The following is a 53,462-nucleotide window of genomic DNA, read 5'->3' as shown; positions in this document are numbered from 1 at the left end:
CCGGTACCAGCAAGCCACCGGCGACGCCACCTCCCGCGACGCCCGGTACCAGCAAGCCGCCGGCGGTTCCCCCTCCTCCCACGCCCGGCAGCAGCGGCAAGCCGCCGGCCGTGCCACCGCCGCCGACGCCCACGGCGGCAGGAAGCACACCGGCCGCGCCCGCCGCGAAGCCTCCTGCCTCCCCCTACGAGCAGCAGAAGGGCGGCGGCATGGCGAACGTCTACGTGGACAAGCAGAAGAACACCACCGTGCAGAACACCACGATCAGCGGCGGCGCGGGCGGCATCGTGATCAACCAGGGCAAGTCCACACCCAGCGCGCAGAAGATCAGCGCCAGCGTGCCGCTGCCCGCTGCGATGCCGCCGGGCAAGACGGCCCAGGCCCTGACCAGCGACGGCAAGCCGCTGCCGAGCTGGCTGAAGTTCGACCCGAAGACCGGCGCCTTCCAGGGCAAGCCGCCGGCCGATTTCAAGGGCGAGCTCAAGGTCAATGTCAGCGTGCCGCAGGCCGACGGCACGACCAAGACGGTGCCGATGCGCTTCTCCGGCCAGTGACATGGCTATTGTTGAGAGAATCGATACCCGCCCTGCCGCCGGCACGGCCCGATGAGGGAAAAACGCTTGTTGAACGTCCTGATCGTCGATGACGACGAACCCGTGCGCTGGCGCCTGCAGCGCATCGTCTCGCAAGTGCACGCGCAGGCGCTGTGCACGCAGGCCGACTCGCTGGCGCAGGCGCGGGCGCAGTCGGCGCTGCAGCGCTTCGATCTCGCGCTGGTCGACGTCGGCCTGCCCGACGGCAGCGGCATCGAGTTCGTGGAGTGGATGCAGACGCATGCGCCGAAGACCGAGACGGTGATCGTCTCCAGCCTCGGCGACGACGCGACGGTGCTGCGCGCCATTCGCGGCGGCGCGACCGGCTACCTGCTGAAGAACGGCGAGGACGTGGAGCTGGAGCTCTCGCTGCGCAGCATGCAGCGCGGCGGCGCGCCGATCGACCCGGTGATCGCGCGTCGCATCCTGCACCTGGTGGCCGCACCGCCGGCCGCGCAGGTGGTTAGGATTGCGGCCGCCCCGCCAGCGGACACAGGCCTGCTCAGCGAACGCGAGATCGAGGTGCTCGAACTGGTGGCCCAGGGACAAAGCAACCGCGAGATCGCGCAAAGCCTGCACATCTCGGTCAACACCGTCGAATGCCACGCCAAGAACATCTATCGCAAGCTCGTCGTGCGCTCGCGTGCTGCGGCCGTCCACAGCGCCCGCGGGCGCGGCCTGCTGCCCTGATCCTGCTCGGCCGCATGCAGCAGCTGCTGCTGGGCCTGCTGCTTTTCTTCCTGTTCGCCGGCCTGCCGCCAGCCGCGGCCGGCGGGCTGCCCGGCTTCGAGCGCATCGAGGCCGTACGCGCGGACCCGACGGCTCCCGACACGCCGCCCGCCGAGGGCTGGGCCACGGTGACGCTGCCCGACGCCTGGGCCGAGCGCTGGCCGGCGCACGATGGCATGGTGTGGTATCGCCTGCGGTGGAACGAGCCCGCCGCAGCCGGCGAGCCTTCACCCCGGGGCCTCGCGATGGACTATCTCTCGATGGCCGGCGCGATCTACGTCAACGGCACCCTGCTGGCGCAGGACACGCAGCTCGAGGAGCCGCTGTCACGCAGCTGGAACTATCCGCGCCACTGGCTGCTGAGCGCGCCCCTGCTGCGCTCCGGGCCCAACGAGCTGCTGGTGCGCGTCTCGGGCCTCGCGGCCTATGCCCCCGGCCTCGGCCAGGTGACGGTGGACCAGCCGGCCGCGGCCGAGGCGCACTACCGGCACGAGCAGCTGATCCGGCAGTCGCTGCACATGCTGAGCTTGGGCATCACGCTCGCGATGGGCGTGCTCTACGGCCTGTTCTGGCTGCTGCGGCGCAACGAGACCTTCTACGGCTGGTTCAGCCTGTTCTCGCTGCTGTGGGTGCCGGTGGGCTACAACTACGTCGCGCGCGACACCTGGCCCTTCGGCAGCACCCACGCCTACCAGGCCGTCAACATGTCCGCCCTGGTGCTGAGCATCGCTGCCTTCCTCATGTTCGCCCTGCGCTTCTGCGATCTGCAACGGCGCCGCGCCGTGCGGCTCATCGGGGGCGCCATCGGCCTGACCACGACCGCCCTGTGGCTTGCGCCGCACGCGCTGCTGTCGCCGGTTCGCGACGCCGCGGTCGTGATGGCGCTGGCGACCTACGCGCTGAGTGTCTGGATCATCTGCCGGCACGCGCTGGCCTCGGGCAAGCGCGAGGTGCAGGCGTTGGCGCTGTGCACCCTGCTGCCGCTGGCCGCCGGCACGCACGACGTGCTCGTGTTCCACAACGTGCTGGCCACCAATCTCTACTACACGCCCTGGTCCTCCAGCGCGATGCTGGTGGGCATCTCCTTCGTGCTGACCTGGCGCTTCGTGGTCGGCATGCGCCTGGTCGAGCATTTCAACGCCGAGCTGCGGCACCACGTGGAGGACGCCACCCGGCGCCTGTCCTCGGTGCTGCACCGCGAGCACGCGACGGAACTGGAGAACACGCGCCTGGCCGAGCGCATGAACCTGGTGCGCGACCTGCACGACGGCCTGGGCATGACGCTCAGCGGCCACATCGCCTCGCTCGAGAACCGCAGCGCGGCCGGGCATGACACCGCGCTGTGGGCGCTCAAGGAAGTGCGCGACGACCTGCGCCTGATCATCGAAAGCTCGTCGCTGGGCGATGCGGACCGCTTGTCGGAACGCCTGGCGCCGCTGCGCCACCGCAGCACGCGCGTGCTGGAGGCCGCAGGCATCGAATGCACCTGGGCGCTGCGCGGGCTGGACCAGTGCCGCCTTGACGACCGCCGCGGGCTCGACTTCCTGCGCCTGCTGCAGGAGGCGCTGGCCAACGTGCTCAAGCACAGCCGCGCCTCGAAGGTGCGCGTCGGCATCGACGCGGCCGACGGGCAGCTCTCGCTCTCGGTGGCGGACGACGGCAGTGGCTTCGCCGGCGGCGGGGACGCGCACGGCGGCATGGGCCTTCGCAACATGGAGGCGCGCGCGCGCCGGCTGAACGGCACGCTGGACATCCGCTCGACACCCGATGGCACCACGGTCGCGCTGCGCTTTCCAATCCAACTGCCGGCTGGCGTGGCGATCGCGGGATGATGCAGCCATGCGCGCCCGATCCAAGCCCACAAGAGCCCGGCCGGCCCGACCGCGTGCGAACTTGAGGCCATGTCGGAGGGCGGCCTACCCACGAACACGCCGGCGGTCGGCTGAGGCATCGACTGCAACGCTTGCGCAAGCCCAAAGTTCCGACGCGCTGCGCAGCTCCGGGCGCCGGTCGTCGGTGGCCATGCGCTGACTGCCTCAGAGACCGAGCAGGGTGCGGCCTTCGTCGGCCAGCAGGTCGTGCGTCTCCGGGTGCGCGCGCATGTAGGCCGCGAACACAGGGCACTGCGGAATGACGCGCAGGCCACGCTCGCGCGCGGAGGTCAAGCCCGCGAGCACCAGTTGCCTGGCGAGGCCCTGGCCTTGGAGTGCCTCGGGAACCAGGGTGTGGACGAAAGTGATGACGTCGCCCGCCAGGGCGTAGATCGCGACCGCGCGTTCGCCTTGCGATGCGAACTCGAAACGGTGCTTCGACGGGTTGTCTTGAACGGAAGGAGAAGGAGGCGTGGTCATGAAGATGGTCCCGAGTGGGGAGAGGAGGCGTCAGTGCATGCGCCGCGGACGCCGCGCAGTCTGGGACGTAGTGGCACCGGCCTTGGCATGGTTCCCGAAGCGATGGACCAGGTGGGCACAGATCGCGATCGCCAGATGCTCGCTCACCGCCGAGCCTGCACGCTGCGGCCCATCGAGCAGGGCCAGCACCGCCGCGCCCAGGCTTCCCATGACCGGATCGACCAACCCCGGGGGCAGGCAATGCCGATCACACGCGCCAGGCCCGCCGCATCGGTCATGGCAGGTGATGCGCGTAGCAACGAACGGCGCCTTCAGTGCCGGCAGCATGACGAGAGCGGGCACGGAAGGCAACTCGAAGTACCGTCCCAGGAGGTCGCCGTAAGCGCCTTGCATGCCCGCGTCCAGCGAACGATCAGGCTTGAATGAACGCGAGCAGGTCAGCGTTCACCTGGTCCTTGTGGGTGGTGCAGGTGGCGTGCGGCGCGCCTGCGTAGACCTTGAGCTGGCTGCCCTTGATCATTTCGGCCGCAAGCCGGGCGGTGGCCTCGATAGGCACGACCTGGTCGTCGTCGCCGTGGATCACGAGCGTGGGCACGTCGATCCTGGCCATGTCGGGGCGGAAGTCGGTTTCCGAGAACGCGGTCACGCAGTCGAGGGTGGCCTTGATCGAGGCCTGCAGCGCGATCTGCAGCGTCTGCTTGAAGATGCCCTGCGACACCTTGGCGCCGGCGCGGTTGGTGCCGTAGAAGAGCGTACTGAAGTCGTCGAGGAACTGCGGACGATCGGCAGCCAGCCCGGCGCGGATGCCTGCGAACACCGACGCGTCGGGGCCCACGGGGTGGTCGGCCGTCTTCATGAACAGCGGCGTCACGGCACTGATGAGTGCGAGCTTGGCCACTCGGGCGCTGCCCTTGCGCGCGATGTAGCGCGTCACGTCGCCGCCGCCCATCGAGAAGCCCACGAGGATCACGTCCTTCAGGTCGAGCTTCTCGATCAGCTCGGCGATGTCGTCGGCGAAAGTGTCGTAGTCATAGCCTGTCCACGGCTGGCTCGACCGGCCGAAACCGCGGCGGTCGAATGCGATCACGCGGTAGCCGCGCTCTGCGAAGAACAGCATCTGGGCGTCCCACATGTCCGCGCTGAGCGGCCAGCCGTGGCTGAAGAGAATGGGCTGGCCCGAGCCCCAGTCCTTGTAGTAGAGCTCGGTGCCGTCGCGCAATGTGAGTGTGGTCATGGTTTTCCTGGGGAGTGAAAGGGAAGGTCCTTGGTTGTCAGAGAGAAAGAAAGTGATGCACCTCGGGCTTGCCCGGGCCGATGTGGAAACGTATAGCCTCGCCTTGCAGGTCGGCGTCGGCATGCGACACGCGGTGGTGCTGGCGCAGGTGCTCGGCCCACGACTCGACGAGGAACCACTCCACGATGCGCTTGGCATCGCCCGTGTGCTCGGTGATGCCCCAGGCGTAGGCGCCGTCGCGGCGGCGCTCAAGCGAGAGCCGCTTCATCACGGCCAGGAACGCCGGGCGGTCGTCCTTGCGGATGCGGTATTCGACCTGAATCATCACGGGCCCGCGGTCGTGCGCAACAGGCTCGGCAACAAGCGGTTCGGGCCAGTGGTTGGAGGGCTGCAGATCGGCCTCGCCTGCCGGCAGCCGCACGCGATGGAACAGCACCGCCGCCACCAGAAGCCCCACCGCGCCCACCAGCAGCGTGGCCGGCACGCCGACCTGCTGCGCGACCAGGCCCCAGCCCAGGCTGCCTGCGGCCATGGCGCCGTTGAACACGGTCAGGTACACCGCCAACCCGCGCCCGCGCACCCAGTTCGGCAGGATGGACTGCGCCACGCCGTTGAGCGTGGTCAGCGCGATGATCCAGCCCAGCCCCAGCACCAACAGTAGCAGCACAGCGAGCCATTGCGGCGGCGCGAACGCGAGGCTGCCCATGACGGCCGCGGTGAGCACGGACGCCAGCAGGATGAGCCCGTCCGCATCGAGCCGCGCGCGCAGCCGCGGCATGACCAGCGCACCGGCGATCGCGCCGGCTCCTACCGCGCCCAGCAGGATGCCGTAGAAGCCGGCCGTGCCGCCGAGCATCTGGCGCGCCACCAGCGGCAGCAGGGCCCAGACCGAGCTGGCGAACAGGAAGAACACGGCGGCGCGCAGCAGCACCACGTGTAGCTCCTTGCTGGCGCGCGTGTAGCGCAGGCCGGCGCGGAAGGCGCCGAGAAAATTCTCGGACAGGCCGCTGTCGATCACCGCCGGGCGCTTCCACCACAGCAGCGCCGCGATCACGAACGCATAGCTCAGCACATCGACCCCGTAGGTGACCGCCGCACCGAAGCTCGCGAGGATCAGGCCGCCCGCGGCCGGGCCGATGGAGCGGGCGATGTTGATGCCGAGCGAGTTCAGCGCCACCGCACTCTTCAGCTCGGCGCGCGGCACGAGCTCGGGCACGATCGACTGCCAGGTCGGCCCCATCAGCGCGGCGCCGATGCCGCCCACGAAGGTCAGCGCGATGAGGTACTCGACCGTGAGCGCGCCGGTGTGCGAGAGCACCAGCAACGTGCCGCTCACGGCCGCGAGCACCAGCTGCACGAAGATCAGGAAACGGCGCCGATCGAGAATGTCGGAGAGCACGCCGGCCGGTATCGCCAACAGGAAGATCGGCAGCGTGGCCGCGGTCTGGACCAGCGCCACCGCGGTCGGGTTCGCCGAGAGGTCGGTCACCAGCCACGAGCTCGCCACGTCGCGCATGAAGCTGCCGATGTTGCCGAGCACGGTGGCGGCCCACAACACCGCGAACACCGGCTGGCGCAGCGGCGCGAAGGCCCCGGGCTGGGTTGGCGACGCAACCGCGCTGGGCTGAGGTTCAGACATGGGCACGCTCCCGCAGGTCGTGCCAGGCCACCAGCAGGAAGCCCCCGACCAGGCCCAGGTGCTCGAAGAAGGAATTGGCGGCCATGAAGCGCTCCGGCTGCGGCATCTCCCAGAACCGCAACGCGACGAAGGTCGCGAACAGCGTGAAGCCGCCCAGCGCCAGCGCACCGAGCCAGCGGAAGAAGCCAGTGAGGATGAGCGCCGAGGCGCCCAGTTCCAGCACGATGACCGCCACGGCCAGCGGTGCCGCGGGCGCCAGGCCGAAGTGGTTCATCTCCGCGATGGCGGCGTCGAAATCCACGGCCTTGTTGAAGCCGCCCTGCAGGTAGGCGGCGCATAACAGCAGCAATGCAATCCAGCGCAGCACGGGGCCGGTTGTCCAGCGCATCGTCATCAGACCGCCCAGCAGGCGCAGCCGAGCGCGCCCCAGAAGCTCTTGAGATCGGCAATCGGCAGCTTGCTGCTCCACGCCGTCGCATGCTGGTGGCCGTGCACGTTGCAGTTGTTGGCGCAGGCACAGGACATGGCCGCGTGGCGCATCGCCTTTTGCAGCGGTGCGCCCTCGGCGTCGCCCCAGCCGCCATAGCCGCCGAAGCTGCGCACCGGCGACCAGTCGGGCATCGCGGGCGATGGAGTGCCCTCGTCGTGCGCCTGGAGCGGCCCCGCAGCGTACACCACCTTGCCGCCGACCATGGTCAGCAGCGCCGTGGTGTCGGCGATCTCCGATTCCGGGCAGGCGAAGAAGTCGCGGTCGGGCACCACCAGGTCGGCCAGCATGCCGGGCTCGATGCGGCCCTTCTTGCCGACCTCGTTGGAAAACCAGGTCACGTTCTCCGTCCACATGCGCAGCGCGGCCTCGCGGTCGAGGCAGTTGCGCTGCGGATAGAGCTGCATGCCGCCGACGGTCTTGCCCGTGACCAGCCACGACAGCGACACCCACGGGTTGTACGAGGCGACGCGCGTGGCGTCGGTGCCGGCCGACACCTTCACGCCCTTCTCGAGCATGCGCTTGACCGGCGGTGTGGCCTCGGCCGCGCCGGGGCCGTAGCGCTCGACGAAGTACTCGCCCTGGTAGGCCATGCGATGCTGCACCGCGATGCCGCCACCCAGCGCGGCGATTCGATCGATCGACTTCTCGGAGATCGTTTCGCAATGGTCGAAGAACCAGTTCAGGCCGGCGAGCGGCGTGTCGCGGTTGACCTTCTCGAAGACGTCGAGTGCGCGGTCAATGGTCTCGTCGTAGGTCGCATGCAAGCGCCACGGCCATTTGTTCTGTACCAGCACGCGCACCACCTCCTCAAGCTCGCCTTCCATCTCGGGCGCCATGTCAGGCCGCGGCTGGCGGAAGTCCTCGAAGTCGGCGGCCGAGAACGCCAGCATCTCGCCGGCGCCGTTGTGGCGGAAGTAGTCGTCGCCCTGCTTGTACTTCGACGTGGCGGTCCAGTTGAGGAAATCCTGCTTCTCCTGCTTCGGCTTCTGGGTGAAGAGGTTGTAGGCGAGGCGGATGGTGAGCTGGCCGGCGTCGGCCAGCTGCTGGATCACTTGGTAGTCCTCGGGAAAATTCTGGAAACCGCCGCCCGCGTCGATCGCACCGGTCACGCCAAGGCGGTTGAGCTCGCGCATGAAGTGGCGCGTCGAGTTAAGTTGGTATTCGAAAGGCAGCTTCGGTCCCTTGGCCAACGTGGCATAGAGAATCGACGCGTTGGGCTTCGCCAGCAGCAGGCCGGTGGGATTGCCGGCGCTGTCGCGCACGATCTCGCCGCCGGGTGGTGCCGGCGTGTCCTTCGTGTAGCCAACGGCCCGCAGCGCAGCGCCGTTGAGCAGCGCACGGTCGTACAGGTGCAGCAGGAACACCGGCGTGTCGGGCGCCACCGCGTTGAGCTCTTCGATGGTCGGCAGGCGCTTCTCCACGAACTGGTGCTCGGTGAAGCCGCCCACCACGCGCACCCATTGCGGCGCGGGCGTGATGGCGACTTGGCGCTTGAGCATCGCCATGGCATCGGCCAGGCTGCGCACGCCGTCCCAGCGCAGCTCGAGGTTGAAGTTGAGGCCGCCGCGAATGATGTGCAGGTGGTTATCGATCAGGCCCGGCAGCACGCGCCTGCCCTGCAGGTCGATCACGCGGGAATTGCTGCCCGCCAGCGGCAGGATGTCGTGCGCGCGGCCGACACGGGTGAAGCGGCCGTCCTTGATGGCTACCGCATCGGCCGTGGGGTTGGCGCGGGCTAGCGTAGTGAAGCGGCCGTTGTGCAGGATCAGGTCGGGGGCGGTGGTGCCTGCCATGTCGGGTGTCCTTGGAGGGTTGGGTTGGGCCATTGCCGTACCAGCTAGCGCGGCGCCAAGCGTGCCGAGGCACAGCCGGCGGCGCTGTTCGTCGAATGAATCGCTCATGTGTCTTTGCGGGGTGTGGCGGCCGGGCCCACATTGGCGCATTGTGGCAACTCGCCGAACACATGCGGCTTGACCTGGTGCTGCAGCCAGGAGGTGGCCACAGCATCGGGCTTGATCACGCTCTTGATGAGCGGCGGGATCTGCTCGCCGAGCAGGATCCCGAGAAGCCCCACGAGGGCGATGACCGGCGGGGCCGGCGAGCGCACCTGGAACAGTGCGTAGATCACACCGACCAGCAGGCCGAGCGCGAGCGACAGGACGTAGGGCTTCATCTTGTTCACCGCGGCGTTCAGCCTTCGTGCGCGCCGAACATCGTCTTGGCGTAGGTCACGCCCAGGCCGTAGGCGCCGCCGACCTTCTTCGCGATGCCGGTGGTCAGCTCGTAGGTGTCGCCACGGGCCCAGTCGCGCTGCAACTCGAGCAGGTACTGCAGCGAGGTCATCGGCTGCGCGCCGGCCTGCACCATGCGTTCCATCGCGCGGTTGTGCGCCTCGGCCGACACGTCGCCGCAGGCGTCGGCGATCACGTACACCTCGAAGCCCTGGTCGAGCGCCGACAGCGCCGGCCCGACGATGCACACGCTAGTCCACAGGCCCGCCAGCACGATGCGCGGCTTGCCGATCTGATTCACGCGGTCGATCACGGCGGCGTCTTCCCAGGTGTTCATCGAGGTGCGGTCGAGCATCTTCTGGCCCGGGAAGGCGTCGGCGATCTCGCTGAACATCGGGCCCGAGAAGCTCTTCTCGGCCACCGTCGTCAGGATGGTCGAGACCTTGAAGCCGGCCGCGGCCTGCGCCACCAGCGCAGCGTTGTTGCGCAGGTTCACCGCGTCGATCGAGTGCGTGGCAAAGGCCATCTGCGACTGGAAGTCGATCATCACCAGCGTGTGGTCGGTGGGGGTGAGCAGCTTGGCGCCGGCGGTGGGGGTGGCTTTGAGGGACATGAGGTACTCCGTTTCAACGATTGGATAAAAATGAAAAAAAGAACAGGGGATCGGTGGTGACATGCATCCTCGTTTCGGCAAGCCTGCGTGTCTTGTCAATTAGTGAGACCGTTTGGACATTTGCCGTCCGCGACGGCCGAAGGTGCATGCGTTGTCAGAAGGAAGGCAGCTCGTTCGGGCGCAGGTGGAACACCAGCACCTCGGCGCCCTCGCCGCGCGCCAAGTCGAGCCGGTCTTCGTGGCGCACACGCGCACCGTCGCCCTCGGCCAGCTGCTGTCCGTTGGCTTCGACGCTGCCGCGCGCCACATGCACATAGGCATGGCGGTCGGGGCCGAGCGTGAGCGACGCGGATTCTTCGCCGTCGAACAGGCCGGCATAGACGCGGGCGTCCTGGTGCACCGCGAGCGAGCCGTCGGCGCCTTCGGGCGAGACGATCAGCCGCAGGCGACCACGCTTTTCTTCGGGGGCGAAGTGCACCTGCTGGTAGCGGGGCGCCACGCCCTTGGCGTTCGGCACGATCCAGATCTGCAGGAAGTGCAGCGGGTCGGTGGCCGACGAATTGAACTCGCTATGCCGCACGCCAGTGCCCGCGCTCATCATCTGCACGTCGCCGGGGCGGATCACGGAGCCCGTGCCCATCGAGTCCTTGTGCTCGAGCGCGCCATCGAGCACGTACGAGAAGATTTCCATGTCGCGGTGCGGATGGGTGCCGAAGCCGCCGCCGGGATTCACGCGGTCGTCGTTGATCACCAGCAGGTCCGAAAAGCCCTGTTGTGCGGGATCGTGGTAGTGGCCGAAGGAAAAGGTGTGGCGAGACTTCAGCCAGCCGAAATCAGCGATTCCGCGGTCGTTGGCGCTGCGAACTTCCAACATGATTCATTCCTTTCTGGTTCTGTGAATTCGATCGAATTCACGATGGCCTCGAAGCGAACTGCGAGCCATGTCGAAATCTTCTTTCTTTCCACGGCACCAGTTGGCGAATCTTTTCGACGTCTATGATCGAAGTTTTCGATCATTGATTCTGCAAGGTATCGCGTGCTCAAACTCAGCCTGGAAGCCATCGAGGTCGTCGATGCCATCGCGCGCCACGGCTCTTTCGCCGCGGCCGCCGCCCGCCTGAACAAGGTGCCCTCCACGATCTCGTACGCCGTGGGCAAGCTCGAACAGCAGCTGGGCATGCTGCTGTTCGAGCGCAACGGGCCGCGCGTGAGCCTCACCGCGGCTGGCGAGGAAATGCTCAAGGAGGGGCGCTGGCTGCTTGGCGCCGCCAGCGATCTGGAATCTCGCATGCGGCAGATCGCCACCGGCTTCGAATCGGAGCTGCGGCTGGTGCATGACTCGCTGATCCCGACGCAGGCGCTCATCGACGACGTGCGGGCCTTCGAGAACCTACGCTGCGGTACGCGGCTGCGCATCGGCTGCGAGGCGCTCACCGGGAGCTGGGAGGCGTTGCGCGAGGAGCGCGCAGACGTGGTCATCGCCGCAGGCGAAGGGCCGGCCGGCGGGGGCTACCAGTGCGTCATGGTGGGCAGCCTCGAGTTCGCGTTCTGCGTCGCACCGACGCATCCGCTGACCCGGCTTGACCGCCCGCTGCATCGCGGCGACTTGCTGGAGCACAACGCCATTGTGGTGAGCGACAGCGCGCGCACCCTGTCCGACCGCACGGTGGGACTGCTCTCCGGCCAGCAGCGCATCGCGGTCCCGTCGATGGCCGCGAAGATCGCCTGCCAGATGGCTGGCCTGGGACACGGCTTTCTGCCTCGCGCCTGCATCCAGAGCGAACTGGCGCGCGGCACCCTGGTGGAACTCGCCACCGAAGAGCCCCGCGCGCCCGAGGCATTCTGGCTTGCCTGGAAGACAGGCGCCAACGGCCAGGCGCTGCAATGGTGGGTGAAGCAGTTGAACCGGCCGCTGGTGCCCGCGCTGCTTCCGCGATCCGGCTGGATCTCCTGACGCCGCGGCGCGACGGGCGGATCGATCGGCTCGGCTGCGGCGCCAGTGTGCCGGCGATGTGCCGGTGCGCGCCGAGAACACCCGCGTCAGGTGGCTCTGGTCGGCAATGCCGCAGGCCGAGGCCACCTGCGCGATGGACAGACCGGGGTTGCGCAGCAGGCGCTGCGCCGCCTCGACGCGCTGGCGCACCAGCCACGCGTGCGGTGTCTGCCCGGTGGTCTGCTTGAATGCCTTACCGAAGTGGCTGCGCGACAGCGTGCATTCGCGCGAACTCCTCGTCAGTGACGGCGAAGATGTCGTACACGCAGTTCGCTGCGCCATCGATGACTTGAATGTTCTTCATGGAAAGCTCGTGGTCGAGGTCGACCTCGAAGGTCTGCTTGGCCGGGAGCGCGATGCCGCAGTCGCTCCAGGGAGCTGCCATCGGCTTGTGCGTCAAACGGTCACGCGCTGGCAAGACGGGCACACCGGCCGATCGCTTCGCCTTGGGTTCGGCAATCGAATGGCATGCCCAATAGACGCCTCGATCAGAGATCTCAGTTTGCTCGGAGATCTCCAACGCGTCGTCCACCTCGATACCGAGGTACCTCACGGGAGATAGTCGAGCTTGGAATGACCAAGCAGCAACTGCACAGCACGCAGGTTCTAGCGCGCCGGTAGGTCAACGTCGCCTTGGTTCGCCGCATCGAATGCGTGCCGTAGTCTGCGGGATCAAGTCCAAGATCCTCGACCCAGCCCTCGAGGATTCGAGCGAACTGCCGTGTCCCCAGATGTGGTGAGGCGTGGAAGCGGCTTGGGAAAACGAAATCCTCAGATTTCAGCCCTGCTTGCTTGATCCACTTCTGCACAGCTTCCCGTGTCGCTTGCGTGATCTCGAACTGGACAGGGCGCTGGGTCTTGTGTTGCATCACCACGGCGCGCGTTGCCACCTGGTCGCCGTGGCAGATGTCCCGGACCTTGAGACTGACGAGGTCACAGCCACGCAACTTGCTGTCGATGCCCAGATTGAAGAGAGCAAGCTCGCGCACCCGGTTTTCCATCTGGAGGCGCGCTCGAAGTGCCCAGATGTCCTTGACCTTGAACGGGGCCTTCTGGCCGACGATCTTGCCCTTGTTCCATGGCTCGCGGCAAGCAGCGTTGACATTGGTTCCCATGATGGACTCCTATCAAGTTGAGGACCATCAAAGATGCACCTCTGAGAGAATCAAAACGCTTGGACTGGAGCAAGGCGGCAGACGAATCAAGGACGAGCGACTGCCGTGCGGTGGGGGCGTGGTCGGCCCAGCTCTCACGTCGAAAGTCAGCTTCCCGGCTCAGCTACGAACTCACCGTCTCGGCCAGGAGCGGACATCGGCGGTGCGTGCGCAATCCGCCGAATTCGGAGCCGCCGGCGGCACCGCGCACGCTTAGAGCTACGAGTGGGAGCCCAAATCAGCCAGAAAATCCCGAGCGCGCTCTGACGAGTTGGAGACAAGATTCATGGCCTGGGTAGCGGCCAAAGCAACCCGAGGACGAGCGCTTTTATCCAGGTCGCCGACAGCTGTTGTGAGCCAGTCTGGAAACTTCTCCATCAACGCGTCAATCAGCACCATGGCCTGTCGGCGGTCCTTGTCTGCCTTGAGCGCGCGCGACGGGTCGCGAAGCGTGCTGACGATGAGCTTGTGAACGGCAAACCTTGCGGGGTCCGGCATCATCACCGGGACCACATGTTCTTTGCCTAGGACGAAACCACGCGTCGCGTTTGAAACCAGATAGCCGAAGTATGGCAGGCCCGTCGCGTGTGCTCGTATCTCAGGCAAGGGCTTCGTTTCGTACGCCTCGGAACCCGGCACGAGCAGGTCAACCTTGAGTGGCCGACCGCGGGCCTTGAAGGCGGTTGGAGGCTTCCGCGGGTCCAACTCCGGAACCTCGAAGAAGGGAACGCCACTGTCACGCAGGATGTCGAGAAAGCTGCGGTCCTGGGGAATGGCCACCGAGATTGCCCCGGCGCTTCCAATGTCGATGTCCTCTGTCGCATAGTTCGCAGCTAGCCGAACGCCTAGGCTGTTCAGGAGCGCGCCGAACGCATGAGAGCCGACGAGAAGCCCGCCGTGGCTGAAGATTCCGGCATTGAAGAGCGTAGCGAGGGTTAGCGCCGAAGAGTTGTCCGCGGCAGCAAAGCCCGCCTTGCGCAGAAGCTGGACGTCGGCGGCGAGCTCGCGCATCTCAGCGCTCTCGAGGCGCTTCTCCTCGAGCGCAGCATCGGTACGAGGGTCTCCCGCACGCCCCAGCGAGGATTCCTTGTGTTTTCCTGACGCTAGGTACACCCGCCAGTAGAGGTATGTCTTGCCGGCAACAGTCTTCTGGGCTGCGGACCCGGGAGAGTGCAGCGGGATGTGGGACTGCGCGCTGGCGCGCTCGCTGACAGAGGAATACAGCGTCTGTAGTGCGTCATTGTGGAAGCTGGCCATGGCTGATAATTATACCTTATCTTCACATTGAAAGGTATAACTCAAGACGGACGGTTCTTATACCTTAAGATTGATTTGCGAGGGATAATTTGCCATTGTGAACTCCCGTGCTGCACGTCAGTGTCGACCTGCTTCCTGACGAGCCTTCGACCCTGGCAGTACGGCCGAGGACCGGGCCTTGGTCTGGTTGCGGCTTTCGTTGGAGGCAGCGTGCGGTAGCCAGCGGCTACAGTCGGCCAAGAGCCGACGGTCGTCGACGACGACCGCTTTCCGGCATTCCAGCACGCATCGGCGGGTCGAAGCCGCGTGCAACCATCGGCGCAAGGGCATCGTCGGCCAATTTCCGCGTGTTGAACGATCGCCGGCCTTCTCTTGAGCCGATGGCTCGGCCGCAACCCCTCAAGCAGTGCCGTCCGATGCTGCGAACTTGCCGGCCGGGCCAGAGAACCCCTTTGCCAGTTGCTCTCGCAGCGCTTCGACCGATCGCGCCGGCAGCTCACAGCTTCCATTCCGACACAGGTAGGCCTCGCCCGCAATCCGTCCTTCGAGCAGCGGCACCGACCCCGGAAAGCCACGGAAGAGCGTGACCAGTGGCGCAAACGCCTGCTGCGCCGCCGCCCACAGGCGTTCGCTGCCCGGTCCCGCCGGGATCGCAAGATCAGCCCCCCGCTCAGCCAGCAGCTGTGCGTGCAGCAACGCTGGCGCGGCCATCGGCGCTTCCTCCATCAACGCGCCGCGGCCCTCGAGCGTCGCGCTTGCGATGTCGGTCCAGTCGCTGCGTTCATAGGGGCCCGCCAGTCGCAGCAACAGCTCGCACGCCGCCGCAGTACCCGAGGGCACTGCGCCGTCGTAGAGGCTGTGCGCCCGCATCGGCAGCTGCGTCGACGTGCTATCGAAGAAGCCTTCGACCGCATCGTGGAAGCGCTCGACCATTCCGCCGCACAGGTCGAGCGCGGCGTTTAGCCACTCCAGCTCGCCGGTGGCTGCATGCAGTTCCACGAGGCCGAGCCCGAGTTGCGCATGGTCGGCTAGGTACCCCTCATCGCGCAGCGTGCCGTCGCGCCAGGCGTGGTGGACCCGCCCATCCCGGACCATGGCGGCCAGCAGGAAGCGCGCGAGCTCTCGCGCAGCCTGCACGAAGTCGTCTCGCCCGAGCAGTCGCCCTCCTTCAGCAAATGCGCGCAGCGCCATGCCGTTCCAGTCGGCCAGCACCTTGTCGTCGGTAATCGGCCAGGCGCGCTGGGCACGCGCGGCGTAGAGGCGCTCGCGCACCGAGCGTTCCCAGGACGCGAAGGCCTCGGGTTCCTGGTCGAGTTCGGCGCGTACGCCTTCCGGATCGCGGCGCTCGAGCACGTTCGTGCCGTGCTCCCAGTTGCCCTGCACCGTCACGCCATGCAGACGCGCCGCGGCCTGTGCATCGGCGCCGAGCACGGCGCGGAACTCGGCCAGCGTCCAGACGTGGAATTTGCCCTCGACGCCCTCGGCGTCGGCGTCCTGCGCGCAAGCGTAGGCTGCCGGCGCAGCCGCGGGGTGCATCTCGCGCAGCAGGTACGTCAATGTGCCCTCGGCGACAAGGCGCAGCCTCTCTTCGCCGGTCAGCCTGAAGGCGCCGGCATACACGCGCGCGAGCTGGGCGTTGTCGTACAGCATCTTTTCGAAGTGCGGCACATGCCAGCGCTCGTCGGTCGAGTAGCGAGCGAAGCCACCACTGACGTGGTCATACATTCCGCCTGCGGCCATGTGGTGCAGCGTCGCAACGAGCATCGTGCGCGCGCTCCCGTCGCCGCTGGCGGCCAGCGCCAGCAGATACTGCAGCAGCGGAGTCTGCGGGAACTTGGGCGCGCTGCCGAAGCCCCCGCGCGTTTCGTCGAAGCGCAGGGCGATCTGGGCCACGGCTCGCCGGTGCATCTCATCGGCCGATGTACGGGCCGAGAGGGTCGTGCCGCGGCGCACGAGATCGAGCAGCGTTTGGGCCTCCCGCTCGATGTCACCCCGCCGGTGGACCCAGGCCTCGCGCACGGCGGCGAGCACCTCGGAAAAGCTGGGGATTCCTTGGCGCGATCGCGGCGGGAAGTACGTGCCGCCGAAGAAAGCGCGAAGTTGCGGCGTGAGGAACACGTTCATCGGCCAGCCGCCGCGGCCCGTGAGCGCCTGCAGCGCGCTCATGTAGACGTGGTCGACGTCGGGCAGTTCCTCGCGATCGACCTTGATCGCAACGAAGGCATCGGCCAACTGGCGCGCCAGCCCCACGTCCTCGAAGCTCTCGCGCTCCATCACATGGCACCAGTGGCAGGTGGCGTAGCCCACTGATAGCAAGATGGGCTTGTCCTCGGCGCGCGCCTTGGCGAACGCCTCCTCGCCCCATGGAAACCAGTCCACCGGGTTGTGCGCGTGCTGCAGCAGGTAGGGACTCGTCTCGCGAGCAAGGCGGTTGGTGGGGCGGTCCGCGGGTTGCGAACTGCGAGGCGTCATGGACAGCGGCCCCGGCCTCGGAGTTTGTCTGGGAACGTTCGCCATTGTTTTAGCCTATGCCTTTGTCGAAGGCGTGGTCATGATCAAGGAAAGAAAGTACGCTACACCTCCACGGGAATGTGGCGGCGCTGACATCCACGACGCCGACAAGGTCGAAGCGGTGCTGCGCTATCACGAGCGTACCAACGCGGCCGGTACAGCCAGCGAAGTCGGCCGACGACCGACTCAGCCGATGTCCGGGTCGGTGCCTCTTGAGAGTCTCGGCCACGCATGCGCGTTGATGGTCCTGTGCGAAGGCGCTGCCATGGAACCCAGCATTGCATAGATTGTCTAAGAGTCAGCGCCGCAGTCGATGATGTCCATCTTGGCAAAGTCGCCGGCCCGCAAGAGGTATCAGTCTTCCCGATACGCTGTCAGAAACGACTGCGACGAACCACCGCCATCAGAAGGAAATGGATCGTGCATGAGCTGACCTTCCACACTCTCCTGTACCGCTACTTCTTTTTCGAGTGGCTCTTCCGGGACGCCACACAAGGCAGCCTCATCGAGCGCTCAGCGGCCTGGCGGCACAACCAATCTCAAGCTCACTGGCTTCCCACTTACATGCGACGCTGGCTGTGGTGCGCCGTGCTGTTGTACGGGTTGGGGGGGATTGTCGAAATCCTGATTGGCGCGCCGGCGGTATCGGCGCTGTTCTATGTGCCGAGCGCCTTGAGCGTGTCGGTGAATGCGGTGATCGCGGCGATTTGGCTGGGGCTCAAGACCTTGTAGGAAGGCTTTGAGTAGCCAGAGCCAGGATGTGAGGGGCCAGGTGGGAATTGCTCCTCCGCAGGGATGACCTTCGCCAGACCATCCTGCGGAATGTGGCTACCGGCATACCGGCCCCTGGCGGAAGCCGGCTTCGGGAAGATATCGAGCAAGTGAATGGCAAACGAGTAGCGAACGACGGGATCGAGGGCTGACACGGCTCATGCGTGCAGCTCGACGATATCGCCATCCGCGACGCAGTGGTCGTGCCCGACCTGCTGCCCTTCGAACCCTGACCTGCCCCAGACGCGCGCGTAGCGCAACGAGCGCGCCAGATCCTGATGCACCAGCCGCGCGACGTCGCCTACAGTCTGGCCGCGGCGAAGCGTAAATGGCCGGTGCTTGTCGGCGGGATGCCCCGGAGTCTTGGTGTAGACGCGCACGATGCCGAGGTTCTGGAATAGCCACGGGCCGATGTCCCCCAGGCCGTGACCCGTGGCCGCGGAAACGGCGAACACCGGCAGGCGCGAGCCCGACAGCTCGCGCAGTGCGAGGAGTTCCGCATCGAGGTCGGCCATGCCATCCGCCTTGTTCGCGAGCATTAGGGTTGGCAGCCGCAGCGCGAAGGGGTCCTCGTCTGCGGTCGCCTCCAGACGCTCTGTAAGCGTCACGCGCTGCTGCCCCAGCATTGACCGCACGGCCTGCAGCTGCTCTATGCACGAGGGCTCGCCCAGATCCACGACCAGCAGCGCCGCGTCGGCCGTCTGCAAGGTGTTGACCAGCCATGGCACAGGATGCTCCGGGGCGATCGGCGGCAGGTCGATCAGTTGGAAGCGCACGTCCTCGTGCGGCATCATCCCGGCTTCCGGGTACTGCGTCGTGAACGGATACAGACCGACGTGCGCCGCGGAACCCGTCAGCCGCGCGTGCAGCGAGGACTTTCCTGCGTTCGGTGGCCCTATCAGCGCGATCTGCGCCGCGCCTTCGGGGCGGATCACCAGCGCCGGGCCGCCGTGCCCTGCGCCCTTCGTAGCACCTTCCAGCTGTTCGCTGAGTCCCTTGATGCGGGCCTTGATATCTGCCTGCAGGTGCTCGGTGCCCTTGTGCTTGGGAATCGTGCGCAGCATCTCGCGCAACCACTCCATACGGTCGCACGGGTCGCGGCTCTTGCGGAAGGCGGCTTCGGCCGCCTTGTAGTCGGGCGAAAGATTCGCGGGCACGATATCAGCGTCCTCGCCTCTATTGTGTTCCTCGTGCAGCTCCAGGCCCCCGACCCGGCGTACGCAGGCTCCGAGCAGGCCCGAGCCCACTTCCGCCTTGCCCTCAAGATCGCCTTCGGTTTCGTCACGCTGATCTGGCTCATCGACGCGATGCAATGGGCACTGGGCCTGGAGCCGGACCCGTACGGCGTCCGCCCGCTTTCGGTGCTGGGCCGGGGTTCGGTCCACTTCGGTGTCAGCGGTTTGGTCCTGCTCAGGTTGAGGCGCCGCAGTGCCCCGGCATGCCGGCGGGGTTCACTCACTCCGAGAGCGCGCTCCTTCAAGTTCTATGAAGAGGCCGCTGAGAAGACAAGGGGACACCAGCAGTTTCTGACCTATCAAGGCGCGCTTTCCGAGAGCGAGAAGGTCTTGCGCAGCTGGTACGACATGCCGCAACACCAACAAGGCCCGTCTCCATCGGGTTTCGAGCTCGAGGTGGAGGTGCGCTTTCGGACGTGCGCCTACGGATTCGCGGAGGGACGGTCGGCCCAAGCTTCCATGCGGCTAAGATTGGACTCCACCACATGGAGACATTGCATGACGCTCGATGAGTACACGGAAGCAGCGAAGAAAATCTATGCGGAGCAGCAGAGCCTCGCGCAGTCGATGTCGCAGTTGGCGCTCGCGGCCAGAGCTGTACCGGCCAACCCTGAATTCGTGGCTCTCATGACGAAGCAGTGGGGGCTGGTGCAGCAATTGGCCTCGCTCAATACGGAGCTGATGCTCGGCATCATGGTCCCCAAGAAATAGGGGCGGGCGACTACTGGCTGCGGCAACGCGAGCCTGTCCGTAATTTTTTGTGCGAGGCATGGCATGACGACCAGGAGCATGTATGCCAAGCAGGAAGACGACGAAGGCGGCAGCGGCCGCCGCGGCGGCGTTGCCGTCGATCCCCAAAGGAGCTGATTGACCAGTTCGTGAAGGGGCCCATGAGTGCCGAGGCGGTGCAAGCCGCGGGGTGCGAGTCTGTTGCCGGACATCCAGGTTAGTGAGCCACTCGAGTTCGGGGGAGGATGCTATGCGTATTGCTCGCTGGTCCATCATTGGCGTACTTGCTTCGCTTTTGGGTGGCTGTGCAAGTACGCAAACACCCACCCCTGAAGCGCAACATGCGCTGGCGCCGACCGGTAAGCTTCGGGTGGCAATTCTCTCGGCGCCGCTCTACGCGATCAAGGACCCTGCGACAGGCGAGTTCAAAGGCCAGGCTGTCGATCTCGGGAAGGAACTGGCACACCGCGTTGGCGTGCCGTTCGAGCCGGTCCCTATGCAAACGCCGCAGCAATACTCAGCGCAGCGGAGTCCGCAGAATGGGATGTCGCGCTGATGGGCATCAATGCGGAGCGCGCGGCTGCAATCGAATTTTCCGCGCCCTACCTTGAAGTCGAGCAGGGGTTCTCGTCCGCACCGGCGTACCTATTTCCACGATGGCGGACGTGGACAAGCCCGGAGTCCGAATTGCGGTGTTCGAAAAGTCCGGCGCCGATCTGTACCATTCGAACACCCTGAAGAATGCCGACGCTTGTCCGCGCAAAGAGTATCGATGAGTTGTTCGATGCTGTGTTCGTATCGACGCAGGCGGACGTCATCGCCGCGACCAAGTCAGCCCTCTTCGAGCGGTCCGGCAGTCACCCGGGCTCGCGAGTGCTCGACGGCCGGTTCCTCGTCGAACCAGTCGGCATGGGCGTGCCCAAGGGGCGCAAGCCCATCGCTGCTTCGTACGTCGGCAAGTTCGTCGAGGATGCAAAAGCAGTCCACCTGGTCAAGACCGCAATCGATAGAGCCAGCCTGCATGGCGTAGCCGTCGCGCCATTGAAATGACATTCTCCAACGTTGTGTAGCAGCGGACAGCAGGCAGCCGACACCATCGAGCCCCCCGTTGGACGACCGTTTTGCGGCGCCAAGTGCGACTCGCCGAAGGACGGCTCCGGGACCATCTCGACCATACGGCGGCTGAGATTGCTCGCCCGACAGCGGCCATTCGCAGCATCACAGCGACAGCGCTGCCACGCAAGCATTCGTTCGACGCCAGTCAGCAGCCATTCGCCCTGAATCCCTGGGCTGAACGCGCCTGAGGCGCCTTACTCGGGCGGGAATGTCCGGCAAAAGTAGCCGGCAAGCATGATGGAGAAGACCGCAGGACGACGTTGACGAGGGTGGCATGCGCGGCCACCATAGCGCATCGTCACCAATGCCCAACTAGGCAGCGGGCTCGTTGGAGAGGCCTGACTCGCTCTGAAATGGGGGGCAAGGCGCCGTGCAGAGCTTTCAAGGAGATCCCATGGCTGAGAGCGACAAGGTGTTCGCGGGCTCGATCCCGAAGTTCTACGACACGCTGATGGTTCCCCTGATCTTCGAGGCCTATGCCGCCGACCTGGCGGAGCTTGTCGCTGCCTCCTCGCCCGGTTCGGTGCTTGAAACTGCGGCCGGCAGTGGCGTGGTCACGCGGGCGCTTGCGCCAAAGATCAGCGCTGACGCGCGCTACGTGGTGACCGACCTCAACCAACCCATGCTCGACTATGCCGCCACCCGGCAGGGGTCCGATAGCCGTATCGAATGGCGACAGGCGGACGCGCTCGACCTGCCGTTCGAAGATGCCTCGTTCGACGTCGTTTGCTGTCAGTTCGGCGCAATGTTTTTCCCCGACCGGGTCGCCGGCTACGCCGAGGCGCGTCGCGTGCTGAGGCCAGGCGGGCGATTTGTCTTCAATGTCTGGGACCGCATCGAAGAGAACGCCTTTGCCGACGACGTCACCAACGCCGTCGCCGCGGTGTTTCCGCACGACCCTCCGCGATTCCTCGCCCGCACGCCGCACGGCTATCACGATGTCGCACTGATCCGCGAGGAATTGAGCCGCGCAGGGTTCACCGACATCGAGATCGAGACGCACGAGAAGGTGAGTCGCGCGTCCTCGGCACGCGACGTTGCCACCGCCTATTGCCAGGGAACGCCGCTGCGCAACGAAATCGAGGCGCGCGACGCCAGCTTGCTTCAACTCGCTACGGACCGCGCGACGGAGGCGATCGCCAGCCGCCGTGGCGAAGGCCCGGTGGCCGGCAAGATTCAGGCGCATGTGATCGTGGCAGCGGGATAGCGGAGTCCCGGCGCAAGGCTGTTGCAGGCCCGACCGGCATTTGCGGTAAGTGCGGGCATCCGAGGCGCTGTGTGCCTTTGCCCGTGCGCACCAGAAAGCAGCCCGCCAAGACGAAATTCCCCGAGCTTGTGTTCTCGGGGCATGCAGTCGACGCAGGTGCTTCATCGCGGCAACTATGGCCTAGTGAAATGCCAGGAAGCCGCCTGTGGCCAGCGACTGGAACTGGCCGATGCCGTGTGGAAACGGACTCAGCTTGGAAGTATGCCGAACGCGCGGCCGTGAGGTCGTCATCGGCGCCACGGTGTCATCCAGTAGTCTCCTCGCACAAACGCGCGGCTTGGTTGGCTCCCGAGCCGCTGTGCGAGCTGCAACAGCCATTGAAGAGGCTCACGCCTCTGTCGGCCTCATCGCCTTCATCGTTCTGGCAATGCCAAGGATGGCGATCACTCGCTTGAGGTTATATGCCAGCACGTGCAGGCTCATCTCGGTGCTGACGTGCGTCAGCGTCTTGGTCAGGAAGTGGGTTGATCCCATCCAGTGCTTGAGCGTGCCGAACACGTGCTCCACGGTGCTTCTTCGCAGCGTCATTGCGTCAGGGTTGCGATCCAGCCTGGAGGGCTTTCCGGGGGGAGACGTCACTCTGCTACGTACTCCAGTGAGAACAGTGGCACCTCGGCTTGCCGGCTCAGCCACACGCCGCCGCCCACCTCCTGAAAATGCCGCGACAGCCCGTGCCGGTACACCTCGGCGCGGTGGCGAAAGATGTGCGGGTCGGTCACGTCCTCATCTACGATGTCGCGCGCGTAGTCCTCGCGCGTCACGGCCTCCACATACAGGGCGCCCTGACTCAGTAGGCTCAGGTTGCGCAGAGCGCGCTTCACATCTGGCGGGCTGAGATAAGGCAGCACGCCCTGGCAGATGACGAAGTCAAAGGGCTTCCTGACTTGGTAATCCACCACCGAGCCGCGCTCCCACCCGTAGCGCCCGCACAGGTATTCGCTGAACTCCACTCCGTGGTAACTGGCCAAGGGGAATTGCCGCGCCACGATGTCACGCCAGAGCCCGATGCCGCAACCCACGTCCAGCACTCGCCTTATGGGCACGCGCAGGTATCGCAGGTAGGCGCAGACAAACGCGCCCAACCGCTCGACGTGCTGGGGGTCCACCACTTTGGTCTTCTTGTCGAAGTAGTAGCGCTGGTAATAGGCTTCGTCGAAGGTGGCGGCACCGGCTGATTGCATATTCACACTACTCGTCAGGCGCTGCAATGTTACTAGGCAGACAAAGGCCGGACCTTCCGGCTGTGGCGGCCCCGAACGGCAGCTTGTGGCCCGGATTCTGACTTACTTTCCGGGCTCTGGCGCGTTGTGCGGGTCTTGCCACTGCTTGACGCCCCATGATTCGGCCAAGGAATCACGACATGCGCGCGCGAGTCGCAGCGACAATTGTTCGAGCTCTGGTCCCTTCTTGCCTGCGTTGAGCGCGTCCCTGAACTCCACCATCGCCGATTCGACGTGGCGGTCTTCCACCATCACAAGCTCTCCCCAAAACAGCAGGAGGAATCTGCTCCTCGCTGCGGCTACCTCCTCCGGTGATTTTGATGTTGCCATCGTCGAAGCAGCCTGAGTGGCATCAGTGTAAAGCTTCAGTTGTCTGTCAAGAAACGGCCTTGTGGCCTCGACTCTTCGCGTTTCAGCTTGGCCGCGTTGTGTAAGGAGGAACTGGTATGCGCCCCAGCAGAAGGCAACCACTGCGCCCATCGCAGTGAGTATTTTTAGCGTCGATTCGAGGGACATCTTGAAGGTCTCCTATTGGCCGGTCACGGCTGTTCGCCGCCCCAAGCTATGTTGTCGGGCTGGTCGGTCGCAGGGCAGTAGTTCGCGCCGCAGGATCCGCCTTTGCACTTGCATAGCCCGCGTGCCATGCGCAGGATCAGAACGTTACCTTGACCGAGGGCGCGCTACGCCGGGCCTCGCCGTGGAACACGGCCTCGATGTTGTTGCCGTCGGGGTCGAGCACGAAGCAGGCGTAGTAGCCGGGGTGATACTGCCGCTCGCCGGGTGCTCCGTTGTCCGTGCCGCCATGCGCGAGCGCGGCCTTGTAGAACGCATCGACCATCGCTTTGTCCTGGGACTGGAAAGCCAGGTGGTGGCGCCCGGTCAACTGGCCCTGAGCGGCTTTGCTGTCGGTGGTCGACACGAAAAGCTCATCGGCCCAGAAATAGTCCTCGCCAGCACCACCCATCGGAATCTTCAGCACCTCGAAGACAGCCTTGTAGAAAGCTTGACTCGCGGCAAGATCGCTCACCACGAGCTGGATGTGATCGATCAGGCGCCCGCGGTGCAACTCCTGTGTTTCCATGCATACGCTCCTTTGACTTTGCGCCAGTTTGCACGCGGCGTGTCCGGCGGGCGTGAGAACGTCGAGACGTTTCACGTAGGACCCATGGTGAATGTCGGCCCCTGGCCGACTGTAGCCGCTCTCGGTCACCCTTCGATGTTGGGTACGAAGTAGGTGACGACACGAATTTGCCCGTCGTCCGAGTAGGAAACGTGGAGCTTTCGCCCGTCCAACTGCCATCGGTCTGCCAAGACTGACCCGTCGAGCCATCGCGACCATTCGGGCTCGCCCAGCCGACGTCTCAATGATGAGGGGCGGTCAGAAAAGTCTAGGCCGCCAGGTAGCTCATGGCCGTACTGTGAATAGCCGTCCACTCCTTCCGCATAGAAGAAGATGCCGGTAAAGAAGAGAGGCCCGGTTCCGATGGCCTGCTCGCCCTTGCCCAAGAACATGGCTTCGTCGGTAAACACAAATGAGACACCGACGGCAGGGCGCTCCACGTAGGCAATGTAGTCACCGTCTGGCAATGACACCTCTTCGGATGGCTCGATGCTCAGTTCCCGCAACGCTTCCAGCAAAGGGACGGAATTCAAGGTGCTTCCGAAGTGCGGCATCAAGCTAGCGACATTCATTTGGGGTGGGCGCCGGTGGTCATTGGGGGCGTGTCGGATGGGGTGAATTGGAAGGCGACCTCAGAGGTGCGGCTTTGGCCGACAGCTCCAGTTCGGGGTCCGGGTTCGAAGGTCCGCTCCTGCTGCAGCCGGATCTGACAGTGTCGAAGGAAGCTTTGGCGAGTTAGTCAGGCTGAGGCGCCCGGCGCGGCCTGCCCCAACTTTATCTGGCAGCGACGAACTTTCAGATGCTGACAGCCATCGCCCGGGGTTGCACGCTGTTCCCCTTTCGTGGAATGGCGCCCAGTACTAAAAGCTGACATCGTGACGATACCAACTGCAGCAAGGACGCCGTCGTGGTGCTTAGACAACGTGGAGCGCGCCTAGCGCTTGCAGGTATTTGCCTGGCAGCCCTGTCGGCAACCGCGGGTGCACCGCCGTCCGCAGCCGAAGCTCAAAAGCCGTCCTCCGTCGACGTCGTCCCGATCGAACAATCAGTCGGCGTCGATCTCCAGGCCGACGAGTCTGGCTTGGTAAGCCATGGCGGCGCGCTCTACAGCCCGTTCAGCACCGCTTTTGACACGGCCGCGTCAACACCTCACGCCTACGCCACGTCGACAAGACAGAACGCGGACGACGGATCGCCCGACCTCGTGACGACGGCGGTCACCGCCCTCGTTGCTGTTGGGTTCCTCGTCGTTCTTGTTCGCGTCCTCATTGCGAGTTAGGGGCGCCTACGTCTTGACTCAAAGGCAAACGTCTGCAGATGAGCGGTTGCACGCTACGGTGGCGCGGCGAATCGTGATGGGCAGTACCGTGCTCGACCACGAGCGAAGGAAGCTGACCCACGCAAGGAAGGGCCGGCACGGATGAAGCCATCGCGATTGACGAGGTGTCCGGGCGAGACGAGGCCCCGACCTTCAAACACCCAGGGTATCGCGGACCTGTTGCGGGCGCCATCAACTTGTACGACACAACAGTAAGAGCGTTCGTGGACATGAACAACAGCAACAGCAGTTTGAGTGGGGAGCAGACCAAGAGTTGCCGCGTGTGGACGGACGACTCCGATCGCTTTTCTGTGAACAAGATCGCGGCGTTGCGTCACAATTTTCACGAACACCCGCTCTTTCAAGTGGCTGAACTCGCACAGCTGGCAAAGGAGCTCGTCCCCTTCAAAAAGTGCCGGTTTATCCGGCCAGGCATCTCGCAGGCTTCCAGTTTCACGCACGACAGCGAGCATCCTGACGGCCGTGGCGTCGACGAAATGTTTCGACACATCGAGGAGCCCGGCTCTTGGGTCGCCCTCTACAGTTCTGGCAACCCGGCTTCAGGCTGGGAGAAGGGCCAGGTCGCGCCAGAGCCACACCACCTTCTCCGATCCCCCCGCTACCTTCGCAGTTCGCTGCAGAGCGGGCAAGGTGTGACAATGGCTCTGAACCCGCTCGGTCGAGCGAGCAGCTCGCGTCAAGCCGTGTGCTCACATTCATGTTGAATGCGGTTCACACCGAACCGGAGAAGATCATGTCAACCATCGGATCTGTGTTGTGGTCGAAGGCACTTGCTTTGGCCATAGTTGTTCCGCTGGCACTCGTGCTGCTGCCGGCGCGGGCGCAGGAAAAGATCATTCTTGATGGTTCGACTGGAATGCTCCCGCTCGCGAGGGCCCTTGCGAGCGCTTACCGCCAGCAGGTCCCAGACGCGCAGATCGAAGTCGGGGTAGGGCTCGGCACAGGCGCACGCCTCAAAGCGCTGGCAGAAGGGAAGATTCAGATTGCCCTCGCTAGCCACGGCATCAAGCCCGAGGATGTGCGCGCGGGCGATCTGAGAGTCTTTGAGGCCGCAAAGGGCGCGGTTGTCTTCGCAGTCAACGAGACTGTCCCGATCGCCAACGTCAGCGAGATCCAAGCCTGCGAAGTCTATGGCGGCAAGATCGACAATTGGCGTCCTTTGGGTGGCAGCGATAGTCTCGTCGCAGTGCTGACGCGCCCCCCAGCAGAAGTGGACCCTGAAGTGATTCGAACAAAGATCGATTGCTTCAAGGACCTGAAGGAGGTTGCGACAGCAAAGGTGATGCCTCGCGGAGGCGACATGGCGAAGGCACTTGCGGAGACTCCACACGCGCTGGGCATGACCAGCATGACCGTAGTGGAACAAAGCGGGGGCAAGGTCAAAGCCCTTTCACTCAATGGCGTGGCACCGACGATCGCAAACGTGAAGAGCGGCCGCTATTTTCTGACCCGCGATTTTCTGTTTGTCGTCAAGGGCGAGCCAGTTGGCTCGACGAGGAAGTTCCTCGACTTCTTGCTCAGCCCGGACGGAGATCGCGTCATCCTCGCCAACGGTGCCGTCCCTTTGCGTTAAAGGCAAGCAAGCGCTGACAACTGGGCCAGCTTCAAACACTGAACAGGAGGACGCTTGACGGGCTGACGGCATTGCCGACGTAGCGAAATGTCGGCTTGTGGCCGAGGCTGTGTGAAAACTCCGTTGAGTCATGTTTTCAGGGGTCCTTGACCCCTTGGCACATCAGAAAAAAACGCAACCTGAGTCCATCTGAGAGGTCGACTTTCGGAGCGATGTCGACCGCATTGAGTTTTCACACAGCCTCGGCCGGCGACGGACATCAGCCATCGTTTATCGACAAGACTCAAACGGATGCGAGCCGATCCACCGTATCAGGGAAGCGCTGGACAAGACGATCAAAAGTGCAGCCTGCGCATTCGGCCTGGCGCGGCCCTGTTCCCAGTTCTCCAGCGTCCTCGGATTGGTTCGCAAGTAGCGGGCGAATACAGGACGGGACAAATGGAGGCTTTCGCGCAGGGCGATCAACTCGCTCGCCGGGATCGCTGGCCGCCGGTATGTCCTGAACTTCATGCGTGCGCAGCGTGCGCTTGCCGCCGCGATGCTCTGCGAGGGCCTCGAAGCCCTCAGAAATCTCGGCAAAGAGGTTTCGCTTCGTCATTTTCTGGACTCCAGTTCGCGTTTCAGCATGCTCTTGAGCGCCTTCTTTTCGTCGGGCCTCAAGTCGGTCGCCTCATCCTTGTCATAGAGAGTGAACAGCCAGAATTGCGAGCCGCCATCCCACCAGTAGTAGATGACCCGCAGGCCGCCGCTCTTTCCCTTGCCCCGCCGGGCATCGCCGTGTCGCAGCTTGCGCAGACCACCAGTGCCTTCGATAACGTCCCCCGCTTCCGGGTTCTGAAGACGTTCCGTCTGGACGCATCAGCGCCGGGAGATCGTTGGACCACACCGGTGAGTCGCGTGCCGCTCTGTGAGCGGGGCATGCCCGGTCGCAGAACAAGTCGAGCTCGGCCGTCGGCCAGGCCCTCGTCGCGACGTCGTCGCCTTCTTCGAGAGGTCTAACGTGAGGGCAAAGCTTAGGGCGGACTCGGTTTGGCACTGGAGGAAGCCACAACCTTGACCTTACCGACCATGCCGGCTTCATAGTGGTCCGCCACGAGGCAGGCGAAGTCGAAATCGCCGGCCCGGTTGAAGGTCCAGACGATCTCGCCCGTCTTGCCGGGAGCAACGTGTGCCATATAAGGCTCGTCGTGCGCCATGCTGGGAAACTTCACCATGAGCGCTGCGTGCTCGTCGAGTTCCTTTTTTGTACCCAAGACGAACTCGTGCATCAACTTCCCATCGTTCTTGATGGAAATCCTGACCGTCTCGCCCTGCTTCACCTGGATGCGGTCAGGGGTGAAATGCATGTCGTCCGTCATCTTGAATATCAGAGTTCGCTTCGCCGCTCGAGCGTCTCCCGCGATTCCCCAATCCTTCTGCTCCTTTCTGATCGGACCGGACGGCTCGCTGTGGTCTTCATCACCATGCGCAAATGCAACGCCAGAGAGCGCCAGCGTGCTGGCCAGCATCAATGCCTTGATCGATTTCATGTGGTTCCTTGGGTTGAAACAGTGCAGCGAACTTAGGCCATCAATTCAATGCTGCGAGATTTTGGAGAGGAAGTCCTGCAGCACCGGAAACTAGCCGTACCACTTCGAGACGTCGTTGATTTCGATCATGAAGTTCATTCAAAGCGCCGGCGCGGCCTTGCGCCGTTGCAGCCAGGTAACCCACCAGGCACCTGCAGTGCACAGTGCCAAGTAGACGACGGCAACGAGGATGTAGACCTCGACAACGCGCCCGTCGCGCTGTCCCACCTTGGTCGCCGCCCCGAGAAAGTCGTTCAGGCTGATCACGTAGACGAGCGAGGTGTCCTTGAGCAGGGCAATGGTCTGATTGATCAGCGAGGGCGTCATGTTGCGAAACGCCTGGGGCAGGATGACGTGGCGCAAGGTCTGCCAGGGCGTCATGCCCAGCGACTGGCCCGCCTGCATCTGCCCCGCGCGGACGCTGCCGATGCCGGCGCGGATGATCTCGCAGTAGTAAGCGGACTCCGCGAGTACGAACGCCACCAGCGCCGCATAGATCGGTCCAACAGTAAGGTTTGGATCGCCTGTGGCGATTCTGAGCACCACGGGCATCAGGAAGTAGATCCACAGGATCGTGAGAATGAGCGGAATCGAGCGGAACAGGTTCACATAGCCGGCAACGGCGGTCGCGATCGGACGCGGCGCGAAGATGCGGGTGATTGCCAGCAGGGTTCCGAGGCCGATGCCCGCTGCCATGGCGACCACCACGAGGAAGGCGGTCATCTGCAGGCCCTGCATCAGGTACGGCCAGGCGCGTTGCAAGGACGCCCAGTCGAAGTCGTAACCCATCAGGCGCCTCCCAGTAGGCCCGGCACGCGCACCCGAATCTCGATACGGCGCATCAGCACGATCACGCCGTAGGTGATCGCCATGTAGATGACCGTCGCGGCGATGAAGGCCTCGAAAGGATGGGCGCTGAACTCACTGAGCTGGCGCGTCTGCCCGGTCAACTCCATAAGCCCGACGGTGAGCGCCACGGCCGAGTTCTTGAACACGTTCAGAAAGTCCGAGGTCAGCGGCGGGATGACGATGCGCAGTGCCTGCGGCAGGATTACATGCCGGTAGGCTGCTGTGGTCCCCAGCCCGAGCGCCATGGCCGCTTGCTTCTGGCTGGGTGGCACCGATTCGATGCCTGCGCGCACCTGCTCGGCCGCCTTCGCGGCCGTGTAGAGCGTCAGTCCGACCAGTACCGTGAGGAACTGGTTGGTCGTCGGATTCATCTGCTTGACCGCATTGCCCCATTCGATGGGCAACAGTTCCGGCACGACGAAGTACCAGAGAAACAGCTGGACCAGCAGTGGCGTGTTGCGGAAGCAGTGGATGTACACCGTGGACAGGTAGCGCGCGGGACGATTGGGCAGCGTCCTCGCCACGCCGGCGGCCAGGCCGAGACCTAGCGCAAGCGTCCAGGCCATCAACGACAGGAGCACCGTCCACAACAATCCACGCACAAGCATCAGGCCGTACAGGCCCTCCCCGGTGACCGAGGGCTTGAAGAAGATCAGCCAATCCCAGGCGTAGTGCATCGTGTGAGGCAGTTCATGAGATTTCGTCGCCGGGCGATCACAACGGCTGGTCGTTCGGGTTGCGAATGAGTTGCTGCATCTCCGGCGACATCGGGAAGTTGACGGTGACGCTTCCCTTGACGGCGATCGGCTTGAGGAAGTATTTGTCGTACAGCGACGCGAACTCTCCCGAGCGCATCATCCCCACGATCACGTTGTCGACGAGCTTCTTGAAGGCGACATCGCCCTTTCGCAGCATGCAGCCATAGGCCTCCTTCTGCTGGGGCACGCCCACCACTTCCCAGTCCGCCGGATTCCTGGCGCGAGCGATGTTGCTGAAGAGAATGATGTCGTCCTGCGTGGCCGCCACCGCCCGTCCGGTTTCAACCGTCAGGAAGTTCTCGTTGATGTCCTTGGCCAGGATGATGTTGATGCCCCACTTGTTCTGCTCGTTGAGGCGGCGCAGCATGCGCTCGGCGGTTGTTCCTGCGCTCACGACGACATTCTTGCCGACGAGATCGGACCAGTGTTTGATGCCGGAGTTCTTGCGCACGAGCAGGCGCGCTCCGACGACGAAGAAGGTGGTCGAGAACGAAACCTGGTTCTGTCGCTCGACGTTGTTGGTGGTGGAACTACACTCCAGGTCGACAGTCTGGTTGGCCACCAGAGGAATGCGCGTCTGCGGAGTGACCTCCAGGGTCTTGACCTCCAGCCTCGCGAGTTTCAGATCTTTCTTCACCTGCTCGACCACGCGCTGCGAGATGTCCCAGGCGAAGCCCGTCTGCTTGTTGTTGTCGTCCAGGTAATTGAACGGAATGGATGCACCGCGAGTCGCCACAGTGATGGTTCCGGTGTCCTTGATTTTCTTGAGCGTGCCATCCAGCGACTGCGCGGCCACGCCAGCGCACAGCGCGAGGCCGGCCGCGGCAATAAGGGTTTTGATCATCGGCTTGAAAGTCATCGCGGGCTCCAAATGTCTTGGACTAAAGTTTGAAACTGGTTTCGAAGGCGTTCAGGGCGCCCAGCAGCTCGTCGAGCAGCTCGTGCGGATCCTGCAAGCCGACGGACAGGCGAATCACCGGGCCGCGCACGTCACTGAAATTGCGTTTGGCCAGCTCTTCCGCCGGGTAGAAGGCCGCGATGCTGCGCACGCCACCCCAGCTCGCGCCGATGGAGAATAGTTTCAGCTCCCGGAATAGCGTGCGGTAGGCCTCATAAGGCGAGTCCACAAGCTGCAGCGACATCAGGCATCCCGACAACTTGAAATCACGGGCCCACGTGGCATGGTCCGGTGCGCCGGGCAAAGCAGGAAAGAGCATCTGGCGGACCAATGGGTGCGCCGAGAGCCGGGCGGCGATCATTTGCGCGCTGGCTGCCTGGCGCTCCATCCGCACCTGCATCGTGTCCAATCCGCGCGACACGAGGAAACAGTCCTCCGCGCTGACGGCCAGTCCCATCAGCGATTGAAGACCTCGCAGGGATCGGTACAGGCGCTCGTCGTTGGTGGCGACGCTACCCATCAGCACGTCCGAATGGCCACCCATGTATTTGGTGCAAGCGTGGATGCACAGGTCCACATCGTGCGCCAGTGCAGAGAAGCCCAGCGGACTCGCCCAGGTGTTGTCGATGGCCGTCACCACACCGTGGGCACGGGCGATGGCGGTGATGGCCGGGACGTCTTCCAGCTCCATCGTCACCGTCCCTGGCGACTCCAGCCAGATGAGCCGCGTTGTCGGTCGGATCAGCCGTTCGATGTCCGCGCCGATGCGCGGCCTGTAGAACTCGACCTCGACGCCGAGCGCTTGCAGCCGCTCAACGGCGAACGATTTGGCGAGGCCGTAAGCGGCGTCGGTCATCAGAAGGTGATCGCCCTTTTTGAGCAGAGCCAGAAGCGTGCTGCAGATGGCCGCCTGCCCTGAAGGGAAGACGACGCAATGCGCGGCGCCGTCCAGCTCGGCGATGCGCACCTCGAGTGCGCGCTGCGTTGGCGTACCGGTGGTCCCGTAGCTGAAGCCGTCCGGCATGCGGCTGCGCCGGTGCACGAAATCGTCGAGCGAATCGAAGACGACCGTCGAGGCGCGCCACACCGGCGGGACCAGACTGGCAAACGCGTCGTTGGTTGGAGTTTGTGAGTTCACGATGGAAGGTTGGTCAGTTCCACAGATGCAGGATTTGCGCCCTGCTCCGAAGTTGGCTTGCACGCGATGACGTCGTTCTTGCCACGGCGGGCAGTGCTGCCGAGCTCATTTGCCAGGCGCGGATTCGATGAGCTGCAAGGCTTGCTTCATCTGCTCGACGGCCATGTTTTCCAGATCGGTGTACACCCGCATCTCGATCGCCAACCGGGCGAAGATCTCCTTCGCTGCGGCGACCTTGGTGGCGTCATTCGTCTTGGGATTGGCCAGCGCGGCTTCCAGGCGTTTGAACTCGCTGGTCAGAAAGGCGGGTTGTTCCCCCAGCGTGCGCAGGCCCGCGTTGGTCATCGAGCGGATGCGCAACACCATCTTCACGTCCGACTGCTCCATCTCTCCTTGCGCGCGCTCTAGTGCGAGCTTCGCGGCGAGGGCCGGTTCGCTGTCGAGCTTCTTGGTCGCTGCGATGCTGTTGAACTTGGCGATGTCGGACGAAAAGTCGTGCGCCCAGGCGGGCACGGCAAGAGCCAGGGCAGTCACTGCCAGGATGGTCTGAAGTTTCATGGCGCTTCTCCAAGGGGGTGGCTGAAGCTACCGACTCTATGGCCGTGGTGATAATCTGAATCACGCCTGAAATTCTCTCTCCATAAGTCGTTGTTATATGTTGCTCCGGGAAATCGAGGTGTTCCGCTCCGTGATGTCGGTAGGGTCTGCCAGCAAGGCCGCCGCGCTCATGGGTGTCACGCAGCCCGCCGTCAGCCAGTCGTTGCGCAGGCTCGAGGAAGCCGCCGGCTTTGCCCTGTTCCGCCGGCTTCGAGGCCGCCTGCATGCGACGCCCGAAGCCCAGGCGTTGTTGCTCGAGGTCGAGCGCGTTTTCGTCGGCCTGGACAGCATCGAGCACCGCATGCGCAGCCTGAAGCGTTTCGGGGTGAACACCCTGCGCGTCGCGGTCTATCCGGCATTCGGACTGACCTTTGTCCCGCGAGTGCTATCGCGGCTTGTCGCCGAGCGACGGGACTCCGAAGCCCGGCCTCAGATCTCGCTGCAGGTGCTCAGTTCGCGAGAGGTGCACGAGGCCGTTCTGGGGCGCCAGGTCGACTTCGGGTTGATGGCCGATGAGATGCCGACGACGGGCCTGGAGCATTCCGAGTTCGCACGCTTTCCCGGCGTTGTGGTGATGCACGCGAAGCACCGCTTGGTCAACGTCAAGACCATCCAGCCGCGCCAGCTCGCGGAAGAGCCGTTCCTCGCGCTCAACCCCGAGGACGCCTCGCGACGGCGCCTGGAGCGCGCGCTGGCGGATTGCGATGTCGGCCTGAGCGTGGTTGTCGAAACCCCGTACGCGGCGAGCGTTTGCGAAATGGCCATGCGTGGGCTGGGCATCGGCGTCGTCAATCCGATCACTGCCCTCGAGTATGCCCAGCGGGGGCTGGTCATCCGCCCCCTGTCGCTTGACGTGTCTTTCGCCGGACTGCTGGTGCTGCCACCGGGGCAACCCCTGTCGAGCGTTGCGCTGCGCGTCCTGCAACTCATGAGAATCCAACTCGCGGAAGATCAGAAGGCACTGTCCGTCTTCTTGAAACCAGGCTCAAAGCGATAGCTCGCTTGTCCACAACAGGCTTGCTGCGCTTGCACCGGCGGGCACTTCACCGATCCGAACGAGCAGTAGACGCAACAATCTCGACGCTGTTGCCGGCTGGAGCCCGCCTGGGATGCGGCATCGCTTGCTTGTCAGCAACCCCGCTCGGCTGTTCGGCTTTTAAGCGAGATGCGAGGAAAGCATTGGAAAGCTGGTGCCGAAGAGCACCTTGCGTTCGCGTCCGTGCCCTCACCGAGCCCGGACGCCCCTCCAGAAACCAAAAACACGTTGCCTCGAATTTCCATCAGATGATCTCCAGCGCCACAGCAGTGCCCTCGCCGCCGCCGAGCACAGTGTCGCGACGCCGCGCTTCTTGCCTTTCTGCTGCAGCGCATGGATCAGCGTGACCATGATGCGTGCGCCGCTGGCGCCGATCGGGTGGCCCAGCGCGCAGGCGCCGCCGTGCACGTTGACGATGTGGTGCGAGACGTCGAGCTCGTGCATCAGCGCCATCGGCACCACGGCGAAGGCTTCGTTGACTTCCCACAGGTCGCGTCCTTCACGCAGGTCTCGGGGAAAGGAAGTCCGAGGTTGTTGCTCGCATTAAAGCGGACCCAGTATCCCGGCTGCGTGGAAGCGAGCGAGGCAAGCGGCGGACCTGCTGCCCGTATCGGGATGTCCAGAGTTGCGCACCAACGTTCACCGTCAACCGTGTGCCGGTAGCCACCCGCCATCGTGGACGGCGCATGTGCGGCAGGCGATCAAAGCCGCTCGGCAAGGCCGTACGACCGATCTTCTTCACCAACGCCACTAGATCGGCCACACCAGCCAACACCGGGCTACCCCGGACCACGGATAGTGCAGCTTCGCTGACTTTGCTAGCCTTCTCGACAGCCTCCCGAGCGGCAAAGTCCTCGCCGAACACACGCTGCCACTTTCCGATGCTTTCCTCGTTGTCTGGTTCATCGTAGGCGTCATCGATCCAGCCACGGTACAGATTGATTTTCGCGCGGAAGTTCGAGTACTTGGTGTCGTCCCACGCAGTGCTTTGAATCTCCTCGAACAGCACGGGATTTCGCACCGTGGGCTTGCTTGGATTAGCCTGCAGCCAGTCATCGAGCCGATCAACCAGCGTCTTGAGCGTCGTGGAAACATCGGCGAAGCCCGATGCGCCCTTATCGGAGGCGTACACCTGTATTCCAAGCAACGTCGTCAGGAGAAACGAGGGACAGGTGAAATTCGTCTTGATGTCTCTCAGGTACTTCAGCAATCGGGTGGCCTTGCGAAAGTTGTTGTTCCCGCAGATGCCGTTGCGCTCGATCAGCCAGTTCGTGTAGTCGAGCGGGTTGGATTTTTCGAAGAGATTGGCATCACGATTGCAAACCTCCCAGGGCGCAGCCACGGGGCCGGCCTGCAGCGCCTGCGCCACGGTGGGCAGCAGCACGCTCATGGCCGTGGCATTGAAGAAGCACACCGCCACGGCCAGGCACAAGATGGTCAGCACGCGCCAGGGCGCGACGCCCGCCTGCTGGCCGGGCATCACCTGCGCCGAAGAAGAGTCCTTCGCCGCACCGTCGCGCGGTTCGTCATCGCGAGCAGTTGCCAGCCACTCATTGCGCCACCTTGAAGCCCGAGGCCTTCACCACGGGCGTCCAGTAGCTGCGCTCCTCGTCCATGGTGCGGCTCAGTTCGACGCTGCCCAGCCCGGTGCCCTCCAAGCCCACATGGTCCAGGCGCTTCTTGACGCTGTCGGTCTTCATCGCGGCGATAAAGGCCGCTTCCAGCTTCTGCACAGCGGCCTTGGGCGTGCCGGCCGGCACATAAGCGCCGTAGGCGGTCACGGCCTTGTCGAAGGCCGCGAAGCCGGCCTCCTTGGCCGTCGGCACATCGGGCAGCCAAGCGGTGCGCTGTGTCCCCGTCACGGCCAGGATGCGCAGCTTGCCCGAGCGGTGCAGCTCCAGCTGGCTGGCCAGGGCGTCGGCGCCCAGCGGAATGTGGCCTCCCATGATGTCGGTGGCCAGCGGGGCACCGCCCTTGTAGGTCACGGGCTGCAGGTCCACGCCGGTTTCCTGCGCCATCTTCAGCACGGCGAAGTGCAGGGTGCCGCCCAAGTTGGCCAAGCCCACGTTGGCCTGGCCCGGGTTGGACTTGACCCACTGCACATACTCGGGCAGCGTCTTGTAGGGCGTGCCCGGCCCGGTGGACAGGGCGCTGCGCACGTTGGCCAGATGGGCAACCGGGACGAAGTCCTTCTGTGGCTCGTAGCTCAGCTGCGCAAAGGTCATGGGAAAGAGCACGAAGGCCGGCGTGTGCGCCAGCAGGACGGTGCGGCCATCCGGCTTGGCGTTCTTGACGGTGCCGATGGCAATCTGCGTTGAGGCGCCGGGCTTGTTCTCCACCAGCACCGGGGCCTTGAGCGCGAGCCTCATCTCTTCGGCCACCGAGCGAGCCAGTACGTCCAGTGGGCCGCCAGCCGGGAAGCCCAGCACCAGCTTGTAGGGCGTGCCTTCGTCGTTGGCATGGGCGGGCAGCAGCATGCAGGCGGCGGCCAGGGCCACCAGGAGGGAAGAGATGGGGAAGCGCATAGGAATGGGGCCTGGAATGGAGAAAGAGATGGATGCGGACCGGATCAGTCCGCGATGAGGGGCAGCGGCCGGCTAGGTGTGTGCGCGGCCATGAACTGCGTAGCTGCCTGCAGCAGGGGCAGGTCTTGTTTGAAGCGGCCCACCAGCTGCAGGCCGATGGGCAGGCCGTCGCTGGCCGCGCAAGGTCATGGCCGACAGGGCATGCAGCGGGGCGTTGCTGGATGACGATGTTTCTATCATGGGCTGATCATCGAGAGCGCCCCCGGGCCTGTCCAATATTCTTTGCCCGGCCAGACATACCGGATTCGTATGAGTCACACTGACCTCCGAGGCCTTCGCTATTTCGTCGCCGTAGCGGAAGAGCGCAGCGTGGGCCGCGCCGCGCGCAGGCTGCACATGGCTCAGCCACCGCTGTCCACGCAGATTAAGAACCTGGAAACCCTGCTGGGCACGCCCCTGTTCCGGCGCGGGCCACGCGGGATGGAGATCACAGAGGCTGGTCAGGCGCTCTACGTGCGCGCCAAGGAAGCGCTGATGCTGGCCGACGAGGGCGTGGATGCCGCCATGGCCATCGGGCAGGGCCGGCGCGGGCGCCTCACCGTGGGCACCATGGTGGTGCTTTCCTACCCCCTGCTGCCCGGCATAGCCGAAGCGATGCGCCACCAGATGCCCGAAGTCGAGGTGCAGTATGTCGAAATCAACGCCATCAACGGCGAGGCCGCAGTGCTGGATGCGGAAGTGTCGGTGGCGCTGTGCATCCCGCCCATCGCGGCAACGGGCGTGAGCAGCTGCACCATCGGCGCCGAGCCGCTGATGGTGGCGCTGCGCGACGATTCGGCGCTGGCTCGACAGCCCGCGCTCGAGTTGGCCAGCCTGGCCGGCGCCGCGCGCATCGGCCTACCGGTGCTGGGCGGCAGCGCTGACCGCTCGGTGGTGGCCGCGCTGCTGCGCGAGCATGGCGTGACCACGCCCATCTCACACCGCGTGGAGACGGCCACCTCGGCCATGGCCCTGGTGCAGGCAGGCGAGGGGTTCGCACTGCTGCCGCGCTGCGCGCAGCTGGTGCGCCCGCCGGGCGTGGTGTTCAAACCGCTGGCCGATGTGGGCGCGTCCATGGACATTGCGGTGTGCTGGCGCACCGACCTGGGCAGTCCGCTAGTGGATCAGTTCATTCAACTGGCACAGGATTGTCTAGAGCGCGTCAACGCAAACCCGACGATCTGACTAGTATTGGTGCAGCGCGCTTTCAATAGGAGCCTGGCGCGAGCGGCGCCCTCATGTGTAGCCTCAGCCAACCGGCAGCACTCGCCACCGACAGGGCATAGGCGACGCCGCCCAGGCCGACCAGCGACCGGGCGGCACCAGCGAGCTCAAACTTCCGGCTCGGTCCTGCCGGTCGATCGAGCACAGCGAACTGGCGCTGGCTGTCCCAATCACGTCAGCGGCGCCGATGGCCTGCATTGCAAGCGCGAACAGTGGCGCGCTCGAGGCCATCGCGAAGGCCGCACTCGTGGCGATAAATGCGGCCAAGCCGAGCCGGCTGCGTCTCCATAGGTCAGCGAGTCGGCCTAAGCTCAGGAAACACGGATCCGACGAGCATGTACGACAGCAGGATCCACGAAGCGTGGGGCTTCGATGCGCCGAGATCCTTCCTGAGCTGCGGCAGTACCACGTTGAGTGCGCTGTTGCCGAAGAAGCAGAGCATCACGCCAAGCCCCGCGGCCGCCAGCACGGGCCAGCCGCCGCGGTCGGCTTCTGTGTCGGGGTTCGCTCCGACCGGGGCCCATCTCACTTCTTGGCCTGCTGCGAGTCGGCCTCGCCGAAGTTGGCCATCATCGCGGTCCATCGAGCGATGTCAGACTTGACGAAGTCCATCGTCTCTGCCGGCGGGCTCGGTTGGATCAGCAGGCCGATCTCTTTCATATCAGCCTGGATCTGTGGCGCCTTCAGGACCTCCCCCAGTGTCTTTGAAAGCGTGTTCACGATGTCGGGCGGCAGGTTGGCAGGCCCCAGCAGTGCAAACCAGTTCGAGATGCCAAGCTCGGGCATGCCGAGCTCGTGCACTGTCGGTACGCCGGGCAGTGATAGCGAGCGCGTCTGGGAAGTCACGGCAATGGCCGTCATCTTTCCGGCTTGCACGTTCGGTAACACCAGCGGCAGCGTCACGGCCGTGATGTTCAGGTCTCCGCGCATCAGGTCGATCATCACGTCGGGTTGCCCGCGGTAGCTGACATGTGTGAGAGCAATGCCTTGCTGCTTCTTGAGCAGTTCGAGTGTGAAGAAGGGAGTGGTCCCGGTGCCCGGCGATCCGTAGTTGAAGTGCGCAGCCTCAGCTTTCGCAGACTTGACGAAGTCGCGCAGGTCACGTGACGGGGTCTTGGGAGGGACCACAAAGGCCTGCGGGATGGTGCCGATCATCCCAATCGCGCTGAAGCCAGTCATCGGGTTCCAGGTCGAGGCCGTCGCGCCGGGCGGCACCATCGTCGTCGGTCCACTTGCGAGCACCAGGGTGTAGCCATCTGCCTTGGCGCGAGAGGCATAGGAATAGCCAATGCTGCCCGCCGCGCCTGTGCGGTTCTCAACCACAAAGGCGGTTTTGAGGCGATCGGACATGCCTTGTGCGATTCGCCTCGCGATGACGTCAACGATGCCGCCTGCGGGAAACGCCGAGACGATTGTCACAGGCCGGTCCGGATAGGTGGCGGCGCCTGCTGATTGCAATGGCGCCATCGCAAGGGCCAAGGTCGCGAAGGCCGCGCCTGCGACGAGCGAGCGCCGTAGCGGGAACAGCGCGGGAACCTCAAGGTCGAGGCAGGAAGATGATTTGGTCATGATCGGGCGAAAGGATGGGATGAACGGAGAATGAAATTCGATAGGCGCGCGCGCAGCGGCTGGTCGGTGAATCAGCCGATCGCTGGCCTGCGGTCCAGCAGGCCCTGCGATCGCTCCAGCAGCGCCGCGCAGCGCAGCAGTTCGGCATCTTTACGGAGGCGGCCGACAAGCTGGATGCCGATGGGCAGACCGAAGGCGCCGAAGCCGTTCGGCAGGCTGATAGCTGGATGCCCGGTCAGGTTGAAGGGCATGGTCCAGGGGAACCAGTTGGGGCGGACATCTGGAAACACCTGACCGTCGATCTCGAGGCTGCCGAACAAGTCCTGCTCGATGGGCAGGGCCGTGCGCGTTAAGGTCGGCATCGCGAGGAGTTCGTTGTCATCCAAGAGCGACTGGACGAAGCGGAAGAAGCGCGTCCGCTCGAACATGGCTTTCTGGTAGTCGACGCCGCTCACGGAAGTGACCAAGGCCATCTGCTTCTGGAAGGTTGCGCTCAGCATCTGTGGATGCTCGCGCGCCATGTCGGCATAGCAGGTTCGCCAGACTGTGTGATTGATCACGCGCCACATCGGCTCGATGTCGAACGCATTCCCAGGCATCTCGATCAGATCCGCGCCCAGGCCCTGCAAATGAGCGAGCGATGTGCGGAAGGCTTTTTCCACCTCGGCCGACACAATGCGCCCTTCGGGTGCCACGCAGTACAGCACGCGCTTGCCGCGCAAGTCACCTTGTGGTGCGGAAGCCTTTACGTAATCTGGCACCTCGACGCCGGTGGACCACGGCTCGCCCGCATCCTCGCCGGCCATGGCCTGCAGCATGAGTGCGGTGTCGGCCACCGTGCGGGACATCGGAGTGACGAAGGTCACGTTGCCGTAGACGTCGTCGGCCTGGCTGTGGGGCACCAGTCCGCTGCTCTGCTTGAGACCGACGATGCCGTTGCAGGCGGCTGGGATGCGCGTGGAGCCACCGCCATCGGTTGCGACACCGATGGGCGCGATCGATGCCGCGACCGCGACGGCTGTGCCGCCGCTCGACCCGCCGCTTGAATGTGCGGCGCTCCAGGCGTTGCGCGTGCGACCGAAAAGGGGCGCGTCGGTCAGGCACTTGGCGGCGAATTCGGGGGTTGTGGTCTTACCCACGAGAACTGCACCTTGTCGGCGCAGCCGTGCCACCACCTCCGCATCTCGTACGGGAACGTGCTGTGCGTGCAGCAGCGAACCATAGGTGGTGCGAATGCCCTGCGTATCGATCACGTCCTTGCAGGTGTAGGGCACGCCGTGCAGCAGGCCCAGCGGTTCGCCTCGCATGAGAGCTTGTTCGGCGTCTTTGGCCTGTGCCAGGGCCTCATCGGCACAGATCGTGATGAAGCAGTTGAGCTCGGGTTGCAGCCGCTCGGCTCGCTCGAGCACCGCCCTCGTCACCTCGACCGGGGACAGCTCTCTGTGCGCGATATGCCTGCGCAGTTCAGTCGCTGTCATGAAACACAACTCGTCGCTCATGTCCTCGATTTCCTTCGTCTCTGCTGCCACCGGCAGTCGATGCATGAAGGTTGGCATGGAGGGTGCTTGCCGTCCAATACCGAGACACAACACAGCCATATGAGAGTCGTATGAGCAGGATCGACCTGCGAAGCCTTCGCTACTTCGTCGCCGTGGCCGATGCGCAGAGTGTTGGCAAAGCGGCGCTGCGGCTGCACATGGCGCAGCCGCCGCTGTCGGTGCAGATCCGTGCACTGGAGACCCAACTTGGGGCGCAGCTCTTTCGCCGCTTGTCAGGCGGCATGCAGCTAACTGATGCCGGCCAGGCGTTGCTGGTGCGGGCGCGATCGGCGCTCGCGCTCGCGCAGGACGGCTTTGAGGCGGCGCGTGCCGTGGCCGCAGGCCGGCGCGGCCGTCTTACGGTCGGCTACATGTTCGCGCTGGGCTATTCGCTCTTGCCGAAGCTCGTGCCGCAACTGCGGGCCGAAATGCCGGACGTCGAACTCCAGTTCGTGGAGATGAGCGCGGCCAATTACGAAGCCATGATCTCTGAACTCAAAGTCACAGTCGCTGTGTGCATGCCGCCAGCGATCCGCGACGGCATCGCGACCTCGACAGTCGCATCTGAGCCCTTGTGCGTGGCAATGGCGGCTAACTCGCCGCTCGCGCAGCTTCGCCACATCACTCTCGCGACTTTGTGTGGCCACAGTCTCATTAGTCTGCCGGGGCCAGTGGAAGGCGTCGACCACTCTCTGGTAGCCAGACTTCTACGGCGCGAGCACATCAGCATAACGATCGCGCACCGCGTCGAGACCATCCATGCGGCCTACCCCCTGATCATGGCCGGCGAAGGTGTAGCGATCCTGCCTGCCTGCGCGGCCTATGGCAGTCCGCCCGGCCTGGAGTTCAGGCCGCTGGCAGATGTCGAGGACCAGTTCGATGTCGCAGTCTGCTGGAGAAGCGACCTCCAAAGTCCCTTGATCGAGCCCTTCGTGGACGCGGTGCGCTCTGCCCTCTCGGAGACGCCTCGCATCAAGGCAACCTTGTGATTGCTACGGCCGATTCGGAGCGTACCAACTGGTCGCCTTGGCACCGAGCCGACTCACGTCCTGAAAGTCTGCCTTCGGGACGCAGCTACTTCCGCTCTGGGCCACTGCAGTCGGTCGTTAGGCGAAATTGAGTGGCTCAAAGCGGTCATTGCAACGGGCCGGCTACCTGGGAGGGACGCGACACGGTTACTGGGCACGAGGGTCGATTGCATTCAATGGGCGGCGTTGAGCCGCGGATGTGTCTCCTCGCCCCAGCGGTAGAGGATGGCGCCGGACAGCCCCATCGCCACGGCGACGAACCAGAACGCGCTCTCGATGCGGCCACCCAGCGCCGCGGCGCCGCCGAGCGCCAGGGCACCGATGCCGTAGCCGAGGTCGCGCCAGAAGCGGTAGATGCCGATCGCCGAGGCGCGCCAGTTCGGTTGCGCGATGTCGGCCACCGCGGCACTCAGGTTTGGGTAGAGCATCGCCATACCCAGGCCCGCGACGGCAGCCGAGAGGCTCCACCAGGCCGAGCCTGTGCCCATCGGCAGCAAAGCCACGCCCGCGCCGCAGGTCCACATGCCCCAGGTATTGAGTCGATGGCGTCCGACGCGGTCCGAGAGTCGGCCGGTGATGAGTTGCGCGCCGCCCCAGGTGAAACCGTAGACGCCGACGATCCAACCGATGCCGGGCAGGCTCACGCCGTGCTGGTGCAGGTAGACCGGCCAGAACACCCAGACCAGCGCGTCGACGAACTTCTCGACCAGGCCGGCTTGGCACAGCGCGGCCATACGGCGGTCGCGCCAGCTCATCAGCGCGAAGATATCGCCGGTGGACGGCTGCGCGCTCACCGTAGTCGGATAACGCGGGCTCAGGTTTTTTGTGGCCTGTCCTGAGGCGTGGCGCTGAGCCTCGGCATGGGCCCAGGGCAGTGTCTCGGCCACTGCCGCCCACGCCAACAGCGTCGCAACTGCGATGACGATGGTGCCGAACCACAGCAGTCCTGCGCGGGGCCCGGCCAGCGCAGCGGCGTAGCCGGTGATCACCGCGGCGAGTGCGACTCCGACGTAGCCTGAGAATTCGTTGAGCCCCATGACCAGACCGCGCTGGTCGGCGCGGGTGATGTCGAGCTTGGCCGTCTGCGTCATCGACCAGGTGAGCCCCTGATTCACGCCAAGCAGCAACGTGGCCAGGACGATCCAACTCCACGAACTCGCGAAGTAGATCAGCGGCGGGATGGGCAGCGCGACCAGCCAGCCGATCAGCAGCACCCGGCGGCGGCCGACTCGCTCGGCCAGCCGGCCCGCGACGAAGTTAAGCGTGCCCTTCACGAAGCCAAAGGCCACCACGAAAGCCGCGAGCAGCATGAAGGACCCTCGAGGAACGCCGAACTCGCTTTCGGCCAGCGCCGGCACGACGTTGCGCATCATGCCGAGGGTCATGCCCACGAGCAGCACCTGCAGCAGCTGCTGCATGAACTGTCCGAGATTGATACGAATGCCGTAGTCCATGTTGCGCGTGACTCAGGCACGAACAAGTTCGGGCAGCGCGCGCAGGTTGGCCTCGATGATGTGCGTCATCTCCTGCGGCTGCGGCGCGATGTCGCGCGTCAGCGCCGCGACGAATTCGTCGCGCGGCATCGATAGCATGGGATTGCAGCGCTTTTCGAAGCCAAGGGTCGATGCCGGCTTGCCCGACAAGCCCACGCCGCAGGCGCTGCCAGCCTGATGGCCCGGGTAGATCTCGAGGTCGCCGGGCAATGCGAGCAGCTTGCGGTGCAGGGAATCGTGCAGCAGTGCCGCCATCTCTCGCTCCTGGCCCGCCAGATCGGGGCGGCCGACCGCACCGACGAACAGCGTATCGCCGGTGATGACGAACCAGGGTTCGTCGCCCCGGCGCAGGTCACGCACCAGCAGGCAGACGCTGTCGGGCGTATGGCCCGGCGTGTGCAGCACGTCGACGAGCACGTTGCCCGCCTCGAGCCGCTGGCCATCGGCCATCGGCGCGAAGTCGAAGGCAACCCGCCCCAGGTTGCTCTCGTGCAGCCAGTAGGGAGCGCCGGCGCGACGTGCCAGCGCCAGGCCGCCGGAGTAGTGATCGGCATGAACATGGGTGTCGATCACGTGGGCAATCGCCGCGCCCGCTTTCTCGGCCTCGGTGAGGAACCAGTCCTCGTCGCCGGCCACAACGTCAACCGCAACGCCCAGGCCGCGCCCCGCGCAACCGAAGAAGTACGAGAGCGTCGCGCTCTCGGTGGCTCGCTGTTTGAAGAACATCGTTGTCTCCCGGCTCAATTCGCTTGGACGCTAGGCTTCGATCGGCAACCCGCGCGCGCGCCACTCCGCGACACCATCACTGAGGTGGAACGCGTTGTAGCCCTTCTCACGCAGGAGCTCCACAGCGTCCCGGGCCATCAGGCAGAACGGGCCGCGGCAGTAGGCGACCACAGGGGTGTTCTTCGGCAACTCGGCGAGCTTCTTCCTGAGTTCGTTCAACGGCAGCGAACGCGCGTGAGGCAGGTGGCCGCTGGCGAACTCCTCTTCCGGTCGGACATCGAGAACCACCACTTCACCGGTCTTGGCCCTCTTCAGAATGTCGCGCCGGTCGACGCCTTCGAGGTCGCCGCGATGCGCAACAAGCGCCGCTAGCGCGGCCTGCAATTCCACCAGCCGTGCCTCGGCCTCGCTGCGCAGCGCCACCCACAGGTTCGCCACGCTAGGGGCTGTCAGACGGTACAGCACATACTTGCCGTCCTTGCGGGTCTCGACCAGCTTTGCCTGCCTGAGCTCTTTGAGGTGCGCGCTGGCCAGCTTCACGCTGATCTGCGCCTCTGCCGCAAGCGTTTCCACCGCCTTTTCCCTCTGGCACAGAAGCTCGATGAGTTCCAGGCGCTTGGGACTCGACAAGGCCTTGCCCAGTCGGGCGACCTGCTCATACAGATGGTCTTTCAACTCTCTCATTGACTATATTCCAATAATCGTTAGATTGATTGTAACTGGACCTGCATACCACATCCAGCGTGGGCGCTGGCATATGTATCCGGCTGCAGCACCGCGGTTGCCGAGCCCTGAAGGAGACATCATGGAAACTCTCACACCCGAGATGGATGGCCTGAAAGCCCATTTGAAGGGGACGTGGTCGGCCGGCGACTTCGGCCGCGTCGCGACCTCGTACGAAGCCGGCGCCGCGGACTTCATCGCGCGGCTGGGGCTCAAACCCGGCCAACGAGTGCTCGACGTGGCTTGCGGCACCGGTAACCTGGCCCTTCCCGCTGCCAGGGCGGGGACGCAGGTGGTTGGCATCGACATCGCGCCGAACCTGGTCGAGCAGGCCCGGCAGCGTGCCGTAGCGCAGAACTTGAGCATCCGCTTCGAAGAAGGCGACGCCGAGGCACTGCCCTACGAGAACGGCAGCTTCGACGTCGTGGTCAGCATGTTCGGCGCGATGTTCGCGCCGCGGCCAGACCTGGTTGCCAGCGAACTCGCCCGCGTGACCCGTGCCGGAGGCACCATCGCGATGGCGAACTGGATGCCGGGCAGCTTCATCGGCCAGATGTTCAAGACCATCGGTGCGCTGGTCCCGCCGCCGCCGATCATGCCTTCGCCCTTGCAGTGGGGTGATGAAGCCAGGGTGCGCGAGCGCTTCGGTACGCAGATCGCGCAATTGACGGTGCAGCCGCGGACCATAACGTTCCACTTCGAGGAGCTAGCACCGGCCGATGTCGTGGCGTTCTGGCGCGAGTACTACGGCCCCACCCAGCGCGCCTTCGAAGCCCTGGCCAGCGACGCGCAGAAACAGACGGCGCTTCGTCTCGCCCTCGAACAGCTGTGGACCGAGCACAACCGCGCTCGCGACGGCGGAACGGTGGTGGAGTCCGAATACCTCGAGGTACTGGCGGTTCGCGCTTGACACGTCACCGACAGCGTTTTGTTGTTGTCCATGTTGAAAGGAGACACATCATGATGATTGCGCGCTGGCACATCGACGCCCGCTTCGGGCACAAGCAGACCGTCATCGACGCCCTGAAAACGTGGTGTGGCGACATTGGGGAACAGGTTGGCTGGAGCGCCGAAATGCTGCGCCTCACGACCGGTTCGATCGGGGCATTGGAATCCACCATCGAACTGGAAGTCACCGTTCAAGACCTTGCCGAGCTGAACGATTCCTGGACCAAGCTGGGCGCCATTGAAGCCCACAAGCAGTGGAGCAAGGATCTGGAGCCCCATATTGTCTCGGCGACGCCGCGCTGGGAGATTCTGAGGGTCGTGTGACAGCGCCATGACGCGACTTCCGGAGTCGCTGTCACCCCCAGCGCAAACGCCCTGGTTCGGCGCCGCCCATCTGCGTCGGGTGTCGGTGTTAGGGCGCAAAACTGCGCCTGCTTATGCCCCACCTTCGTTGCCATGAGCTCGCTTGAGCTGAAGGTCCCGCCTCCCGCCGTGGCGCTGCTTTTCGGCGTCCTCATGTGGCTCGTGTCCTCGCTGGTGGCGCCGGTTGAAGTGCCGCCTGGACTTCGCGTATCGGTTGCCCTTGTTCTTGCTTCGGTTGGCCTAGTTTTCGGCGTCGCAGGCATGGGCTCGTTCTGGCGGGCAGGACCCACGATCAATCAAACCAGGTCCACGGCTATATCGGCTCTGGTCACTAGCGGAGTCTTTCGCTTCACGCGCAATCCGATGTACCTCAGTCTTCTGCTCTACCTGCTTGCATGGCCGTTTACTTGTCAAACTTGCTGGCCTTGCTCTTTGTGCCTGTGTTCGTGCTCTACATCAACGAGTTCCAAATCAAGCCCGAGGAGCGCGCGTTGTCCTTGCTCTTGAAAACTGCGCAAGAGGTCGAGTCACGCGCCGCAGCGACCAGCACAAGAGGGCGCCCCGAAACCGGTCAATCGCGAACGGCGGCAACTGGGCCGCATCCTGCCCTATTTGCGGCAATTTTCTGGACGCACAGGGGAGAAAGAATCAAAGCGCGTTCCACACGGCGAACAGGCCGTTGGCAGCCATCAGCGCGCAGTCCGTCGCAAAGATGAAAGTCATCGGCCCTTCGAGCACGGGCCACGCACCGGGCTCGTTGCGGCGCCGCTTGCCGATCATCGGAATGTTCACCGCGAACTGGCTTGCGTGCGCCACGGCCACCGCCGCGGCGAACAGCGCCAGTTGACGGCGCTCGGGGAACAGGCCTGCGAACAGCAGGAGCAGCGCGCACAACACCATGAACGCCAGGTTGAGCCCGCCCAGGAACCGGAGGGCGCCGCCCAGCGTGTGGAACAGCGGACTCGCCCGTTGGTCGCGCGGAACGAGCATCCGGGCCGCGGCCTCGGAACGCCATGAGAAATGAAACGCGCCCATCCCGAACCACAGGATGTTCAGGATCAGGAGGATCGTCCAGCTTGTCGTTTGCATCGTTCGCGCTTTCAGGTCAATAATGTTGACATGAAAGATGCTACCGAAAATTCACTGCCTGTCGATGTCCGCGCGATGAGCGGTCTGCAGGTGCTCCAGGCATTGCAGGCCGGACGTATCGAGCGCTCGGGCATTGCGCACACGATGCCGATGCAGCTGACGAGCGTGCAGCAAGGCGAAGTTCGCATGACCGTCACGCCCGATGCGCGGCACCTCAATCCCGCGGGCATGGTCCACGGTGGCTTCGCCGCGACCTGCCTCGATGGCGCCGCCGCGCTGGCGCTGTTTTCGGCGCTGGACGCCGGCACGCCGTATTCGACCGTAGACCTCAACGTCAAGTACGTGCGCCCGCTGGTGGCGGACGTGGACTACGTCGCGATCGGCCGGTTGCTCGAGAAGACGCGCAGCATGGGCGTCTGCAACGCCGAGATTCGCGGGCAGGACGGCAAGTTGCACGCGCTCGCTTCGGCGACGCTGATGATCAAGCCGGCCTGAACCATGCGCTCGCCGCGGGACGAACTGCTGCATCTCGTGCGCAGCTGCTATGCGGCGTTCGCGGCTCGCGATCTCGACGCCCTGTGCGCGCTGGTCACACACGACTGCGCGTTCGAGGCGCCCGGGCTCATCGAGTTCATGCCGTGGGCAGGCGCCCATCGCGGACGCGACGGCATTAGGGCGTTCGTGGCCGGGCTGGACGCGCATCTGGTCTTCCACGAGTTCGAGCCCGCGCGCTTCCTGGTCGACGAAGAGGCCGCCGCCGTGGTCGTGACAGGCAGGGCGGTGTGCGCGTCGTGCGCGACGCAACGTCGCTACGTCAACCACTGGGCACATCTCTTTGAAACATCCGACTGCAAGATCGCGCGTTTCCGCGAGTACCCCGACACGGCCGCGCAACTGGCTGCGGTGCACCCCTGGTGGGATACCCGCCCGTCGCCGGTTACCAGTCGCTAGGCCAGCCGGGCCAGCGCAGTCATCACCTTGCGCCAGGCGTCCTGCTCGTTGGGGGACACCGTCTGCAGGGCCGATTCCATCGCATCGCGCTCGTGTTCAGACGCCAGCTTCTCGATGCGCGCACCCAGCGCGGTCAACCGCAGATTCTTCGAACGGTGCTGGCTCGCATTGCGTTCGGCCACGATGTAGCCCGCGTCCTGGAGGAACTTGAGCGGGCGGTGCAATGCCTGCTTCGTCACGCCCAGGAGTTCGATCAATTGCCCGATCGAGATGCCCTCGGCGCGCGCTACCGCATAGAGCAGGCGATGGTGGACACGCGAGAGGCCGTGCTCAGCAAGGAAGGCGTCGGCCTTGACCACAAGGCCGCGGAACGCGAAGTGCATGAGCAGTAGCGCGCCGTCCTGCGGATGAAGTTCGCGCATGCCGGCGCGCGCGACGGGCGGCAACTCGAACGCCGGGTTGGGTGCGTCACCTGACTTGAAGGGAGGCTTGGGCATGTCTTGTCGTCAGGCGCACGGCGCGGTTCGGCGCCTCTTCGCAGCGGGCTTTCTTGCCGCAGCAGGCCGCTTCTTGGCGGCTACCGGTGTCGCTGCCTTGGTCTTCGCACGCTTCTCTTCGCGCGCCGGCGCGACCACCGCATCGAGCAGGCCGGGAAAGCTGGAGCAGTTCTGCTCGCCCATTCCGACAACATGGCTGATCTCAACTCGCTCGGCCTCTCCAGGCTTGAGAGCGTCTCGCGCCTGAACTGCGATCCAGATGCAAAACGAGGCCTTGCTCCTTTCATCCAGAGCAACCACGGGCCTTGCCAACTGTTCAATGTGTGGTGAGTGCATGTCGCACGTCGCTCTTGGGAAAAGTGGTGGAGATTCTGCGAAATTCCGGTCTTGGCCGACTGTAGCCGCACGGGCTATCGGCGCAAAGGGCCCTGAGCCGACATAGCGGCCGCGCCGAAGCAGACATTGCTGCCACGAATGAAGGGGCGGTTACTGACTGCCCCTGCGTGCGGCCTCGTAGGTGTTCAGAAGCTGCTGGAGCGTGGCGCGCTCTTCATCGAAGTGGCGTTCCCAACGACCTGGCACTTGACACCTCCGTTCAGGCGTGCGACAGGATTGCTTCATAGCGGCTTGCTCATGCGCAAGATCGGGACCGCAACGCCGCCGCGGTCGTCCGTGAGGCGTTCGCATGGCTCATAGCCGCAGGCGCGGTAGAGCGGCTCGCCTGCCATGGTGGCCATCAGTTCCACTTTCTTGAAGCCTTCGGACCGCGCCGCCCCCTCGCAGAGCGAGAGAATCAGCCGACCCACGCCTTTGCGCGTGTGTTGCGGGTGGGTGTACATGGCGCGGACCCGCGCCGCATCCTTCGCCGGGTCGAGCAGGACAGCGCTGCGCCCGGGCGACTGGTCTCCGCCATACAGGGTGGCGCGGCGGCTCCATCCGCCGCAACCTGCAAGCCTGCCGTCCGCTTCCACGACGAAATAAGTTCCATCATCGATGAGCTGGGTGTCCAGCCCCATGATCGCCCGGCTCGACGCGATCTGGCTTTCGTCGAGGAAGGGCTTCTGCAATTCGGATATTGCCGCGTCCATCAAGGCCCTCAGCGCGTCAATTTCGTCGCGGTGGGCAAGCCGGTGGGTCAGGGTCGCACTTGTCATGGCTCTCTCCTTGGCACCGCCTGAGCATTCACCAGTTTAAGACCAAGTCGCTGCTCGTTTGCAAGCTCGCCGATGCTTGAGACTGCACGTCCGCTCATGGCCGATTGTTGGCGGCCGGAGTTGCTACCGCGCATCCCTGGCGTTCGCATCCTCTACATCGACTGGACGGATGCCAAGCGTTACGCCGCATCGCTCTGCAGAAGGAACGCTGATGGAGATTGCAAACGAACGACCGCCGTAAGCCACGGTGCGCTCCCCGACGGAGTCCACCGCGCCAGGACCGAACAAAGCCTCGATTCGCGAGAAAACGGCGGCGTAAAACTCACCGGGCACCTCAAACAAAGGCGTCCCGCTGGGGTCCGAGCCTACATACACGTACGAACTCGTCGCCGACGTCGGTGAGGGCAAGAACAAGTTGCGATGCCCAGCAATCGCAGATTCCTGCAAGAGCTTCCCGGTGATGCGCGTCACGTACCCTCCGGAGCGCCCTGGATATGTCGGGTCTTCCAGCAGCGGCGGTCTTGCAGTCGAGTCCTCGGTTACGCGATTCACAGGGTCCTCCTGAGCAGAATTGGGAGCCGGCTTCGGAGGTCCGGTCCTGGCCCGGATCCTGCCACATGCGCGTCATCGCCGGACCGACGGCCTCAACCGCCCTGTGGGACAGCAGCTCGAGGGGAACGGTTCTGTTCGGCGCCTCGGTCGCCTCATGAACAGCGGTGCACGTCAGCTTGCAATATAGCTACGCGGTATGTATAATATACATACCAGAGACCCATCCGCGGAGCCGCCATGCCTGCCACCACCAGCCATCAGCCACTTAAGCTGAATTTCAAAGACGACACGCTGACTACCGTGTCGAGAGACGCGCTGCGGGCGCTGGCCAAAAAATTGGGCTTCAACGAAACCCAAACCGTCCTGTACGCACTCGCTAGACTGCGAGACGAGGTTTTCGTCGAACAGGACACGGAGAAATTGATGCCACTCACCAAGATACAGCACCAAGCCATCGCGAAGGCCGAACCAAAAAGGAGAGGTAAGGTCATCGACTCGCTGCTGTGAGCAGGAACTACTGGAAACCGCGGCCCAAACTCGGCGACATTGTTGAGTGCAGCTTTCCGCAGGAAATGGGCGTGCCAGGCCCCAAGAACCGCCCGGCCTTAGTGCTTCAAGTCGAAGAGGCGACCGATGACCCGGCCGGTTCTGTTGTGGTAGTCGCATACGCCACATCCCAGAACACCACAGCGGTGTACCCGGGAGAGTTCGTCATTGAGGCCAGCGCCAAAACGGGCTTAACCAAGGCAACCAAGTTTGACCTGGTCAATCATCACCGGCTTTCCTTTGATGACGCCTGGTTCGCGCCCGCGCCCGGCAAGACGCCAAGATACCCTCGGCGCGGGCGGCTTGACCTTCAGGATGCCATAGTGAAGCGCAAGCTTCAATCAGCAATCATGGAAGCCAGGAATCAACCCAAGAGCTTCTGAGCTGTCTATCGCATCTTTCGGCCCTGCCAACTTCGGCAGGGCCTTATTTGCGAATGAAGCCCCGTCCCTGCCAGAAGTTGATCACTTGCCCCCAGAAGGCAGTCGTCGAGACGACGTACCCCACGTTGAGATTCCTGCGAATAGAGCGCGGCTGCGACCGACCGCTTCTTCTGGCCGGCTGCGGGCCCTGCCCGTCAACTCTCGGGGTCATACCCAAACTCGCGGAGTTCCTGCGAGCAGCGGCAAGCTTTGGCGATCTTTGCAGCCCACAGGATGGCGGCTTCGCGCGACGGAAGCTGCAGGACACAGAAGCCGCCGTCGAAATCCTTCGTCTGGGGATAGGTTTCGGTTGTGACCGCGCCGTCTGAGGCGACCATGAGCGGTGCGACATCTTCGTTGATGCCACCACCGAAGACGTACACGCCTGCAGCCTTCGCCTCGCGTATGACCTCGCGCGCAGCTTCACCCACGGCGGCGAGGTCCTGTGCCGGGACATCCATCGCCCTTGCAGGAAAGGAGATAAGGAATTTCGTGATCATTCGGTCCTTCGGTTGAGTTCGGTGCGCAGCCCGCTGGACCGATTGCCATCGGGGCGCGAGGCGGCTACGTGGTTGACCGCTTCTGGCCGACTGTAGCCGGACGCGGCGCCATCGCGAAGGGCCCAGAGCTGCGTTTCAGAGCATGCAAGGAAAGCCAGAAAGCAGTCGCTCAACGCTTGAACTCACCTGCGGGCGAAGGCCAAAGGACGTAGCGCCTCCAGCGATTGGTTAGATGGCATCGCCAATCACTTGGATATCGACGCTCCCAGCCTCCCGAGCGCCGTCGCTATGGGCCTCGCGAAGCCCGCCTTGAAGCTTCGCGGCGCGCCAGCTACAAAGCAGCGCAGTACAAGGAAGTGCTCCAGGGGATTGAGGGCGGGAGCGTCAAGGAGGAGGCCAGAATTTTCCTCCCACTCGGAGACAAGCGCTCCCAGGTATTTCTCGGCATCTCCGAGAAGCTTCAGCAACTTGGCGGGCTCCAGATACGTGGACCTGTTTCCTTCAATCAGACGCATCTGGGACTCTAGACGGAGCTGCGCTTCGCTTAACCGTGGCAGCAGGTCAACGTATCGTGACTTTATGACGTGCGCCGCCGGGTCCGTGTGTGCCGGGCGGATAGCCTCCGCTCGAAGTGTTCGGCGAATTGCCTTTACCAAGTTGTACACCTCAACGACGTCTGTAAGCATCTGTCGGCGCAAACCCCGTTCAGCTTCGCGGCGCTCCTTCGCTGCGCTCAGCTCGCGAAGCGCGATAGCCGCGAATGCGCCAAGCAGACCGGTGCCGAGTATGCCGGCAATAACCTTGAATACCTCCACGTTCAGGCCGAGTGAAATGTCCTTGCCCCATGTGACGAGGACAACGACAGCGGCCATGACGAATACGAGGTAACCACAGAAGTAGACGCGGGCTCGAGGCATTTCGAATGGCGGCTTCTGGCTGAACTCTGCCCCGACGGCCGCCAGGCCAGAGAAATCATCCGCGATACGGACCAGTTCGCCCTTCTTATGTCGCCAGACGAAGACCGCCGACGAAAGCCCCGGGCCGTCCGCAAGGAAAACGAGGTGGTCGCCTTTCCCGTTGTTTCCGAGCGCGACTCCGCCTGGTGGGAACCCCCGCAAGCTGCGAGCTCGTTGTGTCTTAGGAACGACGCCCTTTAGGGTGCGGGCGAGCCTCATCCTATCGATCTCGCCCACGATTGGATACAGCTTCCAATCGTCGTACTCGGTTGCGACCGAGCCTCCATTGCTCTTCATCATGGCTAGGCGATACGACGTCGGAAGGCCGACGCCCAACGCCTCCTCTGCAGCCTGCACGTAGCGCTCAACCACACCAAACGGCATCAAATCCCTTTCATTGAAAGCCTGGGTCGAAGATCAGCTTATGGCCGCCTGCCGTCTATCGCGGCGAAGACCAGCGGACGGTCAGTATGCATGCCGGCTGGACTCCAAAGGCGCGGTGGAAGAGGCCTGGGCCCCATATGACAAAGTCACCATGGCGGCGCAAGGTGTGCGCCATGACATCCTGTGGCGCGAAGTCGGCGGTTACCGAGAACTCAATCCTGAACTC

61 protein-coding genes and 4 pseudogenes (1 of these 65 running past the window's edge) are annotated in these 53,462 nt (G+C 64.3%); 23 read left to right on the top strand and 42 right to left on the bottom strand.

Annotation, left to right across the window (positions count from 1 at the left end; all coding sequences use genetic code 11):
* The 3 genes from BLS74_RS29820 to BLS74_RS29810 all read left to right on the top strand — a co-directional run.
* A protein-coding gene (locus BLS74_RS29820) for a hemagglutinin repeat-containing protein (RefSeq protein ID WP_093110986.1) crosses the window boundary here: on the top strand, positions 1-554 show its 3' portion. The gene continues 8,311 nt to the left of window position 1, outside the view; 554 of the gene's 8,865 nt are visible here — the last part of the coding sequence; the start codon falls outside the window, past its left edge; the stop codon is at positions 552-554.
* Between the two features lie 66 nt (positions 555-620).
* Positions 621-1,283 (top strand): response regulator transcription factor, encoded by a 663-nt coding sequence (locus BLS74_RS29815; protein ID WP_244504079.1) that lies wholly within the window; start codon positions 621-623, stop codon positions 1,281-1,283.
* 14 nt (positions 1,284-1,297) lie between these two features.
* Positions 1,298-3,154, top strand: a complete 1,857-nt coding sequence (locus BLS74_RS29810) for a sensor histidine kinase (protein WP_170855770.1) — start codon at positions 1,298-1,300, stop codon at positions 3,152-3,154.
* Positions 3,155-3,358: 204 nt separating this feature from the next.
* Here the strand turns inward: BLS74_RS29810 and BLS74_RS29805 are convergent, their stop codons facing one another.
* The 9 genes from BLS74_RS29805 to BLS74_RS29765 form a co-directional block, all read right to left on the bottom strand.
* A complete protein-coding gene (locus BLS74_RS29805; protein WP_093110980.1) occupies positions 3,359-3,673 on the bottom strand; it encodes a GNAT family N-acetyltransferase in 315 nt (104 codons plus the stop codon).
* A gap of 30 nt (positions 3,674-3,703) precedes the next feature.
* On the bottom strand, positions 3,704-4,066 hold the full coding sequence (locus BLS74_RS29800) for a hypothetical protein (protein ID WP_212733723.1): 363 nt from the start codon (positions 4,064-4,066) through the stop codon (positions 3,704-3,706).
* 19 nt (positions 4,067-4,085) lie between these two features.
* A complete protein-coding gene (locus BLS74_RS29795) occupies positions 4,086-4,907 on the bottom strand; it encodes an alpha/beta fold hydrolase (protein ID WP_093110978.1) in 822 nt (273 codons plus the stop codon).
* Positions 4,908-4,944: 37 nt separating this feature from the next.
* Positions 4,945-6,546: an MFS transporter gene (locus BLS74_RS29790; protein WP_093110976.1), complete on the bottom strand. Its 1,602-nt coding sequence runs from the start codon at positions 6,544-6,546 to the stop codon at positions 4,945-4,947.
* A complete protein-coding gene (locus BLS74_RS29785) occupies positions 6,539-6,934 on the bottom strand; it encodes a DoxX family protein (RefSeq protein WP_093111013.1) in 396 nt (131 codons plus the stop codon). The genes BLS74_RS29790 and BLS74_RS29785 overlap by 8 nt, the downstream gene beginning before the upstream one ends.
* A gap of 5 nt (positions 6,935-6,939) precedes the next feature.
* Positions 6,940-8,829 carry an amidohydrolase gene (locus BLS74_RS29780; protein ID WP_212733722.1) on the bottom strand — a complete coding sequence of 630 codons (1,890 nt, stop codon included), beginning with the start codon at positions 8,827-8,829 and terminating at the stop codon, positions 6,940-6,942.
* 104 nt (positions 8,830-8,933) lie between these two features.
* A complete protein-coding gene (locus BLS74_RS29775) occupies positions 8,934-9,209 on the bottom strand; it encodes a DUF1427 family protein (protein WP_093111011.1) in 276 nt (91 codons plus the stop codon).
* A 17-nt stretch (positions 9,210-9,226) separates the two neighbouring features.
* A complete protein-coding gene (locus BLS74_RS29770) occupies positions 9,227-9,880 on the bottom strand; it encodes a hydrolase (RefSeq protein WP_093110972.1) in 654 nt (217 codons plus the stop codon).
* A 154-nt stretch (positions 9,881-10,034) separates the two neighbouring features.
* Positions 10,035-10,754, bottom strand: coding sequence for a pirin family protein (locus BLS74_RS29765; RefSeq protein ID WP_093110970.1), 720 nt, complete (start codon positions 10,752-10,754; stop codon positions 10,035-10,037).
* A 162-nt stretch (positions 10,755-10,916) separates the two neighbouring features.
* On the opposite strand from BLS74_RS29765, the gene BLS74_RS29760 reads away from it, so the two are divergent.
* Positions 10,917-11,834, top strand: a complete 918-nt coding sequence (locus BLS74_RS29760; RefSeq protein ID WP_093110968.1) for a LysR family transcriptional regulator — start codon at positions 10,917-10,919, stop codon at positions 11,832-11,834.
* 48 nt (positions 11,835-11,882) lie between these two features.
* Here BLS74_RS29760 and BLS74_RS29755 read toward each other — a convergent pair.
* From BLS74_RS29755 to BLS74_RS29740, 4 genes and pseudogenes are all read right to left on the bottom strand, one after another.
* A pseudogene (locus BLS74_RS29755) lies at positions 11,883-12,155 on the bottom strand (helix-turn-helix transcriptional regulator); the annotation flags it as partial.
* Positions 12,156-12,366: 211 nt separating this feature from the next.
* Positions 12,367-12,988 (bottom strand): annotated as a pseudogene (locus BLS74_RS29750) (tyrosine-type recombinase/integrase); the annotation flags it as partial.
* Between the two features lie 258 nt (positions 12,989-13,246).
* Positions 13,247-14,284 carry a GSU2403 family nucleotidyltransferase fold protein gene (locus BLS74_RS29745; protein ID WP_093110966.1) on the bottom strand — a complete coding sequence of 346 codons (1,038 nt, stop codon included), beginning with the start codon at positions 14,282-14,284 and terminating at the stop codon, positions 13,247-13,249.
* A gap of 399 nt (positions 14,285-14,683) precedes the next feature.
* Positions 14,684-16,756 (bottom strand): thioredoxin domain-containing protein, encoded by a 2,073-nt coding sequence (locus BLS74_RS29740; protein WP_093110964.1) that lies wholly within the window; start codon positions 16,754-16,756, stop codon positions 14,684-14,686.
* On the opposite strand from BLS74_RS29740, the gene BLS74_RS29735 reads away from it, so the two are divergent.
* Together BLS74_RS29735 and BLS74_RS29730 are read left to right on the top strand one after the other, a co-directional pair.
* Positions 16,755-17,081 (top strand): hypothetical protein, encoded by a 327-nt coding sequence (locus BLS74_RS29735; protein WP_093110962.1) that lies wholly within the window; start codon positions 16,755-16,757, stop codon positions 17,079-17,081. The genes BLS74_RS29740 and BLS74_RS29735 overlap by 2 nt on opposite strands.
* Positions 17,082-17,215: 134 nt before the next feature.
* The gene (locus BLS74_RS29730; protein ID WP_093110960.1) at positions 17,216-17,527 is read left to right on the top strand and encodes a hypothetical protein; all 312 of its coding nucleotides are present in this window, start codon (positions 17,216-17,218) and stop codon (positions 17,525-17,527) included.
* Between the two features lie 197 nt (positions 17,528-17,724).
* On the opposite strand, the gene BLS74_RS29725 is transcribed toward BLS74_RS29730, so the two are convergent.
* A complete protein-coding gene (locus tag BLS74_RS29725) occupies positions 17,725-18,723 on the bottom strand; it encodes a GTPase (protein ID WP_093110958.1) in 999 nt (332 codons plus the stop codon).
* 33 nt (positions 18,724-18,756) lie between these two features.
* On the opposite strand from BLS74_RS29725, the gene BLS74_RS29720 reads away from it, so the two are divergent.
* From BLS74_RS29720 to BLS74_RS29710, 4 genes are all read left to right on the top strand, one after another.
* Positions 18,757-19,512 (top strand): hypothetical protein, encoded by a 756-nt coding sequence (locus BLS74_RS29720; RefSeq protein WP_139191790.1) that lies wholly within the window; start codon positions 18,757-18,759, stop codon positions 19,510-19,512.
* Between the two features lie 268 nt (positions 19,513-19,780).
* Positions 19,781-20,086 (top strand): type 2 periplasmic-binding domain-containing protein, encoded by a 306-nt coding sequence (locus BLS74_RS35370; protein ID WP_244504078.1) that lies wholly within the window; start codon positions 19,781-19,783, stop codon positions 20,084-20,086.
* A gap of 185 nt (positions 20,087-20,271) precedes the next feature.
* On the top strand, positions 20,272-20,580 hold the full coding sequence (locus BLS74_RS35365) for a type 2 periplasmic-binding domain-containing protein (protein ID WP_244504077.1): 309 nt from the start codon (positions 20,272-20,274) through the stop codon (positions 20,578-20,580).
* Positions 20,581-21,040: 460 nt separating this feature from the next.
* Positions 21,041-21,853, top strand: a complete 813-nt coding sequence (locus BLS74_RS29710) for a class I SAM-dependent methyltransferase (protein WP_093110954.1) — start codon at positions 21,041-21,043, stop codon at positions 21,851-21,853.
* 387 nt (positions 21,854-22,240) lie between these two features.
* Here BLS74_RS29710 and BLS74_RS29705 read toward each other — a convergent pair.
* The 5 genes and pseudogenes from BLS74_RS29705 to BLS74_RS29685 form a co-directional block, all read right to left on the bottom strand.
* Positions 22,241-22,468: pseudogene (locus BLS74_RS29705) on the bottom strand (transposase); the annotation flags it as partial.
* 20 nt (positions 22,469-22,488) lie between these two features.
* Entirely contained in the window at positions 22,489-23,094 is a 606-nt protein-coding gene (locus BLS74_RS29700; protein WP_093110952.1) for a class I SAM-dependent methyltransferase, read from the bottom strand.
* Positions 23,095-23,196: 102 nt separating this feature from the next.
* Positions 23,197-23,649, bottom strand: coding sequence for a hypothetical protein (locus tag BLS74_RS29695; RefSeq protein ID WP_093110950.1), 453 nt, complete (start codon positions 23,647-23,649; stop codon positions 23,197-23,199).
* A 136-nt stretch (positions 23,650-23,785) separates the two neighbouring features.
* Positions 23,786-24,214 (bottom strand): VOC family protein, encoded by a 429-nt coding sequence (locus tag BLS74_RS29690; protein ID WP_093110948.1) that lies wholly within the window; start codon positions 24,212-24,214, stop codon positions 23,786-23,788.
* A 125-nt stretch (positions 24,215-24,339) separates the two neighbouring features.
* Entirely contained in the window at positions 24,340-24,786 is a 447-nt protein-coding gene (locus tag BLS74_RS29685; protein WP_139191789.1) for a hypothetical protein, read from the bottom strand.
* A 1,015-nt stretch (positions 24,787-25,801) separates the two neighbouring features.
* On the opposite strand from BLS74_RS29685, the gene BLS74_RS34130 reads away from it, so the two are divergent.
* Both BLS74_RS34130 and BLS74_RS29675 read left to right on the top strand, forming a co-directional pair.
* Positions 25,802-26,296, top strand: a complete 495-nt coding sequence (locus BLS74_RS34130) for a hypothetical protein (protein WP_139191788.1) — start codon at positions 25,802-25,804, stop codon at positions 26,294-26,296.
* A gap of 29 nt (positions 26,297-26,325) precedes the next feature.
* Positions 26,326-27,165 (top strand): phosphate ABC transporter substrate-binding protein, encoded by an 840-nt coding sequence (locus tag BLS74_RS29675; protein WP_170855769.1) that lies wholly within the window; start codon positions 26,326-26,328, stop codon positions 27,163-27,165.
* A gap of 283 nt (positions 27,166-27,448) precedes the next feature.
* Here BLS74_RS29675 and BLS74_RS29670 read toward each other — a convergent pair whose 3' ends face one another.
* From BLS74_RS29670 to BLS74_RS29635, 7 genes are all read right to left on the bottom strand, one after another.
* Positions 27,449-27,763 carry a transcriptional regulator gene (locus BLS74_RS29670; RefSeq protein WP_244504076.1) on the bottom strand — a complete coding sequence of 105 codons (315 nt, stop codon included), beginning with the start codon at positions 27,761-27,763 and terminating at the stop codon, positions 27,449-27,451.
* A gap of 415 nt (positions 27,764-28,178) precedes the next feature.
* The gene (locus tag BLS74_RS29660; protein ID WP_093110940.1) at positions 28,179-28,694 is read right to left on the bottom strand and encodes a cupredoxin domain-containing protein; all 516 of its coding nucleotides are present in this window, start codon (positions 28,692-28,694) and stop codon (positions 28,179-28,181) included.
* A gap of 138 nt (positions 28,695-28,832) precedes the next feature.
* Positions 28,833-29,522 (bottom strand): amino acid ABC transporter permease, encoded by a 690-nt coding sequence (locus BLS74_RS29655; RefSeq protein ID WP_093110938.1) that lies wholly within the window; start codon positions 29,520-29,522, stop codon positions 28,833-28,835.
* The gene (locus tag BLS74_RS29650; protein ID WP_093110936.1) at positions 29,522-30,259 is read right to left on the bottom strand and encodes an amino acid ABC transporter permease; all 738 of its coding nucleotides are present in this window, start codon (positions 30,257-30,259) and stop codon (positions 29,522-29,524) included. The genes BLS74_RS29655 and BLS74_RS29650 overlap by 1 nt, the downstream gene beginning before the upstream one ends.
* Positions 30,260-30,296: 37 nt before the next feature.
* Complete coding sequence (locus tag BLS74_RS29645) at positions 30,297-31,184, bottom strand: transporter substrate-binding domain-containing protein (protein ID WP_244504075.1); 888 nt, start codon at positions 31,182-31,184, stop codon at positions 30,297-30,299.
* Positions 31,185-31,221: 37 nt separating this feature from the next.
* Positions 31,222-32,376 (bottom strand): trans-sulfuration enzyme family protein, encoded by a 1,155-nt coding sequence (locus BLS74_RS29640; protein WP_093110932.1) that lies wholly within the window; start codon positions 32,374-32,376, stop codon positions 31,222-31,224.
* 105 nt (positions 32,377-32,481) lie between these two features.
* Positions 32,482-32,934, bottom strand: coding sequence for a hypothetical protein (locus BLS74_RS29635; RefSeq protein ID WP_093110930.1), 453 nt, complete (start codon positions 32,932-32,934; stop codon positions 32,482-32,484).
* A 97-nt stretch (positions 32,935-33,031) separates the two neighbouring features.
* Here BLS74_RS29635 and BLS74_RS29630 point away from each other — a divergent pair, with 97 nt between their 5' ends.
* Complete coding sequence (locus BLS74_RS29630) at positions 33,032-33,970, top strand: LysR substrate-binding domain-containing protein (RefSeq protein WP_093110928.1); 939 nt, start codon at positions 33,032-33,034, stop codon at positions 33,968-33,970.
* Positions 33,971-34,253: 283 nt separating this feature from the next.
* Here BLS74_RS29630 and BLS74_RS29625 read toward each other — a convergent pair.
* The 3 genes and pseudogenes from BLS74_RS29625 to BLS74_RS29615 all read right to left on the bottom strand — a co-directional run.
* A pseudogene (locus BLS74_RS29625) lies at positions 34,254-34,501 on the bottom strand (acetyl-CoA C-acetyltransferase); the annotation flags it as partial.
* Between the two features lie 7 nt (positions 34,502-34,508).
* Positions 34,509-35,489 (bottom strand): hypothetical protein, encoded by a 981-nt coding sequence (locus BLS74_RS29620; RefSeq protein WP_212733721.1) that lies wholly within the window; start codon positions 35,487-35,489, stop codon positions 34,509-34,511.
* Positions 35,490-35,559: 70 nt separating this feature from the next.
* Positions 35,560-36,534, bottom strand: a complete 975-nt coding sequence (locus BLS74_RS29615) for a tripartite tricarboxylate transporter substrate-binding protein (RefSeq protein ID WP_093110926.1) — start codon at positions 36,532-36,534, stop codon at positions 35,560-35,562.
* Positions 36,535-36,843: 309 nt separating this feature from the next.
* Between BLS74_RS29615 and BLS74_RS29610 the strand changes: the two genes are divergently transcribed.
* Entirely contained in the window at positions 36,844-37,758 is a 915-nt protein-coding gene (locus BLS74_RS29610) for a LysR family transcriptional regulator (protein WP_093110924.1), read from the top strand.
* Positions 37,759-38,089: 331 nt separating this feature from the next.
* Here BLS74_RS29610 and BLS74_RS29600 read toward each other — a convergent pair whose 3' ends face one another.
* The 3 genes from BLS74_RS29600 to BLS74_RS29590 form a co-directional block, all read right to left on the bottom strand.
* A complete protein-coding gene (locus BLS74_RS29600) occupies positions 38,090-38,326 on the bottom strand; it encodes an MFS transporter (protein WP_093110920.1) in 237 nt (78 codons plus the stop codon).
* Entirely contained in the window at positions 38,323-39,366 is a 1,044-nt protein-coding gene (locus tag BLS74_RS29595) for a Bug family tripartite tricarboxylate transporter substrate binding protein (RefSeq protein WP_093110918.1), read from the bottom strand. The genes BLS74_RS29600 and BLS74_RS29595 overlap by 4 nt, the downstream gene beginning before the upstream one ends.
* Before the next feature lie 71 nt (positions 39,367-39,437).
* The gene (locus tag BLS74_RS29590; protein WP_093111006.1) at positions 39,438-40,865 is read right to left on the bottom strand and encodes an amidase; all 1,428 of its coding nucleotides are present in this window, start codon (positions 40,863-40,865) and stop codon (positions 39,438-39,440) included.
* A 110-nt stretch (positions 40,866-40,975) separates the two neighbouring features.
* Here BLS74_RS29590 and BLS74_RS29585 point away from each other — a divergent pair, with 110 nt between their 5' ends.
* On the top strand, positions 40,976-41,893 hold the full coding sequence (locus BLS74_RS29585; RefSeq protein ID WP_170855768.1) for a LysR family transcriptional regulator: 918 nt from the start codon (positions 40,976-40,978) through the stop codon (positions 41,891-41,893).
* Between the two features lie 212 nt (positions 41,894-42,105).
* Here BLS74_RS29585 and BLS74_RS29580 read toward each other — a convergent pair whose 3' ends face one another.
* From BLS74_RS29580 to BLS74_RS29570, 3 genes are read right to left on the bottom strand one after another with little or no spacing between them, the layout of a single operon-like run.
* Entirely contained in the window at positions 42,106-43,386 is a 1,281-nt protein-coding gene (locus BLS74_RS29580) for an MFS transporter (protein ID WP_093110916.1), read from the bottom strand.
* 12 nt (positions 43,387-43,398) lie between these two features.
* The gene (locus tag BLS74_RS29575) at positions 43,399-44,151 is read right to left on the bottom strand and encodes an MBL fold metallo-hydrolase (RefSeq protein ID WP_093110914.1); all 753 of its coding nucleotides are present in this window, start codon (positions 44,149-44,151) and stop codon (positions 43,399-43,401) included.
* A 30-nt stretch (positions 44,152-44,181) separates the two neighbouring features.
* The gene (locus tag BLS74_RS29570; RefSeq protein ID WP_093110912.1) at positions 44,182-44,835 is read right to left on the bottom strand and encodes an ArsR/SmtB family transcription factor; all 654 of its coding nucleotides are present in this window, start codon (positions 44,833-44,835) and stop codon (positions 44,182-44,184) included.
* Between the two features lie 121 nt (positions 44,836-44,956).
* On the opposite strand from BLS74_RS29570, the gene BLS74_RS29565 reads away from it, so the two are divergent.
* From BLS74_RS29565 to BLS74_RS35675, 3 genes are all read left to right on the top strand, one after another.
* Entirely contained in the window at positions 44,957-45,784 is an 828-nt protein-coding gene (locus BLS74_RS29565) for a class I SAM-dependent methyltransferase (RefSeq protein WP_093110910.1), read from the top strand.
* 50 nt (positions 45,785-45,834) lie between these two features.
* Positions 45,835-46,146, top strand: a complete 312-nt coding sequence (locus BLS74_RS29560; protein ID WP_093110909.1) for a hypothetical protein — start codon at positions 45,835-45,837, stop codon at positions 46,144-46,146.
* Between the two features lie 132 nt (positions 46,147-46,278).
* A complete protein-coding gene (locus BLS74_RS35675) occupies positions 46,279-46,692 on the top strand; it encodes a methyltransferase (RefSeq protein WP_348272449.1) in 414 nt (137 codons plus the stop codon).
* 141 nt (positions 46,693-46,833) lie between these two features.
* On the opposite strand, the gene BLS74_RS29550 is transcribed toward BLS74_RS35675, so the two are convergent.
* The gene (locus BLS74_RS29550; protein ID WP_093110907.1) at positions 46,834-47,274 is read right to left on the bottom strand and encodes a hypothetical protein; all 441 of its coding nucleotides are present in this window, start codon (positions 47,272-47,274) and stop codon (positions 46,834-46,836) included.
* Between the two features lie 30 nt (positions 47,275-47,304).
* On the opposite strand from BLS74_RS29550, the gene BLS74_RS29545 reads away from it, so the two are divergent.
* Together BLS74_RS29545 and BLS74_RS29540 are read left to right on the top strand one after the other, a co-directional pair.
* On the top strand, positions 47,305-47,769 hold the full coding sequence (locus BLS74_RS29545; protein ID WP_093110906.1) for a PaaI family thioesterase: 465 nt from the start codon (positions 47,305-47,307) through the stop codon (positions 47,767-47,769).
* Positions 47,770-47,772: 3 nt separating this feature from the next.
* Complete coding sequence (locus BLS74_RS29540) at positions 47,773-48,225, top strand: nuclear transport factor 2 family protein (protein WP_093110904.1); 453 nt, start codon at positions 47,773-47,775, stop codon at positions 48,223-48,225.
* Here the strand turns inward: BLS74_RS29540 and BLS74_RS29535 are convergent.
* The 4 genes from BLS74_RS29535 to BLS74_RS34120 all read right to left on the bottom strand — a co-directional run bounded on the left by BLS74_RS29535 (position 48,222) and on the right by BLS74_RS34120 (position 50,347).
* Entirely contained in the window at positions 48,222-48,722 is a 501-nt protein-coding gene (locus BLS74_RS29535; protein WP_093110902.1) for a MarR family winged helix-turn-helix transcriptional regulator, read from the bottom strand. The two genes, BLS74_RS29540 and BLS74_RS29535, sit on opposite strands and share 4 nt — an antisense overlap.
* Positions 48,723-48,731: 9 nt before the next feature.
* Positions 48,732-49,058, bottom strand: coding sequence for a hypothetical protein (locus tag BLS74_RS34125; protein WP_139191787.1), 327 nt, complete (start codon positions 49,056-49,058; stop codon positions 48,732-48,734).
* A 281-nt stretch (positions 49,059-49,339) separates the two neighbouring features.
* Positions 49,340-49,876 carry a GNAT family N-acetyltransferase gene (locus BLS74_RS29530; RefSeq protein ID WP_093110900.1) on the bottom strand — a complete coding sequence of 179 codons (537 nt, stop codon included), beginning with the start codon at positions 49,874-49,876 and terminating at the stop codon, positions 49,340-49,342.
* Between the two features lie 123 nt (positions 49,877-49,999).
* The gene (locus tag BLS74_RS34120) at positions 50,000-50,347 is read right to left on the bottom strand and encodes a hypothetical protein (RefSeq protein WP_139191786.1); all 348 of its coding nucleotides are present in this window, start codon (positions 50,345-50,347) and stop codon (positions 50,000-50,002) included.
* A 318-nt stretch (positions 50,348-50,665) separates the two neighbouring features.
* Here BLS74_RS34120 and BLS74_RS29525 point away from each other — a divergent pair, with 318 nt between their 5' ends.
* Together BLS74_RS29525 and BLS74_RS29520 are read left to right on the top strand one after the other, a co-directional pair.
* Positions 50,666-50,935: a hypothetical protein gene (locus BLS74_RS29525; RefSeq protein WP_093110898.1), complete on the top strand. Its 270-nt coding sequence runs from the start codon at positions 50,666-50,668 to the stop codon at positions 50,933-50,935.
* Positions 50,932-51,357 carry a type II toxin-antitoxin system PemK/MazF family toxin gene (locus BLS74_RS29520; RefSeq protein WP_093110896.1) on the top strand — a complete coding sequence of 142 codons (426 nt, stop codon included), beginning with the start codon at positions 50,932-50,934 and terminating at the stop codon, positions 51,355-51,357. The genes BLS74_RS29525 and BLS74_RS29520 overlap by 4 nt, the downstream gene beginning before the upstream one ends.
* Before the next feature lie 194 nt (positions 51,358-51,551).
* Here the strand turns inward: BLS74_RS29520 and BLS74_RS29515 are convergent, their stop codons facing one another.
* Both BLS74_RS29515 and BLS74_RS29510 read right to left on the bottom strand, forming a co-directional pair.
* The gene (locus BLS74_RS29515; protein ID WP_093110894.1) at positions 51,552-51,857 is read right to left on the bottom strand and encodes a YciI family protein; all 306 of its coding nucleotides are present in this window, start codon (positions 51,855-51,857) and stop codon (positions 51,552-51,554) included.
* A gap of 284 nt (positions 51,858-52,141) precedes the next feature.
* The gene (locus tag BLS74_RS29510; RefSeq protein ID WP_170855767.1) at positions 52,142-53,224 is read right to left on the bottom strand and encodes an SMI1/KNR4 family protein; all 1,083 of its coding nucleotides are present in this window, start codon (positions 53,222-53,224) and stop codon (positions 52,142-52,144) included.
* 25 nt (positions 53,225-53,249) lie between these two features.
* Between BLS74_RS29510 and BLS74_RS34875 the strand changes: the two genes are divergently transcribed.
* The coding region (locus BLS74_RS34875; protein WP_212733720.1) for a hypothetical protein at positions 53,250-53,462 on the top strand (213 nt) is incomplete at its 3' end.

It is taken from the genome of Variovorax sp. CF079, assembly GCF_900101545.1.
Taxonomy (GTDB): domain Bacteria; phylum Pseudomonadota; class Gammaproteobacteria; order Burkholderiales; family Burkholderiaceae_C; genus Variovorax.
The sequence above is the reverse complement of the archived record's forward strand: the minus strand, read 5'-3'. Positions and strand labels throughout refer to the sequence as shown.

What these genes read in the sequence shown, in the direction of transcription:
- BLS74_RS29550 (WP_093110907.1), bottom strand. Translation starts at nt 47,274, where the DNA reads ATGCAAACGACAAGCTGGACGATCCTCCTGATCCTGAACATCCTGTGG.
- BLS74_RS29645 (WP_244504075.1), bottom strand. Translation starts at nt 31,184, where the DNA reads ATGATCAAAACCCTTATTGCCGCGGCCGGCCTCGCGCTGTGCGCTGGC.
- BLS74_RS29590 (WP_093111006.1), bottom strand. Translation starts at nt 40,865, where the DNA reads ATGAGCGACGAGTTGTGTTTCATGACAGCGACTGAACTGCGCAGGCAT.
- BLS74_RS35365 (WP_244504077.1), top strand. Translation starts at nt 20,272, where the DNA reads ATGCCGACGCTTGTCCGCGCAAAGAGTATCGATGAGTTGTTCGATGCT.
- BLS74_RS29660 (WP_093110940.1), bottom strand. Translation starts at nt 28,694, where the DNA reads ATGAAATCGATCAAGGCATTGATGCTGGCCAGCACGCTGGCGCTCTCT.
- BLS74_RS29530 (WP_093110900.1), bottom strand. Translation starts at nt 49,876, where the DNA reads ATGACAAGTGCGACCCTGACCCACCGGCTTGCCCACCGCGACGAAATT.
- BLS74_RS29630 (WP_093110928.1), top strand. Translation starts at nt 33,032, where the DNA reads ATGTTGCTCCGGGAAATCGAGGTGTTCCGCTCCGTGATGTCGGTAGGG.
- BLS74_RS29710 (WP_093110954.1), top strand. Translation starts at nt 21,041, where the DNA reads ATGGCTGAGAGCGACAAGGTGTTCGCGGGCTCGATCCCGAAGTTCTAC.
- BLS74_RS35675 (WP_348272449.1), top strand. Translation starts at nt 46,279, where the DNA reads ATGAGCTCGCTTGAGCTGAAGGTCCCGCCTCCCGCCGTGGCGCTGCTT.
- BLS74_RS29575 (WP_093110914.1), bottom strand. Translation starts at nt 44,151, where the DNA reads ATGTTCTTCAAACAGCGAGCCACCGAGAGCGCGACGCTCTCGTACTTC.
- BLS74_RS29545 (WP_093110906.1), top strand. Translation starts at nt 47,305, where the DNA reads ATGAAAGATGCTACCGAAAATTCACTGCCTGTCGATGTCCGCGCGATG.
- BLS74_RS29780 (WP_212733722.1), bottom strand. Translation starts at nt 8,829, where the DNA reads ATGGCAGGCACCACCGCCCCCGACCTGATCCTGCACAACGGCCGCTTC.
- BLS74_RS29635 (WP_093110930.1), bottom strand. Translation starts at nt 32,934, where the DNA reads ATGAAACTTCAGACCATCCTGGCAGTGACTGCCCTGGCTCTTGCCGTG.
- BLS74_RS29540 (WP_093110904.1), top strand. Translation starts at nt 47,773, where the DNA reads ATGCGCTCGCCGCGGGACGAACTGCTGCATCTCGTGCGCAGCTGCTAT.
- BLS74_RS29770 (WP_093110972.1), bottom strand. Translation starts at nt 9,880, where the DNA reads ATGTCCCTCAAAGCCACCCCCACCGCCGGCGCCAAGCTGCTCACCCCC.
- BLS74_RS29585 (WP_170855768.1), top strand. Translation starts at nt 40,976, where the DNA reads ATGAGCAGGATCGACCTGCGAAGCCTTCGCTACTTCGTCGCCGTGGCC.
- BLS74_RS34130 (WP_139191788.1), top strand. Translation starts at nt 25,802, where the DNA reads ATGAACAACAGCAACAGCAGTTTGAGTGGGGAGCAGACCAAGAGTTGC.
- BLS74_RS29675 (WP_170855769.1), top strand. Translation starts at nt 26,326, where the DNA reads ATGTCAACCATCGGATCTGTGTTGTGGTCGAAGGCACTTGCTTTGGCC.
- BLS74_RS29740 (WP_093110964.1), bottom strand. Translation starts at nt 16,756, where the DNA reads ATGACGCCTCGCAGTTCGCAACCCGCGGACCGCCCCACCAACCGCCTT.
- BLS74_RS29745 (WP_093110966.1), bottom strand. Translation starts at nt 14,284, where the DNA reads ATGGCCAGCTTCCACAATGACGCACTACAGACGCTGTATTCCTCTGTC.
- BLS74_RS29785 (WP_093111013.1), bottom strand. Translation starts at nt 6,934, where the DNA reads ATGCGCTGGACAACCGGCCCCGTGCTGCGCTGGATTGCATTGCTGCTG.
- BLS74_RS29580 (WP_093110916.1), bottom strand. Translation starts at nt 43,386, where the DNA reads ATGGACTACGGCATTCGTATCAATCTCGGACAGTTCATGCAGCAGCTG.
- BLS74_RS29535 (WP_093110902.1), bottom strand. Translation starts at nt 48,722, where the DNA reads ATGCCCAAGCCTCCCTTCAAGTCAGGTGACGCACCCAACCCGGCGTTC.
- BLS74_RS29810 (WP_170855770.1), top strand. Translation starts at nt 1,298, where the DNA reads ATGCAGCAGCTGCTGCTGGGCCTGCTGCTTTTCTTCCTGTTCGCCGGC.
- BLS74_RS29560 (WP_093110909.1), top strand. Translation starts at nt 45,835, where the DNA reads ATGATGATTGCGCGCTGGCACATCGACGCCCGCTTCGGGCACAAGCAG.
- BLS74_RS29610 (WP_093110924.1), top strand. Translation starts at nt 36,844, where the DNA reads ATGAGTCACACTGACCTCCGAGGCCTTCGCTATTTCGTCGCCGTAGCG.
- BLS74_RS29525 (WP_093110898.1), top strand. Translation starts at nt 50,666, where the DNA reads ATGCCTGCCACCACCAGCCATCAGCCACTTAAGCTGAATTTCAAAGAC.
- BLS74_RS29765 (WP_093110970.1), bottom strand. Translation starts at nt 10,754, where the DNA reads ATGTTGGAAGTTCGCAGCGCCAACGACCGCGGAATCGCTGATTTCGGC.
- BLS74_RS29565 (WP_093110910.1), top strand. Translation starts at nt 44,957, where the DNA reads ATGGAAACTCTCACACCCGAGATGGATGGCCTGAAAGCCCATTTGAAG.
- BLS74_RS29515 (WP_093110894.1), bottom strand. Translation starts at nt 51,857, where the DNA reads ATGGATGTCCCGGCACAGGACCTCGCCGCCGTGGGTGAAGCTGCGCGC.
- BLS74_RS34125 (WP_139191787.1), bottom strand. Translation starts at nt 49,058, where the DNA reads ATGCACTCACCACACATTGAACAGTTGGCAAGGCCCGTGGTTGCTCTG.
- BLS74_RS29790 (WP_093110976.1), bottom strand. Translation starts at nt 6,546, where the DNA reads ATGTCTGAACCTCAGCCCAGCGCGGTTGCGTCGCCAACCCAGCCCGGG.
- BLS74_RS29690 (WP_093110948.1), bottom strand. Translation starts at nt 24,214, where the DNA reads ATGGAAACACAGGAGTTGCACCGCGGGCGCCTGATCGATCACATCCAG.
- BLS74_RS29700 (WP_093110952.1), bottom strand. Translation starts at nt 23,094, where the DNA reads ATGCAATCAGCCGGTGCCGCCACCTTCGACGAAGCCTATTACCAGCGC.
- BLS74_RS29695 (WP_093110950.1), bottom strand. Translation starts at nt 23,649, where the DNA reads ATGTCCCTCGAATCGACGCTAAAAATACTCACTGCGATGGGCGCAGTG.
- BLS74_RS29650 (WP_093110936.1), bottom strand. Translation starts at nt 30,259, where the DNA reads ATGCACTACGCCTGGGATTGGCTGATCTTCTTCAAGCCCTCGGTCACC.
- BLS74_RS29570 (WP_093110912.1), bottom strand. Translation starts at nt 44,835, where the DNA reads ATGAGAGAGTTGAAAGACCATCTGTATGAGCAGGTCGCCCGACTGGGC.
- BLS74_RS29655 (WP_093110938.1), bottom strand. Translation starts at nt 29,522, where the DNA reads ATGGGTTACGACTTCGACTGGGCGTCCTTGCAACGCGCCTGGCCGTAC.
- BLS74_RS29735 (WP_093110962.1), top strand. Translation starts at nt 16,755, where the DNA reads ATGGACAGCGGCCCCGGCCTCGGAGTTTGTCTGGGAACGTTCGCCATT.
- BLS74_RS29805 (WP_093110980.1), bottom strand. Translation starts at nt 3,673, where the DNA reads ATGACCACGCCTCCTTCTCCTTCCGTTCAAGACAACCCGTCGAAGCAC.
- BLS74_RS29620 (WP_212733721.1), bottom strand. Translation starts at nt 35,489, where the DNA reads ATGCCCGGCCAGCAGGCGGGCGTCGCGCCCTGGCGCGTGCTGACCATC.
- BLS74_RS29615 (WP_093110926.1), bottom strand. Translation starts at nt 36,534, where the DNA reads ATGCGCTTCCCCATCTCTTCCCTCCTGGTGGCCCTGGCCGCCGCCTGC.
- BLS74_RS35370 (WP_244504078.1), top strand. Translation starts at nt 19,781, where the DNA reads ATGCGTATTGCTCGCTGGTCCATCATTGGCGTACTTGCTTCGCTTTTG.
- BLS74_RS29595 (WP_093110918.1), bottom strand. Translation starts at nt 39,366, where the DNA reads ATGACCAAATCATCTTCCTGCCTCGACCTTGAGGTTCCCGCGCTGTTC.
- BLS74_RS29795 (WP_093110978.1), bottom strand. Translation starts at nt 4,907, where the DNA reads ATGACCACACTCACATTGCGCGACGGCACCGAGCTCTACTACAAGGAC.
- BLS74_RS29800 (WP_212733723.1), bottom strand. Translation starts at nt 4,066, where the DNA reads ATGCAAGGCGCTTACGGCGACCTCCTGGGACGGTACTTCGAGTTGCCT.
- BLS74_RS29670 (WP_244504076.1), bottom strand. Translation starts at nt 27,763, where the DNA reads ATGACGAAGCGAAACCTCTTTGCCGAGATTTCTGAGGGCTTCGAGGCC.
- BLS74_RS29775 (WP_093111011.1), bottom strand. Translation starts at nt 9,209, where the DNA reads ATGAAGCCCTACGTCCTGTCGCTCGCGCTCGGCCTGCTGGTCGGTGTG.